A 44,116-nucleotide genomic window follows, 5' to 3' on the forward strand; every position below is an offset into this window, starting at 1 on the left:
TCCAAACCAAGCAACGGCCTCAGCCCGCTACGTGGTCACAGTGACCTATGGGTTTGAGGAAAAAATCGTGACGTCGATGGACGAACTTTTGGAAAATCCATTCGGCTTCGTCGTCACCAACTATCGCGTAGACGCAATGGGAGACATCTGATGCAGCGTTCTTTCAAAACACTCACCGCCACCGCCGCAGCAGTTTTGGCATTCTCTACGCCTCTGCTCGCTGAAATCACACCGACACCGGACGGAAAGAACGCGGATCACCGCATCACGCATTTCCATTACGTCGAGAACCAGGTGTACCGCATCCCTGTGGGTGAACGCCTGATTACCTATGTTCACTTTCCGCAGGGCGAAACCGTCCGCAGCATTGGTGCGGGCGACACTGAAAGTTTTCAGATCACTCGCCTTCAGGAAGGTCGCGTTATTGCGTTCAAGCCGGAAATCCTGAACTCGGATTCAAACCTGACTGTCCTGACCAATCGCGGCACATACAACTTCTATCTGGTTCCGGCCGAGAGCGCCGCCGAACGCAAACGTGTTCCGTTCCGGGTCACGTTCTACAACAAAAACAACAGCGGCGGGACTACAACGCGCCGTGGCACGGTAGCGCGCAGCGAACCGAAACCAACAGGCCGCTTCGTCAACCAAAACTACTCGCGCTCGGGCAAAGCTGACTTCGCGCCTACTGCCGTGTGGGACGATGGCGTTCACACCTATATGCAGATCCCGCAGGATGCGGAGTTGCCGGGGATCTTCCGTGTCCTGCCTGATGGCCGCGAGCTGATGGTGAACACCACAGTCAAAGAGCGCGGCATTATCCAGGTGCAAGGCCTTTCAGATCTTTGGACACTGCGCATCGAGGACACTTCGATCTGTGTACGAAACGATGGCGACGCGTTTCAGCAGGCAAGTGTGAGCGGTCGGCCCGTCACTTCACAGACAGTTAAACCGGGGGGCAGCAAGTAATGAACCGCGATCAGACAATTGCGGCACGGGCGGCGGCTGAACAGCCGTCGCAACGTGTCCGGAAGAAGTTCGACCCAAAGAAGCTGATAACTGTTGCAATCGCAGGGGCGGTGTTCCTGGGCTTTGTATGGTTTGTCATGGGCGACGAAAACAAAAGCACCAACACGGGTGTCCGCGTTGACGCTTTGCAACAAGGCGGTGGCGAGCGATACGGGCTTTTGACCGCACGGGGACCAGAGGTCGATGAGCCGGAACAAGAGGCTTTGCCCGAGGAAATTGCGGTGGCAACACCGGTAGCAGTGCCGCAGGTCGATTCCGAAGGGCTGAAACAAGCCCTGAAAACAATCGAGCAACAGAATGGCCGGATTTCCGATCTGCAAGACGAGCTGACGGACGCCAAAGTTTCGCTGTCAGAAAAAGACGGTGAAATCGCAACGCTGAACCTGACCAATGAACGCCTTCAGGTCAGATATGATGAGCGCGAGAAAAAGTTTCAGACTGAGCTTGCCCAGGCGGTTGCTGATGCAGAGGCCCGGGCGCTCGCCAGTATGAGCCACTTGCAGACTACGGGTCTGACTGATGATGAGCGGCGCAGGCTTGAAGAACTCAAGCGGATGCGCGAGCGCCAGAACCAGTCAGACGGCATCGTGTTCGATGAAAACCCATACGGCAGAAACTAATGGAGCTGACGATGAACAGAACAGCACTCACCCTCGCCCTGGTTGCTTTGGCGTCAAGCGCGATGGCACAGGAAGCACCCGGTCAAAACTACCAGCCGATCAATGGTGGATCGCAGCCGGTCATTTTCCAACCCTTCCCTGCTGCGCCGCAGCCGGTTCAAGTCCAGCCAGACGACACCCGCTTACCTGAAGAACAGCGCGGCTATCAGGAAAACCCGAATACGACATGGCAAAACAATCTGGTCGAAGAATATCCACCCATCGTCGGGGCCTCGATCATTGACGATCCGTCGCGCACCTTAACGCAAGGCACGGTCTTGTCGGCGCTATTCGGTGGGGCGGTCAGCTCGGAACTGCCCGGTAGTGTCGTGGCAACGATCACACGCGGCGTCTACTCGATGGACGGCACACGTTTGCTTCTGCCTCGTGGATCGAAGCTCTATGGCGAGTATCGAGCGGATACGACATTGGCGCAAACGCGCATCATGATTGTTTGGAGCCGTGTCATTACACCGGATGGCCTTTCCGCTCAGATCGGCTCAGTTGGCACGGACGGACAGGGCCGCACCGGCGCGACCGGCAGGGTGAACACACACTTTGGGAAGCGGTTCGGCACGGCTGCGTTGTTGTCCATCATCGGTATTGCCCCTGTGGCGCTGGTGTCTGACAGCGACAGCAACAACTCGGTCAGAACGGATCTGGCAACCCAAGTGGGGTCTAACCTGCAGAACGCCACGGCAGCGGCGCTTGATGAATACCTGCGCATCACTCCGACAATCTTTGTCGATCAGGGCAGTCGTATCAACGCGATCCTGCAGCGCGACGTTGTGTTCGATAGCTTCTGAGAGCGAGCCAATGAGCCGACCGCCTCAGCGGTCTTTCCGGCCGCTGCCAGCATGATCGAGTGCGGTAGCGGCCTTTTTTGAAGCAAATTCAGCACTTTTTGGAAGCAATGAATCTTATGTGGATGCCTTCGTGTTCGAGGCAAAGCCGAGATGCAGCGAAGGCAACCTCCAGTGTTCCAAAAAGTGCTCTACCAAGGACAAGAACATGAGCGGGCGGAACGGGAATAGCCTTCTGGAATACTATACAGGCAAGATCGAGCATCTGTTACACGATGAAAGCCTGAGCGAAATTTCTGTGAACCCTGACGGATCGGTCTGGGTCGAAGAAATGGGCACAACGCACATGACCAGGACAGACATCACTCTGAACAGAGACGATGTAGAAAACATCGGGCGCTGCGTGGCCGGTTTCAGCGATGTAACATTCGGAGAAAAGAAGCCGATTGCGACGGCCAACGTGCCGACACAGCAGGGTAAAGCGCGGGTTCAGGTCGTGATTCCGCCAGCAACAACCGGCGTGGGGTCCGTTGCGATCCGTCTCCTGCGCGTGAAAAACGTCGATCTGGGCGCGTTCAGCTTCGCCAGCAAAGAGGCGGCGTTGGCAGAAAACAACGATCATAGCGCGCTTGAAAATGCTCGGGCTGTTCTCGCTGACGGAACAATGAACTTTGACGAGCTGGCCGACCTTGCAATGCTTAGCAAATGGAACGTGATCATTGCCGGGGGCACCTCGTCCGGCAAAACCACTGTCCTCAATGCAATGCTGAAGCGCGTCGATCCGGGCGAACGGATCGTGACGATTCAAGAAGTGGCCGAGTTGGACATCGAGCAACCCAATTCTGTCGATCTGCTTGCCGACCGTTCCGAAGAAGATGGCCCTCGATCACCAACAAAGCTGCTGGAATCGGCGCTTCGCCTCCGGCCTGACCGCCTCGTCTGCGGTGAAATCCGAGGCGACGACGCGAATATGTTCTTGGAACTGGTGAACACCGGCCACGATGGATCTGTCTGCACCATGCACGCGAACTCGCCCGTAGATGCCATTGGACGGATGAGCAAAATGGTGCGTCGCGGATCTCCGACCGTTCAAAAGTCAGAAGTGGTCGATGACATCCGGGCCACCATTCACATGATCGTTCACATGAAGAAAATCGGGGACGAACGGAAGGTCAACGGCGTGATCTTCCCGCCTCTGATGACTGCTGAACAACTGAATTGAAGGAGTACAAAGATGAAGAAATTCGAGTACCGAGACGTGCCTTTTTCGGAATGCGACGACGCCAGCGAGAAATTCGCAAAGCTGGGCAAAGAAGGTTGGGAAATGGTTGGTGTCGCACGTGCAGAATTTGGCATCGTGTGCTTCTTCAAACGCGAGCTGACCGATGGCTGAGTTTCAGGATCTACCCAAAGGCAAGAAGGTCGCGATAGCCGGTACTATGGGCTTTATCGCTACCTCGGCTTGCGCGGTGTTGGTGGTCGGGCTGGCGCTCGAATACATCAACACCAGAGGCTTTCGCGGGCTGGACATCTGGGCGATCCCAGAGAAGTTCATGGCACAGCCTGCAGAGACGCAGCAGATCATGGGTCTGGTGGCGGTGGTCGCAGTGGGTGTTTTGACCTTTGCATTTGTGGCGGCTGCGCTGCGTGGTCCCTCAACGAAATACGGTGATGCGACCTTTGCAAAGGCCCCTCAGCTCGTCCAGGAAGGCTATGCGTCGGTTCTGAAGCTCAAAGACAAATTGGATAGTGAAATCGTGTTTGCCAAATTTGGTGAGCCAAAGGACAAAAACGCGATCTACTATAAGCCCGGCCCCGGTGTCCAAAAGCCGCACGCGATGTTCATTGCCCCGTCTGGTTCGGGCAAAACCAGCGGCTTTGTGATCCCGAATGTCCTGCGTTTCAATGGGTCTTGCGTCGTCCTGGACATCAAGGGCGAGATTTTCCAGACAACCGGCGCGCGTCGGGCAGCAATGGGCGATGAGGTTTTTGTGTTCGACCCCGAGAACCCCGACAAAAGCCACAGCTACAACCCTCTGCGCCGCGCAGCACGTGCCGACAATCTGGACCGGCGATGGGAAGAAGTGATTCAGGTTGCAACTCAGATGTTCGACACGCCCAGCTCGTCCGCGCAGGGCTTTATGGGTGGTGTTGAAGGCATGTTCTGCGCAATGGCGATGCTGGCGATCAAAAGAAAGCGGCCATACATTTCCGAAGTCCTGCGCCTGGTCAAAACGACCAAGCAAAAGGACTATGAGAAAATGGCTGAAGAAGTTGGATATGCGCGAGCTGCAGATGAGTTTCTGAATCTTGCAGCCGAAGAATCCAAAATCCTGCGGTCAACGATTTCGGTTATGTTGAACTCCGGCCTGCAGCTCTGGCGCAACCCGTCGGTAGCAAGAGCCACGCAGGGCAATGACATCAACTTTGAAGATCTGCGTCGGCGCCCCAGCTCGATCTACTTTTCCGTGCCAGGGAAAAAGGTCAAAGAGTTCCGGACGCTCATTCGCCTGTTCTTCCTCGATCTGGTGAACACCATCGAAACTGTTGAGCCGGGCGAAGATGAGCCGTTCAAGGTTTTGATGCTGCTCGATGAGTTCCAACGCCTCGGCCATCTTGAGCGCGTTGTTGAAGCCTATGACACCATGCGATCGTTCGGGGGCAGGCTCGTGGTGATTTCGCAAACACTGTCGCGCCTACAGGACATTTATGGGCACGAGGGTGTGCGGGCGATGCTGGCAAACGCTGGAACCCAGATGTTTGCCGCCTCAGAGGATTCCGAAGTACGCGAACATGTGTCCAGGTCCATCGGGGACAAAACGGTCATAAGCAAGTCGAAGTCTCGAGCACTCGGCAAGATGGAAATGGGCAGCATATCAGAGCGTGAAGAAGGCATTCGCCTGCTCCGGCCCGAACACGTTGGCCGATTGCCTGAAAATGAAGTTGTGCTGATCCGCGAAGGCAAGATGCCGGTGATTGCAAACAAGATCCGATACTTCGAAGATCCCTATTTCATGCAGTTCCTTGGGGGTGATGCTCCAAAGATCAAAGGTACACATCTGGATCTTGCTGAAGAACAGGCCAGGGACACGGCAAAGGCTCTGGCGGATGCGAATCCGGCCCCTGCCCCGGTGAAAGAGGTTTCTGAAAAAGACCAGGAACTTCAGGCGGCATTTGATGCGCAGCGCACGGTCGCAAAGCGGAAAAGTCGGTCAGCGAAAGATATGGCGATGGAGAAAATGAAAGCCAAACGGGCTGAAAGTAGCGCCTTCACTTGACGGGGGTAACAGGACGCGGCCGAACCGGACCTTACTTCAATATGCAGAGAACGGCAGGAGAGAGCCCTAACCTGCTCGTGCTGCGACTTACATATATGTCCGCTTCCGTGAAGCTTACTAGAATGGCGCATTGTCAGCTTTATGCCTGCTGAGAATTGTCGTCATAGTATCGACAGCAAAAACACTCATCAAAAACCAACAGATTGACGACAGATCAAGGGAACCCCGCACGCATATAAACGATGATCTTCCAAAGGTCTTCTTCGCTCAGCGCTTCCTTGAAGGCTGGCATGTCTGTTCCGAAGCGTTCGCCGCCCTCGGAAATTGCCCAAAGAAGGTACTCGTCCCCCGACATCGGCATCTGAACGAACCATCGTAGGAGAGCGGGAGAGGGCGCGAGCGAACGTCCGGCTTCACCATCGCCCAAACCCTCAGCTCCATGACAGCTTGCGCAGTTTTCCGTATATAGCGTCTTGCCCTCCGAAACATTCTCGGGCGTTGCACGAATGGTGCTCCGAGCCCCGCGGTAGGCTGCGGGCACGTCCTCGTTCATATACGTCCAATGTCGTTGCATGCGCTGCTGCTGGCCAGGCCCCATATTGCCGTGCCCCCAACCACGCATGTGCTCAGACCTCATGTGGTTAGATCCCATTGGCCCGTGACCCCACCAATCTCCTCGTTGTTGTTGTGCGCAACCCACTGTAGCAATGGTGATAGACAGAACGCTTAAGGTAAGAGTGCGTAATCCAAGCTTCGTCATCTTCTCCTCCTTACTGTTTCCGCTCGATGAACGTCGCCTCAGGCCGCTTCGTAACTCTTGAACACCTCGGTGCTACCGTCCTTGAGGATCAAAAACACGTCGTAGGCCTCACGACGATCTTCCGGCCCCATCCCAGGGGAACCGTAGGGCATGCCAGGAACAGCAAGTCCAACAGCACTGGGTTGCTCCTCCAGCAGACGACGAATGTCTGCAACCGGCACATGCCCCTCGATCATATAGCCATCGATCTCGCCTGTGTGGCAGGACATCATTTCTTCGGGAATGCCGTTGTCCAATTTGTGGCGGACAAGCTGTGTTCCAAAGCTGCGCTCCTCGGTAATGCGAAAGCCTTCCTGCCGCAGGATGTCGATCCAAACCTGGCAACAGCCGCAGTTCGGATCCTTGAGAACACGGACGGAAGGCGTGTCTTGCGCAAACGCGGCAAATGGTACTGTGCTGGCAAAGCCAGCGGCGTAAGTCAGTACTTGGCGGCGTTTCAGGTTCATGGCGAGAGTCCTTGGTATTTCCAACTAAATTGAGCCGATTTCGTATCATTCGAGATCAAAGGTCATAATCCACGTCAAACATGCTCATGTTCGCCAACTTCCCGACGCTCGGCGAGCGCTTGGCGCACGATCTGGAAAGCAGAGGAAAGAAACAACGTTGCCATGACCGCCGCAACAATCAGGTCAGGCCAACCGCTAGCTGTGCCCCAGACGCCTAAAGCTGCAAACATAACGGCCACATTGCCAATGGCGTCATTACGCGAACATAGCCAGACAGAGCGCACATTTGCATCGCCGTCCTTGTAACGGACGAGCAAGAGAACACTTGCGAGATTGGTCATAAGAGCGAAAAAGCCAACGATGCCCATGATCTCGGCCTCCGGCACTCCGACATAGAACACCCGGTACACGGTCGATCCAAACACCCAAAGACCCATCAGCAGCAAGCTCACCCCTTTCGCCAGAGCGGCATTGGTGCGTGCACGGATTGAAGCCCCGATCACTGCCAGCGAGATACCGTAGGTCAAAGCATCCCCAAGGAAGTCTAGAGCGTCGGCCTGAAGTGCCTGAGACTTTGCATAGTGACCGGCAGTCATCTCGACGACGAACATCACCGCGTTCAGAGCAATGACAATCCACAGCCTCCTTTTGTAGTCGTCTGATACGCCGTCGAATTTGGCGTTGTGTCCGCAACATGCTGACATTGGGAAGCCCTTTTTGTATCTGTCGTGACCATAGTGTAGTGTCTCTAGTTACTAGAGGTTCAAGAGGTATTTTCATGTTTTCTATCGGGGAGCTTTCCAAGCGCACGAAGGTCAAAGTTCCGACTATCCGCTACTATGAGGAAATGGGCCTGCTTGCCGCACCAGAACGCACCGAAGGCAACCAACGGCGCTACGATGTGGCAGGGCTAGAGCGTCTCAGTTTCATCAAGCATGCACGCGATCTTGGTTTCTCAATTGAAGCGATCTCCGAATTGATTGTGCTTCAAGGCCACCCGGATCGTTCATGCCAAGCCGCAACGGACATCGCCGTCTCACAACTTTCCGAAGTAAGAGCAAAGATCAAACGACTACGGGCTCTTGAAAAAGAGCTGGTTCGGATTTCGAAGGGCTGTGATGACGAAGGAGTGTCAGAGAACTGCTATGTGCTCGCGTCTCTTGCCGATCATAAACTCTGTCACCACGATCACTAAACTATGAGCGGACATTGCTTTAGTCCCAGCGAAAGACTGTTTTGTCCGCTTCTTGCCTATTCAAACGTGGTGCAGCGAATGCCCGGAATGTCCAAGGACAAGAGTCCGTCCCAATCGGAACAGACCCCACATTACTCCAACCCGGTGGTCTCGCTGTTCCCGGCAACACATTCACCGGCGCGAACAATCATCTATCATGTCCTCCGTGGTTAAAGACTGTGTCCATCATACTCATGGACGTGGGTAGCCTGTTCGCGGGTATGGGCAATCTCTTGCACCACGGCGGCAATCTTGCTGGATGAAACTTGGTGCAGCTCACCAACAACGGCCTCCGCGCGCTCGTAGCTGTCCGGAACGCCTTGGCTGTTGAAATGGGCGGCAGCGGTGGAAATGTCCGCGTCTTTCCAAGTCGCCGTTGTGCCGATTGAAACGCTGTCATGATCGTTGTAGCGGGCCAGGAACTTGCTTCCGTCGAGACCGAAGCTGTGCGCGGTCGCCACAATGTCATCACGCACAGCCAGCCATTTTTCGGCTTCCGTGGGGTCCAGGTTGTCCAACTCGGCCGCATTCATGGATGTGGTGTAGCTGTCATCAGCCAAAGTGTATGCCTGCAGGTCGGTGTCATATGGGCGCAGTTCGGCAACATCGCCTTTCAACTCCCCGATCTGAACGTCCATTGCGGCACGCAAGTGTGGATCTTCGACCTCTCGTGCAAGAGCCTCCATGTTCTCGATGGAGTTCACGATGTCCTTGGTCTGCTGCTCGTAGTTCTCAAAGATGGCCTCCCCCAAAGCGGATTGCATATACTGAACATAGCGATCACCGGGCGACTGGTAGTCGTCGGACTCCTGAAAATCCTTGTCACCACTCAGATCCGCAAGGGACGAATAGTAAGGGTGATACAGATCGTATTCCTGAGCATCACTCATGTGCTGAGAAACCAAAGCCTGCATATCGTTCAGATCAACCGGCTCCCCTGACCGCTCCGCAGCTTCAAATTCGATTTTGAATTCTTCGACCAGATCTTGTTGCGCAGTATGTTCGTCAACACGGCGGTTGGCCTGGTCCTCGATGTCGAAGCTGTTTGAGGCGATGGCTGCACGATCAAAGCCCATCGCCTGCTGTTCTTTCCTGATGATGTCGATCTGCTCTGAAACGCGATCTTCACGCGGGGCGGATTGATCAAATCTGGAATAGGGTGCGAAGTGTTCGACTTCGTTCAAAAGATAGTCTGTACGCGAAACCATAGTTTTTCCTTTGCGAGTTGATGGAAAACTCTGTGATGGGTCTGCCTGGGGCGTTGGCGCGCGCATCAGGCAGACCGGTTAAAGTCCTTACAAGCTGTGCCCGTCATCGTCACCGCGCCCCTGCAAGAGCGGGTGCGTTGCGTGGGCGTGAACGTCTGAAAGTTCTTCTGAGATTGCGATGATCCTGGAAGACGCAAGCTGGTGCAGCTCGTCAACAACGGCCTCAGCGCGGTCGTGGCTGTCGGGTAATCCTTGCGCCTGGAAGTGGGCCGCGGCGGTCGAAATGTCGTCGCTGCGCCATCCCATTGTTGTACCCAGGGTGACGTTCTGATGATCGCCAAAGCGGGCAACGAACGCCTCGCCATCGAGGCCGTAGCTGCTGGCCGTGTCGGTGACTTCTTTGCGGATCGCTGCCCACTTGCCGGCCTCTGAATAATCCAAGACATCCATTTCGGCAGTGCCCATTCCCATCATCGTTGAATAGCGGCGGTCCTCGATGATGAAGGCTTGAAGGTCCGGATCGTTGGTGCGCAGGTCCGCAACGTCGCCCTTCAACTCGCCAATTTGAATATCCATAGCGACACGCAGATGAGGGTCGTCAACCTCACGGGCCAGCCCTTCCATCTTGTCGATGGATTGCAGCAATTCTTTGGTCTGAGTCTGGAAGTCCTCATAGGCCCCCTTGCCCAAGGTGTCCTGTATATAGACCTCGTACCGGCGTGCTGCCGGGGCATAATCAGCGGACGACTGGAACGCCTTGTCATCGACAATATCAGCAAGGGCAGACAGATACGGATGGCTCTGTTCGTTGTCCCGAACGTCGCTGATATGGGCAACAACCTGAGCCTTCAGCTCGGGTGCGATTGTTTCCTCAGAACCGCCTAATTCGATGTGTCGCCGCAAGTTGCTCATGACTTCGGGCGACACATAAGACGGGTCTCCTGGCTCGCCGTAATCATCAAAATGATGGGCTTGATCCAGCAGATGTTCCATTCTCGATACCATAGGTTCCTCACTTTCAACGAGTTGGATGGCAAACTCTTCGATCCGGTCTTTGACAGCGTTGGCGCGCTCATCAAACAGATCCGACATTCTTGCGATGGAGAGTGTCATCACATCACCGGCCATGTCGCGGGCCGTAACTTCAACCTCCGGAGTGCTTTCAACAACAGACAGTCCGGCCTGAACCTTCCACGTGTCGGTCTCAACTTCCTGCCGCAAACCGCGCTCAAGGCGGGTCGTTGCGGTCAGCTCAATTCCGTATCCTTCGGCAACCTCAACCTGGATAGAGCGCTGAACGTCGATGTTCATGTCGCTGCTCATACCCATAGCCAACCACTGCCCATGTTCCACGCCTCGGTTATTCACAACGATGTGGACATGGGGGTTGTCAGTGTCGTTGTGGAACACGGTCAGATAGTCCCAGGTATCGCCAAAATCACCGCTCCCAAACAGGCGATCCGCGAAGTCCAAACCGGCCTCATGCGCGGCATCCGGATAGGTGCCTTCGGGAAAAGAAACGATCATGTGACGGGTATAACCATAGTTGGTTTTCCCGTTGAAATCCTCGGCCCAGGTCTCGATCAGATCACTCACCTGATCGGCATCGAGCGGGGTCACACCATTGTCGCGGATGTCCAACACGCCCTCTGCCCTGACGGTCAGGTAATTGATCTGGCGGCGCAGCTCATGCGCTTTTTTCACCCCACCTTTGCGGACGTGTTTCACAACCGCCTCGGGCTTTCCAACCACAGCACCAAGCCGCGCCTTGATGGATGAGGCCCGCGAGATCATGAACTTCATGCGCTTGGCGGTTTGCAGCTGCTGGCTGATCTGCTTGGACCGATCGATACCCTTCTGCGCTTCCCGGAAGGCTAGCTCCAGAAAGTCCCCTGCCGTCAAATTGTGAGCCGCGACGTTCATGCTTCAGATGTCCTCTCATCGTCGCGCAAGATTCGGCGAATGGCGGAGTCTGGCTCTCGGTTTCGGCGGGCCGCGGTGATCAGCGCCTTCAGGTCTTGCCGGTGCTGGATGATCGCACGATGGAGGTTTTCGACATCGCGCCGGTCGTCATCGGTCCAGATCACCGAACCGCGTTTGGCCGATTTTGCGAGCTGATTGAGGTTGGTGTATCCACCCTGAACCTGCCGCAAGTGCGTCTGCCAGAGATCGACAACGGCCGGGTCAGGATCGAGATACCCGATCAGACGATAGATCAGTCGTTGGATGATCTGGTTGCGGCTCTTGGCCCCAAGCGACTGCACGGCCTCCTCCAAACGCACCAACGCATCTGACGGCAATCGAACGGAAAAGACAGTGGTGTCGCCGGGCTTGCTCAATGTATACCTCTGGTTGTTTTTATGACTTGTAACACAACTACCTTATCCTGTCATACTCTCCAAGAGGAAACCGGGGGTGATTTTAGAAATCCGTATTTTCTCAAATTGCCCCCGGAACAGTTTTGCTCTTGGAGGCAATCTCCACGCCGGGAAAAGGGTCCTGCCCCTTTTCCAGCCAGCAGGCGTGGGTGCCGGTGGACCGGCGCAGGGCAATCACGCAAAGCGGGAGCTGCCCGAACAGCGCCCGTCACATACCGGCACGTTCAAGGTCAGTATGGCATTTTCCGCGCGCCTCAGCGCGCTCAATGTCCCGCCGCTTTCGCGGCGGGTGTGGCAGGGTTGTCTGCTGCCGCATTGGGGCAGGTCGGCACCCCTGCCCGGTCTTAGGACCGCGCGCCACCTGTGGCGCATATGTGGTCCGGCCTGCGGCCGGAGCAGAAGAAAGGGCGGCTTGCGCCGCCCTGCCCTCCCGTCATTCGGTGACGGGATCGTCATCGGTGCGCTTCGGGAAGGCCACCATCTCAACGCCAGGGAACATGCTGTGCTTGACCTGGATCGAGGTGATGGTGCCGGTCTCATCGGTATTGACGAAGAGCACCCCGCATCGATCCCAGAATGTCTTGCCTTCTTTTTCACCGGTCTTGACGCTCAGTTTCAGAGTTTGAGTTGCCATTGTTTGATCCTCGCTATGGCGTGTTTCGATGAACAAGGGAAAAGCGGGCATCAAGGGGATGTCAGCAGGGAATTTGATCCGCGCGGAATGCGCCGCAGGCGCAGGGGACATTCCTTGTTGAAGCGCGGCGCCCGGCCCGGGCGCCGCGCGTCTTCCCCGACTGCCCGCTTATGTTCATCCCTTCAGAAACACCGCAGCCGAGGATCTTCTCCGGCAACGTACTTGAAACTGTCAGACCTGGTGAAAGGCAAGGCTTTCTGGGATCGCTGCGCGCGGAACATCTGAACAAAACGATGTCTTTGATGGCGGCAACATCACCTCGATCCGACACAGGCGCGGCGCTCAGTTCTAAGTTGGGGGTTGCCCTTCTGGGTCGGTATGACCGTCGTCGCAAAGGATGAAGAATGACGGACGGTGCAAACCGCCCTATCCAACTGGCGGAGGCCAAAGACCGGACGGTCCGGCCCTGGTCCGTGCTTGTGCGGATCAGGTAAACAGCCGGACTCAATTTGGATTGGCGGGTTCGGTAGGACGCCCCGGTAATCCGCAAGAACTCTCTCAAGCGCTGTCGCGGGGCGAGACCGGCGCACGGGCAGATACAGTGATGAGTACGCCAAGAAAAAGGCCCACCGAAGCGGGCCACGAGTTTAACCAAAGGAAAATCTGGAGGTATTCTTTACAGGCTAACGCTTGCGCGCGCGATCGACAACACCGTCAGCTGTGATCGTGGCAATGCGATCCTCTGTGCGGCGGGTCATTTCCACCCCGTCACCCGTCATATGCGCCTCGGCAAATTCCGTGAACTTGAAGATGCTGCCATCTGCTTCAACATGGGTTTCGTCCTCTGCCGAGCGCCGCTTCACCGATCCGTCATGGCGGATTTCGATGATCGTGTTGTCGGCCATTCGGACCGTCACGGTATGCTCATCTACAGCGACACCCTGCCACCAGGCATCTGCATCGCGGCGCACAACAATGCGGTTTGGGTGCAGCTTGATCTGCACGTCCTGTACCTCGTCCGGATCAGCGGCTTTGACGACCACGATGGCCTCCTGCGCGCTGGGATCACCATGGATCGACGCGCTCCCGTTTTTTGGCGGCCAGAGCTTCGGCTGTGTGCGCGGCTTGCCCTTCTGGTCTGTATGAAACCCGACGAACATCTGCGCGGATTTCCAGACGCGGCGGGCGGCTTTTTCAACCGTAGACGGAGCTGCATCGGTGGACATGGTGGATAGCCTTTAAAGTGGGTTAATTCACGTGCATTTTCGGGGTGAGCGTCACACCCACAGCGCTCAGCACTTTCAGCACCGTGCCAAACTCGGGATTGCCATTTTCGCTAAGTGCGCGGTAGAGGCTTTCCCGAGACAGACCAGATTTGTCGGCCACACTCGACATACCTTTGGCCTTGGCAACATCGCCAAGTGCCGACGCGATCAGCGCCGTGTCGCTGGTTTCAAAAGCCGCTTCAAGATAGGCTTGAATGGCTTCCGGGCTGTCCAGATAGTCAGCCGCTTCAAACTTCGTTGTTTTGACACCCATGTTTTTCACTCCAACTCTCTTGCCATCGCCTTGGCGGTTTTGATGTCGGCTTGCTGGGATGACTTGTCTCCCCCGCACAGCAAAACGATCAAAACGTCACCGCGCGACACATAGTAAACGCGATACCCCTTCCCTTCGGAGATACGCAGTTCACTCACACCTTCACCAACCGGTTTCACATCACCGGGATTGCCCAGGCTCAACCGCGTGATGCGAACCAAGATCCTGGCTCTCGCCCTTTGGTCCTTCAGGCCCTTGAGCCACTTGTCGAACAGGTCCGTCTTACGAATTTCTATCATACCTATATGTAGCCTACAGGCTACAACCTTTCAAGTCAAAACAACCTATACCATTGAACTAAAATCAAAAATCATTGCTGAAAAGCAGGGCGCGTTGCGCCCTGCCCTGCCAGTTTCAGAAGCAATCCGGCACCCATGCATCGATCCGGGCTTTCTGTGCCTCGGTCACGCCCAGTGCCTTTTGATGCTCTGGATCATTGAAGAGCTTGTGCAGCGCCTCGTTCTTGGCACCCTTTTTGGATTTCGCGAAGGCTTTGAACATGTCGGCGTCGATGTGCAGGTCCAGCAGGTCTTTGTAGAGATCATCCAGCTGCCAGCCTTTCAGACGCTTGAAGCAGTTTTCAGCCGAAGGGGTCCAGATCGCGCGCATGTCAGCCTCGATCTCAGCCTCGATCTCCGCCATGAACTCCGGGCGTTGGGTCAGAAACCGCCGGGCCAGAAAACCCGTGATCTCACCATTGCGGGTCTTCTTGCCCAGATCGCGAAACGCTTTGAACGCTTCCACGCTGCCTTGTGCGGCAATCTCGTGGAACTGGTCATAGGCTGCCTGTGCCGCTTCATCCCGTTCTCCGCCAAGACGCGGGTCGAGGATGAACTGGTCATCGATCTCGGGTGTGTTCCGCTCGGCACCACCATAGCCAAACCCAAACAGATTGCTGCTCAGACCGGAGGCCGGGGTGGCAAAGAAAGCAAACAGGCTCAACACATAATCAGGCTTGTCCAGCAGGGCCGTTTGAACCGCTGCCAGCCGGATCGCCACCATGTCGTCGATGAACTTCTGCGAATAAACTGGTTTTGGTTCTTCCTTGATCTCCGGTTCTTTGACCGGGGCCAGAACACCAGCCTCAATGGCAGCCTGAACATGTTCCGCCGCGACATAGGCCGGGGATGTTTTGATCTCGCCATTGTTGGTGACATAGACAAACACGCCGGACAGCTTGCGCTGCGCGTCAGAATAGAACGGCGCCGTATAGTCCTCAAGCGCGGCCAGCTCCTTTTCACCATCCGCGTCCAGAGCCTCACCCTCATAGAGTTCGGCAAGTTCGTCATACCGTTCGGCCTGTCCTTCGGTGAAGTCCCGGCTCACCATGTCCAAACGGTGCATGTCTTTCGTACCCGAGAACCCATAGGGAATGTAGCTTTCCTCATGGGTGTCCACCCAGTCCCAGCCTTCCGCGTCGCGCAGTTTTTCCGCTTCTACCGCCAGTTTCTCGGCAAACAGACGATCCAGTAACGCGCCTTCATTGAATAGGGTTTCATCGGCAAACAGATCAGCGGTGACGGTGCCGCCCGCCTCAACATAAGCCTTCTGCCCGACAAATACGGCCTTGCGGCTAGTGCTGCTAACAGCCTCCGACGTCAGTGCCTGTTTGACATCATGCTCACTGAACCACCGACATTCTTTGGCCCGTTCCAGAACCTCCAGAATTTTCTCTTCTTCGGTGCTGACGGTCATGGCCTTGGCCAGCCCCATGCTGATCTCACCGGCTTTGAGCGCATCCAGAACGGCGGCGGGCAGACTGGCAAGCGCGAGGCGGCGGCGCACATGGGATTCGGTCACGCCAAACGCATTGCTGATCTTGGCAATAGACAGAGATTTCTCGGCCATTTTGCCATAAGCACGGACCTCGTCCACAGGGTCCAGTTCTTCACGGGCGGTGTTCTCCGCATTGGCCCATTGCTCAGCCACGAAGGGATTGTCCGTGACCTTAACGGGAACCTGTGCCAGATCAGCGCGCTCAGTCACGGCGATGTTCAGAGCCCGTAGGCGGCGACCACCGGCAACGATTGCGACTTTGCCATCGGTATCGCGCAACCCGCTGAGGTTCTGGATCAAGCCACACATAACCAAACTGTCGGCCAGAAGTGCAATACCTTCCTCACCAACCTCCTGTCGTGGGTTGATGTCAGACAGGTAGAGATCGGACAGGGATACGGTTTCGATGGTTTCCGGTGCGGTGAATGTTTCGACTTTGCTCATGGGGCAAATCCTTGTTTGAGTGTTTGAGATCGTGTTAAGGGTGCCCTACCCCTTCCGGGGTAGAGCGGAGCCGTTTAGATGGCTGCGTGTTGGATCAGGAAGCGGCGCGCGATGTGGAAATTGTCGCCCTTCCTGATTAGCGCCCACGCTTCTGCGATACGTTGCTGCAAGATTTCATTGCTCATGGTGTTCACCTCCTTTCCGGTTTGGGATTGAGATCAGTATTCGCTGGGGCACATGATGGTCAGAACGCGGCGCGTCACTGACGTGTCAAACGGCCGGTCGGACCCATACGTGTAGTCCGTGTCGTAAAGATCGATCTTCCAGAACAGCTTCTGGTCACGGACTGTCACCGCCCCAAAGGTGTGATCGCCATAGGGGTCATTGCCCTCGTCAAACTGGTCATCCGACGCCACCGCTGCCAAAGCTGCAGTCTGGAACTCCATCCCTTCACCTGACACGCCGGGCGTGACAAATACCTGACCCTGAATTCCCTTAGAATGCATCTCGATTGCCGCAGTCGGATCGATCAGCGCTTTCCGAAATAGGTCATTCTGGGTCGCAATCTCTGCCGCCTGCAGGCTGGTGTCAGTGTCGATGTCTTTTGTCTTTTCAATGTCCAAAACCGTCTCTCCTTTTGTGGTGCGACCTCTGGGGTTGATCCCCTTTGGTGCTGGTTTTGAGCCGAGCCCTGAAAGGGCGTCGTCTCTAAAACCTGCCCCGTGGCGAACGCGGAGAGGGGCGAGACAGGACCAATCGACAAGAGTGGTGCGGCCCGCAGCGCAGGCGCGCGAGGACACGGTATTGTCTATTTGTCTTGTCCGAGGGGGGAGGCCGCGCCTTCCCCCTTACGGAAGGTAGCGTTTGGCTTGTCCAAATCCCGCCTGACCCACAAGGAAAGGACAAAGGATCTCTGATCCTGCGTGAGCGCAAAAGGGACCGTCACCCGAATGGGCAGATCACCACGGCATGGACCGACCATGACCCAAAGCCCCTGCCCCGGCTCGCAAGAGACGGGTCAGGGGCTACTGGGACAGGGAGATCATTCTGGGGTGTTCTGGGTGGAAGCCGATACGTCGGCTGAAACCTAGAGCCTGCTCACGAGCCGAAAGGCTCGGGATTTGCCACAGAAACAGACTGCAGCCCGAAGTCACTCACCGACCGGAACATACCCTCGACGGAGCTTTTGCTTTTCGAGATTGTGGAGCGCTTCACTAGCCAGGGCTTCGTCATCATACGTCACCATCATGGCTTGCCCGTTCGTGCCAATACGCCCCCAGGTACGAAGCACTGAAACCTCCCCAAACAACGTCGGCTGCAACTCGATGCCATAGAACCGCGCCATGTTGATCTCAGGGTCCACATGGATCAGGTGCACAGGTGTGGTGTCTGTCAGCTCCATGACGCGATTGTCGATCAATAAAGCTCGTCTGTCCAATGACTTTGCTGGAACAGTCAATTGGCAAGGATTCAGAACCGTGATGAAAACATTCGACAACTCAATCTGTCTGATGCTTGCCTCGTACCCATCCAGGTACAGGAGCTCATATTGGCACCATTCCACATTCCGCTGCTGGAACCGTTGTGACCACTGGCCAGAGTAGGTACGGTTTTCTCATATCTTGCAAAACGAAATAGAAGGATGAAGGCAACGTGGCTGAAATCTTGGAAGGCGGATGTTTTTGCGGTGAGGTTCGATACCAGGTCACTGGCAGCGCAGTAATGCAACTCATGTGTTTTTGCAGTGATTGCCTATCGATGACCGGAACGGACGGTTATGCCGGGTACATGATAAAGTCGGAAGACCTGCAGCTGCTGAAAGGCAAACCACGGACCTTTGAGAAGACCTCAAAGGAAGGTCGACCTGTCATCAAGCATTTTTGTGGCACCTGCGGATCAGGCCTGTGGGGCGTGACAGCCTTCGGATTGACGAGCATTGCGGCTGGGACATTGGATGAGCCAAACAACTTCAAGCCAACGAGCAAGGTTTTTGTGAAAGATGCCCCCAACTGGGCCAGGGTTCCCCACCATTTGGAAGAAATGTAGCGTTTGAAGCTTTGGTATCACCTACATTTCTGTCTTGGAGTTGTTCCTCTTGGTGACCCGAGTTGCTACGATTGTCGTTGAGGCAATAAGCAGGACATCGCGATGCGCAATGCAATCTTTTTACCCCTAATGGCTTTGTTCCTGGGGGTCGTCATGGACGTTAAACCGGCGGCGGCCGCGTCACTCGGAACATATGAGGTTTTTGGCGTCGAAGACGGTGACATGCTAAAAATGCGCAGTGGGCCTGGAACAGGGTTCAATGTGATCGTTGGTCTTCCAAATGGAACCGCACTACGAGTTCACGGCTGTGAGCAGACCGGTGGCACCCGTTGGTGCCGCGTCTCTTTGGAGCGCGCGCGCAAGCTTAAGGGATACGTCTCTTGGGCATATTTGCGGAAAATCTAATACGACAGCGATCAGCACCACCATCTTTTAGCAATCATAGAATACCGGCGGAAACGCCCTGACGAATCCACTAGTTGGGCTCACACCCGTCGTCGAAGCGGCTCGCAACATCCCCGAATTCGCTGGGTTCAGGACGGCCCTAAGGCTTTGACTGGGGAGCGCTTGATCGCCTGCACCGTAACGGATTGATCCTGGACCCGGTTGGAAAGGCAAAATCGGTGGTACTGACCGATGAAGGCCTGCGCCGCTCCGAAAAGCTTTTCACAGAGCTTTTTGGGCGGGAGCCAAAGACATAGCATTCGCCATGACAAGTCCCTCCATGTAACGCAGGTCTGCATACGCGTGTGGGCTGGCTGGCGGTTGCAATCTGCGCTAAATCGCCCCTGTCCGGCAAACAGGGAGAAGCTGAAGATGACAACGGGGAACGATCTTGGTGGGCTCATCGGGTTTATCACCCGTGACGAGATTTGGCATGAGCGGCTCGCTGATGTGTTGGACGAGCATTTTCTGCCAGCGCTCGAGGCCTTCGATCTTGAGTTCGAGGATCTGGGCGACTTGCTGGGCGAGGATTGGCCGATGGTCCTGTGGGGTGGTGGCCTGGAAGATTTGCTGGGCAGGACATTCGGAGCGGACGCCGAAAACGCTGCGGATGCTTATCTGAAAGGGAGCGGTTCCAAGGAGAGTGCGCAGACCCGCGCCTATATCAAAGGATTGCGGGACGCGTCGGTCAGCCTTTATGAGGTGAGCGAGGTAGACCCCGGCAGATCCATGGTCTTGCGCAACATGCTTTCGGACGCAGAGCCGGTTACCGTCCGGGAACACAGCGCGACGCAGATGCTGCAGCGATGGGATCGCATCGCAGCTCGGGTTGTCGCACAGGGGGATTATAACGTGATCTCGGGGGCGCTGCTCCCATTCGACCCCGACACCGTCGCGTTTTTTGAAGACGGGCTCCGCTCCGTGTTGAAATTGAACCCCGACGTTGAACTGAGGCTGACACAGGATCAGCTACACCGTTCCGCACCCCTCTTCACCAATGCCTGGCTCTTCGCACATCTGCCGAACCTACTGGATCCGGAACCACCACAAATCAGCAACAGCGATGGCGACAACCTGCTCTTTCACGACATGCGCTTCCCCCTCGCCAGCAAAGTGACGCAAAGCCAGGTATCTGAAAAGCTAACACAGTCCGCAGAACTCGTGATCTCAGGCCAGAAGGATTGGACCTGGCTTGACCTCGACACCCCGTCCGGCACCAAGCACGGCACCGGCCTCGTGTTGGACAAATCAATGTCAGGGGCCTCCGTGCTTGGGTCCCTAGATCTGAAAGGTCGGACACTCACACTTTCTGTGAGCTCTACAGCGCGCGCTGAACGCGGCGAAGCCCTGGTCCGGGACCTCCTGGGCGACCTGGTGAAATCTCCGCTGACATCAATCCAGACCGCCGAACAGATGATGGCGGATGACAGCACGAGTAACGGAGTGGCAGAAGAAGAGGACATCCCCCGTGCCCTTGCCCGTCAGATGGCCCACGAATATCTCGAACAGCATTACCGCGATACGCTTGACCAGCCGATTCCTGCCCTGGATGGCAAGACCCCGCGCCAGGCCGTTCGCAGCACGGCGGGCAGGAAGAAAGTCATAGACTGGCTGAAGACAATCGAAAACCGCAGCGCGCGCCAGACCGGCTCTCCGGTGGCTGAGTATGATTTCGGCTGGATGTGGGACGAGCTTGGTCTGTCAGACTACCGAAATTGGACCAGCGATGGTTCTTGCAAAAACCGTTCCAAAGCTTCGCCTCCTGAACCCATCGACTAACCCATGTTTTCCCGGCTGCGTCTTGCAGAGATGTGGCAAGGGTTATGCTGTCGCTGCGCGTCCAGATGGTTTGCCTCGTGACAGCTGGGGCACAACAAAATTTCAGTCTCCGTGGACACACCGGTTTCATAATCGAAACAGTACTCTTGTCCACATATTTCCAGCACCTCTCCACTCTTGGCCAGTTCCGAACTTGTCACCTCGCAGTGATCACAAATTCCGTCCAAGAGAGCTGATTGGAGTTCAGAAAGAACCACTGTTTTCTGAAAATTGCACACTCTGTCACTCATAACTGCTTCAGGCTTTCACAAAATGGTGAAGAGAGAAAGCTTGTGAAACAAGAATTCAAGGGAATGTGACATAGCCCAATGGGTTCGAGATTTAGTTTCGCCGATCATTGCCTGTAAGCTGCGCGGCGCGTCGAACTTTCACGTCAGCCGCCATCCCACAACAGACCCGCGCACATCAAAATACAACCTGGGCTAGTCCTCCCAGCGAAACGCGTCGTTGTCCGCCTTCACCCGACCAATAGACGGCAAAGCGAAGTGGTTTCCCAGCACAATACATCCCGTTTCCGAGGCGCTTTCCAACAGTTTCCGACGGGATGTCACGGCCATCTCAGCATCGGAATCAAACATAAAATGCCACTCGGGATGCCAGCACTGGGCGGTTGTATGGATTGCATCACCTGTAATCAGAGCGCGCCGGTCGCCACTGGTGATTTCGACCGAGACATGACCTGGTGTTTGGCCTGGCGTGGGGATCAGAGTGACGGAATACACCCTGTCGCAGTCCTAAGGTTCACAGGAGGCCCGAGACAAAGTAGGTTTCTTGTGCAGAGGTAACGGCAATAGGCGTGGATCAGAATGGCGCGACAGCTCCCACTCGAAGGTAACAAGCCCTTTCTGGTTTACGCCGGCACTGGCACCGACCTGATTTTCAATCATGGAATTGAGCTTCCCGGTTTCGCGTCGTTTCCATTGCTGGAAGAACCTGGCACCAGGGTGATACTGGCCGGTCAAATGCAGGCTCTTGTCGATCTGGCCCGTGAAATGAATGTCGGATGCATCCTTGATGCGCCCACATGGATGGCGAACGCCGACCGGGCAGCGCCCTTGGGGTACGATGCAGAGCGGCTCGCCGAAGTAAACAAAGATGCGGTCAGTCTAATGGAAGACGTGCGCCAAGCTGCCGCTCGCGATGATGTACTGGTGTCGGCCTGCATCGGCCCGCGCCATGATCCTTACGCCGACATCCCGCCGGTACCCGTCGAAGATGCACGTCAATACCACGCCGCTCAAATGCACAGCCTGAAAGACACAAGCCTCGATCTGGTCACCGCTTATACATTCAACCGCCCAAGCGAGGCAGCGGGATGCATCCTCGCCGCCCGGGACGCTGAACTGCCGATCATCATGTCTCTGGTTGTTGAGACAGACGGGTGCCTGGCAGACGGGACCAAACTTGTGGACGGAATTGACCAGATCGACGCAGCAACCGACTCGGCGGCGCTGTTTTTTATGGTCAACTGCGCTCACCCTACCCATTTCGCCGGAGCGCTTGGCAACCACCCCCGGCTGAGAGGCCTTGTGGCGAACGCTTCGAGTTGCTCGCATGCGGAACTTGACGAAGCAGATGAGCTGGACGAAGGCGATCCAGCTGAACTTGGTAAACAGATTGCCGCGATTGCGAGGCAGAATCCGTCGATCCAAGTATTTGGAGGATGCTGCGGTACCGACATGCGCCATCTGAAATCGATGATCAGCGAACTAGCATAGCCAACTTGGTTCAATCTGAGCGATAACGCTGAGATCTAAGGTGATCCCGTAATTTCTTTCCACAACTTGTTAGGAGATCGGCCCTTTGCTGCCGTTGACCGAGGGCGCGCATCGCTGCGGTGCGGCCCACCAGACCGGACTTTAGCTGCGACTGCGAAATCCAGCGATCGACAAACTCACGCATCGCGGACCAAGTGTGAATTCGCCGCGCTTGTCGCGATGGCAGCTCGGTGCGCTTCGCTGACGTCAGAACAAGCGTGAAAATGTATCGATTCTCGCCTGGATTGAAATACCTTCAAAGACAACACCAAAGAAGTGAATCTTTGTTCAGACTAACATGTTGGGTCTGCTTCTAGGGGGGGATGCCCAATGACCGAGACCGGCAAAACAGTCCACACGCCAGTGGCGCTTCAATGCCAAGTTCGGTGTGAATTTAGGCGTTCGCACCATCAATGGTCATCGGGTTAGCGCTCCGATTTGACACCAATATATTCCGGCAGATAACGCGGCGGCATTGGCCCCTTGTTCCGCCCGCCCTGTTGAATCTGTTCCCAGCCATGAGACAAGACGCCAACCGAGCGGGAAAGACAGAACAATCCCCGGGAAAGCGGTGCCGGGAACCCCAATTCGCAAAAGATAACAGCCGTGGCCCCATCGATATTCATCGCGATATCGGCACCGCGCTTACGTCCGATTTCCGTCTGTATAGCTTCACCGATATCGGCAAATCGCCCTTCTACAGTGCCTGACATCGCGGCCTCGCGTACCAACGCCATCAATCGCGGTGCGCGGGGATCGACGGGCTTGTGGAAACGGTGGCCAAAACCCGAGACGATCTTGCCATTTTCCTCACACCAGGCGGCGATACCGTCGCGGACGGCAACTTCCTGTTCAGCGCCGTCATCCATCCGTTTGGCGACGTCGAAATAAAGCTCGGCGCATTGTTCACCGGCGCCGCCATGCACGTCACCCAACATGTTGACCCCGGTGGCCATGACGTTGTTGAGCCCCAGCCCACAGGTCGCGGCCATACGCGCTGCGGCTATCGATGGCGCCTGCGGACCATGATCCACGCCCGCCACCAGCGCGCATTCAAAAAGCGCCGCCTGTTCTGGCGTGGGCAAATTGCCGCGCACCATGAGCCAGATCATCTGAGCAAAGCTGACGTTTCCGATCAGGTCCTGGATCGGGTGGCCGCGAAAGGCGATCCGCCCCGGAGCCATGTCGATAATTTCGGTGCGCCACCAGTGGCAAATGGCATCGGCGTCATTGCGTCCTGCGGGGTCCGTCATATCGCGCCATCCTTTGCCAGTTTTTCAATGTCTTCCGGTGAAAGACCTAACTCGCTCCAGATTTGAGAGTTGTGCTGCCCCAATGTGGGCGGTGGTGCATCGACGGTGGGCGCGCTGCCGTCCAATTTGATCCCGGTCGTGGCAACCTGAATGTCGCGTCCGACGCCGGGGACGTTTTCAAACTGGTCGAGGAAACCGCGGTCTGCAACCTGCGGCATTTCCAATACTTCCGGCACTGTCAAAACCGCTCCTGATGGCACACCAATGCTATTGAGTTCCTTGGCCCAGTCGCGCGGTGACCGGGTCTTCAACACGGTCTCCAGCTCAGTTTTCAGAGCCAGCCTATTGCGTTTGCGATCCTCGCGCGTGGCATATTCAGGCCGCTCGCGCAGCGCGGCCAATCCCAGGTGGTCCGTCAGTAGCTCCCATTGCTGGTCTTTGTTTGCGGCAATGTTGATCAACCCGCCCTTCGCTTCAAACGCACCGGAAGGCGCCGAAGTGGGGTTTTCATTGCCATTGGCAGTCGGATTGACGCCGGCGATCAGATAGTTCGACACCACCCAGCCCATTGTCGCCAGCACCGATTCCAGCATCGACACATCAATAAAGGTGCCGCGCGGATTGGCGTTCAGAGCAGATGAAATCGCAAAGGCTGCGGTGATGCCCCCCACAGTGTCTGCCACCGGATATCCAACGCGCAGCGGCGCGCTGTCGCTATCCCCGGTGATCGACATCACACCCGAGGTTCCCTGTATGATCTGGTCATAAGCCGGGCGGCGTATCCACGGGCCCTCTTGGCCAAAGCCGGAGATAGCACAATAGATGAGGGTCGGATTGGCCTCTTTCAGGGTCTGGTAGCCCACGCCGAGGCGCGTCATGACGCCGGGCCGGAAGTTTTCAACCACGACATCTGCAGTTTCGACCAGTTTCAGAAAAATCTCTCGACCCCGTGGGTTCTTGAGGTTGACCGTGACCGATTTCTTGCCCGCGTTCTGGGCGAGAAAGGACACGCCCATGTTGACTTTGTTCAGCTCTGGGTCGGCCCCCAGTTGGCGGGCGAGATCGCCCCGACCGACGGCTTCGACCTTGATAACCTCGCCGCCCAGATGCGCCAGATGATGACAACAGAACGGACCGGCAAGGACATTGGTCAGATCAAGAACACGAATGCCCTTCAAAGGTGTCTGCGACATTATCCGCGCCCCGCGTGTACAACCTTGGCCGCCGTGAAAAACTCGCGGCAATAGCTGCCTTTTTCCGGTGCACCATAAGAGGATCCCTTTCGGCCCGTAAAGGGTGCGTGGAAATCCATGCCGGCGGTGGGCAGATTGACTTGTATCATGCCTGCTTCGGCGTTCTGCGAGAAGTGATCGATTTTGGCGGGATCCCGCGTGACAATTCCTGCGGACAATCCAAATTCGCAGTCGTTGGACGTGGCCAGGGCGGCGTCGTAATCCGGCACGCGTAACACGGCGGCGATGGGCCCAAAGATTTCGTCTCGTGCCACGGCTGCGTCGGGTGACACATCCGTAAACAACGCAGGCGCAAAGTAATGGCCGGTTGTTTTGGATTTGACCTCGCCACCACCTGCGGCAAGCGTTGCACCGTCATCCACAGCCTGAGACACGTATCGTTTGTCGATGGCGAGCTGCGCTTCACTGGCGACCGGACCAATCTGGGTTTCCGGAGCGCGCGCATCACCGATCCGAAGGTCTTTCATTGCCGCGCAAAGACGGTCAACAAATGCGTCGTGAATGCCCTCGGTCACAATCAGGCGGGAAGACGCTGTGCAGCGTTGTCCGGTTGAGAAAAAGCTGCCCTGAACGGCGCAGTGCACCGCCAGATCCAGATCGGCGTCATCCAGCACGATCAAGGGGTTCTTCCCCCCCATCTCCAGCTGCATTTTCGCTCCTCGCGCAAACAGCGCCGCCCCCATATGGCGACCGACGGGTGTGGAACCGGTGAATGTGACCCCGGACACCTTGGGGTGCGTAACGATTGCCTCCCCAACCTCACGGCCTTTTCCCATCACAAGGTTGAACACCCCCTCAGGCACGCCCGCACGGGCAATAATATCGGACAACATCCATGCCGATCCGGGCACCAGTTCGGCAGGTTTGAACACAACCGTATTGCCATAGGCCAGAGCGGGTGCGATTTTCCATGCGGGGATCGCCAGTGGGAAATTCCAGGGCGTGATTACGCCCACAACGCCGATTGGCTCGCGTACAACATTTAGCGACACACCTTCGCGCAGAGATTGGTAGGTGTCGCCGGTCGCACGATACGCCTCAGCCGCGAAATATTTGAACAAATGCCCGGCGCGATGCGCTTCGGCCTTGGCTTCGGGCAAGGTTTTGCCCTCTTCGCGGGCCAGCATATCGCCCAGCTCGTCTACACGGGCGAGGATTTCCGACCCGATCCGGTCGAGCGCTTCGAACCGGACCAGAGGCGATGTCTTGCGCCAATTCGGCAGGGCCGCGGCCGCGGCCTCGATTGCGTCAACCGTTTGATCGGCGCTTGCCCGGGCATACTCGCCGATCGTGTCGTTCAGGTCGGACGGGTTGACATTGGGGGCCGCGTCGCTGCTAGCAACCCATGATCCGGCGATAAAGTTGGCAAAGGGGTTTGCAGTCATAGCGCTTCCTCAAGAACTGGTCGCCACCCGATATCTTCATGCCGGTGGTCCACAGTATTCACGTAAAAATAGGTCGGGCCATGATAGCCCCTGCACACCCGCCCATCGGCCCGTCTGGCAACCGGTTCGGCGGTCCAGCTGACCGCGCCGAACCAGTTCCACAAACGGTTATGAGGCGAGGTCAGATGATCCGGGCAAAGCGGTGCTGTACTATTGGCCGGGTCCGGTTGCGGAGCGTTCAACGCCCCGCTGCCCCCCACCAGCGCATCCCATTCATTGGGGCGCGTCGCCCCCTGAAAAGGGTCACTACAGGGCGTATCCCCCCCCGTAAGCAACCGGCAGCGAAACAGGCGTCCATCAATCGACAGCTCTGTGCCATGGACATACCCCGCATCATCCAGATCCTGCCAGCTGACGCGGCTCATAAGCATCCGGTCGGCGACCATCAATCTTCTTCCACCGTCCTCAAATAGATGCCAGTTCAGGCGCAGGTTCGGGTCTTTGGGACTGTCGGTGAGCGCCCAGTTGTCCCAATTCGGGTCGCGTTCAAATTCCGGTAGGTTCCCGGGTTGCAGGCCCTCGTAAGGGCAAAGCGCTGACAGGTCTGTGATCCAGGGCCGTGTCGCGGGCGCAAGTGTTTTTCCTGCATGGGAAAACCCACCCAGCTGCTCTGTTCCTTTGTAGTCCATCATTGCTCTGTCACCGCCCCGGTCACAGGTTGTGTGCGGAAGCGACGCAGGATCCGGAACAACATTTCTGCAGCCAGAAATTCGGTACGCTCCGACGGATCAAGAGGAGGGGACACCTCAACAATATCCAGTCCACCCAACGGGGCCTCGGCCAGCCCATCCAGCAGATCGTAATACTGACGCGGTGTAATACCGCTATGAACGATTGAGCCGGTGCCGGGGAGGTAGCCAGCGTCCATCGCATCGATGTCGATTGACAGATACAGTTCGTCACATCCCTTCATGGCATGCTCCAACGCCTGACGAATTGCCTCTGCCGTCCCCAATTTATGTACGTCGCCAGCCGAAAACACCCGACCGCCCTGCTCTTCGATCAAGGCGAGTTCACCGCTGTCGACCCAACCGGTGATCCCGACCCAAACCATATTGGACACGTCGACATTGGGCAGTTCGGAAATCCGACGGGCATTGGTTGCGTGGTTATGGCTGCCCCACGCGCCAAGCCGGTCAGAGAAATCCAGATGACCGTCGATCTGGATATACCCAAAACGTGCATTTGGTGCGCGTTTGGCCAACCCACGGGAATAGCCAAGGCAGGCCGGGAAGCTATTATAGTGATCACCGCCCAGTGCCAGAGGGATCGCCCCTCCAACGCTCAGCGCCTCGGTCATTGCGGCAATGGCCTCGGTGGTTGCGTCTACATCCTCAGGGGTGATCACTGCATCCCCGCAATCCACGAGCCAGTCGCTGGCCGTTGCGCTTCTTTGGCCCGTATCTGGATCAAAACTGACCCCCTGCGGTCGCATGGATTGCAATACCGTCGTTGCCTTACGCAGCGCCTCGGGACCAAACCTGGTTCCGAGCCGGCTTGAATGTGTCCAATCGCTGGGCATACCCACCACACCGATTTGGCCCGGACGGACGTCGGCGGCATCGAGCAGAGGCCCATCAAACAGCCGATACCCCGGTTGTGCCAGAGGCGGGAGAAATGTCGTTATCGCTGCAGTCATGTCAGTACTTTTTCCTTGGAAGTTTGGCGGCGCGGAAAATCAATCCCAAAGCCGAGGCGCGCATAGATAAACGCCAGAAGAGCCGTGACCATCAGGCGTTGGCCAACCTTCACGACACCCATTCCGGGACGGTTCGGATTCAGACCGGTCAACATAATGGCGCTGACCTCGTGCCGTCCCAAAAGCTCAAGCCATTGCACCACCGTCGCAAGATCGCAGCCCCCCAAACGGGGCCGATCACAAAGCGCACTGAGCGATGTTTCAAACACCGAGAGATCAAACCGAACAAACAACGGCTTTGATGGATCCCGCCACTCTGAAAACGCGGCACGCTGCGCGGCAGTATCTCTATTTACCGGCGTGGTCGTTCCGTTCGGCAAGGGCGCAATATGAAAATCGCGCGCATCGGCTGGTGTACCGCCAAGCTGCACTGTCTGACAATGAGGGAGCGCGCTCCGCGCCGTCTCGGACATGCGATCTGATCCGCCCAAAAAGATTGCACAGGCGCCATTGTCGCTGATCTGACGCATGGCCGCCTTCAAGGCCGCGTGGATCGCATCTTCGGACCCCGGTGCAATATCTCCGAGATCACAAAGCCGCTCGTGCAGGCCATCGGTACTGATATCCTGACGCGCATCGATATCTACGGGGTGACTGAATTGTGGATTTGCGTGCCAACCGAAATAGACCGAGGTTTCGCGTAATGCACGCGGCGCCAGAGATTGCCCTGCATGAGGTGCGTTTGTATCTTCAAACGGGATGCCCAGTACGGCCAGATCTCCAGACCGGACGTCGCCGATTGCTTTGGTCTGAGAGCGCATGAACGACAGATGCCCTGCCATGCGCGGCAACGGGGCCGAACGTAGAGGCATCAGCCTGCTCCTTTCTCAAGACGAGCTGTGACCGCTTGCAGGATCGCCAGTGCAGCGCGGGTTTCAGCCTTGCCACGGTTGTCCAGTTCCGGGGCAAGCCCAAAAACCGCAGCCGCGATGGTATCGCCCGGGGTGGCGTCAATTTGCGCGATCATTTGTGCTGGTGACATTCCCGTCAGGCGATGCGGGTGCGATACCCATTTGCCCGCAAGCTCTTGTAAATCCACAGACAGGATGACCGGTTGGGTGCGGGGCAAATGGCTCACTGCGCCGCCATTGACCCCAATGATGGGAACATCCGCACCTGTGACCTGTCTTGCGGCGACGTCAAGCGCTTCCAAACCGCTGGAATCGCCGCCTACCAACACCATGCGGGCACCGGTTTCAAGAACCGATTCACATTGCGAGGCAACTGCGAGAAAATGCTTGTCAGGTTCTAGCGGAAAGACGTTCACGTCCCCAAGGTCAATTGCATTCGCGGGTGTTACTGTGGGGCAGGACGCATACCGAAGCTGGCGCGCGAGATAGCGTTGCCCTGCCGATGGCCGGGCGAGATTGTCACAAAAATAGCCTGCAATCGCGACCTGACCGGGCACGAGATCTTCCAGATCGCCAATGGATGCGCCCAGAAAACTGGGGATCGCGTCAAACTGTATTTGCGCCGCTTCACTCATTGTGCAACGCCGCGTTCAGGGTTTCGATCGCCGCCAGTTCCGACATTCCCCTGGTGTCGCGCGCAGGCGCAAGGCCGGTGATCACAATCGCCTGCCATTTACAGGACATGGCACCAATGACGGAAACCAGCGTTTCAGGTTTCATCCCGCCGGGATTTAGGCCGACGCTGCCAGCTGCATGCCCCAGATCAATGACCGATATGTCGATCCACAAGACAGCGCGCTCGGGCGTGTCAGAATAGTCGCCGTGCCCTTCATCCAACTGCCGCGCGGTGCGCCAATCCATCTTGCGCTGGCTGATCAGATCCCAGACACCAGCAGGTTGATCGCCGTTCAATCCCACCCAGATCGTGTTGGCTGTTCGCGTCGCGATATCACGCCGGGCCAACGGCATGGCCGCGACAACTGGCAGATCAGGCAAGGCCCCCAGCACACCCGAGGCGACATCAGACGCGCCACCCAAGACAACGGGTACAACACCGTGATCCACCATTTGCGTCACAAGTTGTTCCAACGCGGCAGGCCAATCCCCTGACAGGTCCAGATTGCCAAGATCCCGACCATCTACAGGCAGTCCGATCCCAAGTTGGGCAGTCATTTTGCGCAGCGCATCGGGTGCCAGAGAGGTGCCGGATCGGGGCCCGGTGTTAACTTCGCTCGGAACGCCCATAACCCCAACACAATCAGCCTTACATTGCGAATGAATGCCAAAAGGAAGGTCCGCATAACCAGCTGTTATCATTTGTTTCCGCGCGCTATTCATTGCCAGACGCCTTCGTTATTTGCGATTTCCAATTGCGCTCAAACCGGCTATAAAAAGCGACGGATTTGCGTCGAAAGGTCTGCCTATGCCCGACAAGCCCCGATCCCCTGACGCCAATGGTGGTGTCGAAGCGGTAGAGCGCGCATTGCGTGTGCTGGACATCTTTGAGCCGGGCGATGCAGGCCTCTCTTTGAAGGAGGTTGCGGACCGCAGCGGGGTCAACAAGGCGACAATTCTGCGTCTGAGCGTGTCGCTTGAAAAGTTTGGTCATATTACGCGAGACGCCGAGGGTCTGTTTCACCTCGGGCCGTCTTTGTGGCGTCTTGGATCCGTGTTTCGCCAAAACCTGCGGATGGGGCCAATTGTGCGACCGGTGCTTGCGAATTTGGTGAATGCGACCGGCGAAAGTGCGTCGTTTTATGTGCAACGCGGCAACTCTGGCGTGTGCCTCTACCGGGTCAATTCGCCAAGGCTTGCGCGGGATCACGTTCAGGAGGGCGAGATCATTCCGCTGAGCATGGGCTCTTCGGGTCAGGTGCTGGATGCTTATTCCATCCGGCAGGGAAAACAGGCGGCCAGCATCCGAAAGGCCGGGTATTATCTCAGCCTTGGTGAACGCGATCCTGACGTCGCCGGACTGTCGGTTCCTGTTCTTGGGTTCGAAGATGAATTGCTGGGCGCGATCAGCTTGTCCGGCCTGCGCGTCCGCTTCAATGACACAGCCGTCGAAAAGTATCGCGCGGCGGTCCTTGATGCCGCCCGCCAGATTCGGGTGGAGTTTGGCGAAAAATAAGACCCGCATCATTGTGCCTTGTCTTTCCGACGCCCGATCATCTGCACACCGATAAGCGCCGTGATGGACACGACAATCAGACAGGTCGAGATCGCCGCGATTGTCGGATCAAGCTGATCACGCAGTGAATTGAACATGCGCCGGGTGATTGTGGCGTTTTCCCCGCCCGAGACCAGCATCGAGATCACAACCTCGTCCAGCGACGTGATAAATGCCAGAAAAGCCCCTGTCTGGATCGAGAATTTCACCTGCGGTACGGTGATTGTCCACAATGCGTATGCACGGGACGCCCCTAAGCTGCGCGCTGCAAGCTCCTGATCGAAATCATAATTCTGCAATCCCGACATCACCGTCACGATCACGAATGGCAGCGCCAGCGCAGTATGGGCGATCACGATCCCGGTCAGTGTGTAATTGAGCCCCAGCTTGGCATAGAGGCTGAACACTCCAACAGCGATCAGGATCACTGGCACGACAATCGGCATGATCACAAGGATTTGAGCCGCGCTCCTGATACGAGGCGCAGAGCAATGCAGACCATAGGCACAAAGTGAGCCCAGGGGCGTCGCGATTGCCGTGGTCAGCGCCGCCGCGATCAGCGAGGTCTTTGTTGCGCTCATCCATTCCGGCGACGTGACATAGGCCACGTACCAGCGAAACGAGAGCGATGTCGGCGGGAATTCCAGATAGGATGCCCCCGAAAACGACATCGGGATAACGATCAGCGTGGGCAGGATGAGAAAGAACAGCACAGCAATGCCGACCACTGTCAGCCACAGGCCGTCGATTTTACGTTGTCCGACTTGTTCCATTTTCAGATCCTCAGCGCATAAACAGTTTGTCGAGCCCGAAGACACGGTTCATCAGCCAGATCATCGCCAGCGCCAGCAACAGCAGGACCACGCCCAGGGCTGATGCGGCCCCCCAGTTCGAATAGACTGTGATGGTGCTTTCGATACGCTGCGCCAGCATCTGAACCCGGCCACCGCCCAGCAAAGCCGGTGTGACAAAGAACCCAAGCGACAGGATGAAAACCAGCACGATGCCGGCAAAAAGGCCCGGCAGGGACATTGGGAAAAATACCCGCCAAAAGGCCCCGCGCGGGCTGGAACCAAGGCCCACGGCGGCTCGGACCAGGTCGCCGTCAATATTGCGCATAGTGGCGTAGAGCGGCAGAACCAAAAAAGGCAGCATGATATGCACCATGCCAATGATGGAGCCGGTCAGATTGTGCGCCAGTTGCAGCGGTTCTTCGATAATGCCAAGTGACATCAGCGACGAATTGATGATCCCATTGCGCTGCAAAAGCACCAGCCACGCATAGGTCCGCACCAGAACCGAGGTCCAGAAGGGGACCAGCACAAACACCATCAGAATGGCCGCTGTTTTGTTCGGCATCTTTGTCAGCCAGTAGCACAGCGGGTAGCCGAGAAGGACGCAAATCACCGTCACGGCAATGCTGATCTGAAACGTGACGACAAAGGTTCGCCGATAGAGAGCACTACTAAAGATGCGCGTGTAATTTTCCGTGCTCAGTTCGCCTGCCGCATTGAAAAACGACAGCGAAGACAGCCAGAAAATCGGCAGGAAGACGACGATCAAGATCGTCAAAACCGCAGGCATCGAAAGCCCAAGAAACGTCAGTTTTTCGCGGCGTTCTTCGGATTTGAGCGTGCTGGCATTCTGAAGAGTCCCAGCACCTTCATACGTCTCGGCGATACTCATGCCACATGTTCCGGTACGATGATCGTATCTTCGGGATGCAGGGCAAGGCCGATTTGCTCTCCCTTCGACGGCAACCCGGTTTGGCCCGCGCGATTGGCAGGCACACGCACATTGATCTGACCAGCGCTGTCGTGCTGAACGATCACTAGAACGCTGTCGCCCTGATAAATGATGTCATGCACTTGGCCGGACAGGTCATTGGCGGCGTCTGGCACCGCGCCTGCTGTGACTTCCAGCAACTCGGGCCGGATGATCAGACGATGGCCTCCGCTGCCCAGCGCAATAGGCGTATTGGATTTCAGAACGCGCTCGCCAAGCTGCGCCGTGTCATTCGCTACACTAACCGGCAGGGAAATGGATTCCCCGATAAAATCCGCCACAAAGAAACTATGCGGCTGGCGATAGAGCCGCTCAGGCGTCGCGATCTGTTCGATCCGCCCATGATTGACCACTGCAATCCGGTCCGACATCGTCAGGGCTTCGCGCTGGTCATGGGTCACGTAAACGACAGTTGCATCCAGCTTTTCATGCAGCGCCTTCAATTCGATTTGCATATGTTCGCGCAACTTCTTGTCGAGCGCTGACAACGGCTCATCCATCAGAATGATCTGCGGCTCAAAAACCATGGCGCGGGCAAGGGCCACGCGCTGTCTTTGTCCCCCGGATAATTGCGTGATGCGCCGGTCGCCATAACCGCCCAGCTGCACGGTCTCCAGCGCGCGCTCGGCGCGGGCCTTCTGATCGCTTTTGGACACCCCGCGAATTTTCAACGGATAAGCCACGTTTTCTGCGACCGTCATGAACGGAAACAACGCATAGCTTTGGAACACCATGCCAAGGCCGCGCTTGTGGGGCGGCGTTGCAATCATTTCCTGTTCGCCAAACCGGATCGACCCGCCATCAGGACGCACAAATCCGGCCAGCGCCATCAAAAGCGTCGTCTTGCCGGAGCCTGATGGCCCCAGCAATGTCAGGAACTCGCCCGCGGCGATGTTCAAAGACACGTCATTCAGCGCTTTGACCGATCCGTAGGCCTTGCACAGGTTGGATATATCGATGGGAAGGGAGTGGGCTGCAGGTGACATGGGGGCTCCTAACCTGACAAAAATGGGCGCAGCACAAGATGTGCCGCGCCCAGATATTTTTTACTGTTGGATCAGCGTGTCAAACTCTTCGGTCAACTCGCCCAGCTGGCCGATGTAAAAGTTCGGATCGACCAGAAGCTGCTTGCCATAGTTGTCGGGATGTGTGTTGACCTTCACTGCCATCTCATCCGAGATTATCCCGGTGCCGAAGGCACCCGAATTCACCGGACCCAACGGCATGGTCACCGCCAGCCTCGCCTGTGCTTCGGCGCTCAGCAATTCGTTGATAAGGCGCATCGCGTTGTCTTTATTCGGAGCCCCCTTGGGAACCAACAAGCAGTCCACGTCCATCGTGCCGCCATCAAAGGCATAGGCCACATCAATGCCCGACGCGATCACGCTTTCTACGCGGTTATGGCCCATATGGATCACGTCCACTTCGCCGTCACGCAGCAACTGCGCCGATTGCGACCCGCCGCGATACCAAACGGTAACTTCGGGGGCAATCTCACCCAGCTTGTCCCATGCGCGCGCCTTGCCCTCATTCGTGGCCAACGTGTCATAGATCTCGGCCATCGGCACACCATCCGCCATGAGCGCGGCTTCGAGGTTATAGTTCACCTTGCCGTGCATACCGCGCTTGCCGGGGAAGTTTTCCAGATCCCAGAACTCTGCCCAATTGGACGGGCCATTGTCGCCAAATGCATCCTTGCGATAGGCAATCACCTTGGTGAAGTTGATGAAGCCGATGTAATTGTCATGGATCAGCTCTTTCGGAATGCCTGTGGTGTCAACAATCGAATAGTCGATCGGCTCAAGGCTGCCTTCCCGGCTCAGGGTTTCACACGAAGGCAAATCCTGTTCTGTAACGTCCCATGCAACGGCACCCGCCGTGATCTGCGCGCGCACGTCCTGAATGCCGTTTGTCGTATCTTCCTTGACAGTGATATTCAGCGCACCAGCGGCAGGTTCCAGCATGGCTGAGCGCAAGGCATCCTGAAACGAGCCTCCCCAGGACGCAAACACGACCTCTCCCTCGGCAAAGGCAGGCGAAGCAATGGCCAGGCCACCTGCCACTAGCGCCGTGGTGAGCTTCAGTTTTTGGTTATCTTTCATCATGTCAGGCTCCTCCCGAACTGTTGGTTGGTTTGTGGCTTCGCGACATGCGCGGCTCCACATAATCATTCGCAATCGTTTCATCTAGCAAAACGTCATTTCAGTTTTACTAGAGCTGATGTTGGAATTGGTCAAGGATTCTTTTGCCCCGTAGGATTCACACTCCCGTTTCCTGAGCATCAGAGCCTGGAAAATCTCGCAATTCGCGCATTGGTGCAGCATTCATCTGGGTTCGATCTTGCACATATGGCGTCTGAAGCGATCTTCGTCTGACCCGAAGTTAACTGCCACCGATTGAAGCATTTGGTGGAACGTGCGGACCGCAAACTCTCACTCGCTTTGCGTTGATCCGCGAATTTGAGTGGCAGCTTCTTGACAGTATGCGCCAATTGATCCTGACGACAGAATTGGTCAATTTGGGCTCAGCCCCGACCTCGGATGCGACGCAGCATCCCGTGATATGGAGGCATCGTCAACGTCAGGTTGTCGTTGTGGGAGGGCATGGCGGATCGGAGGATCAGTCATGGAAACACCAAACTTACCGGCCATTCGTGCGCTTCGCCCGGCTTGGAACAAAGGGCGCATCGTTGGGCAAAAACGGCCACTGAAACCAAAACACGTCTGGGCAATCCGTGTTCGACTTGAACTCGCCGAGAACCATCGGGACCTGGCGCTGTTCAATATGGCAATCGACAGCAAACTGCGTGGCTGCGATCTCGTGAAGATGAAAGTCGTCGACGTGATGGCGTCCGGCCAGATCAAGGAACGAGCTTCGGTGTTGCAAAGCAAAACGCAGAAGCCGGTTCGTTTTGAAATCTCCGAAGGCACACGCGCCTCGGTTGAAAAGTGGATGGAAGATGAGCTCATGGTCGGCTCGGAGTACCTATGGCCGGGTCGTTTCCATGAACGCTTGCACATCTCGACACGCCAGTACGCCCGGATCGTCCGGGATTGGGTCACGTCGATCGGTCTGGAGGCCAGTGCATACGGAACGCATTCGATGCGGAGGACAAAAGTCACACAGATCTACAAGAAGACCGGCAACCTGCGGGCGGTCCAGCTGCTACTTGGGCACACCAAGATGGACAGCACCGTCCGGTATCTCGGTGTTGAGCTGGAAGATGCGCTTGCGATCGCAGAGGCCATTGAAATCTAACAACTTGGGCCGTCTTCGCGGACGGCCCAAACAAGACCTTGGCGAAATCTGCGGCGAACAGCGACGAGGAGCCCAGAGCGACGGTCTTCTTGCGGAGCAGGCAAGGACATCGCTTTAAAGTTTCAACTGACACGGCGTATTAGAAAATTCAGAAAAAACTGCCCGTCAATCCTGCGCGGCTCGTAGACAAGCCTTCTTCCTGGCGAAAGTCCTTCGGGCAGTTTGACGCTTATATTGACCTTATAGGGTGTCGCCTGCCCGAAATGCGAACTCAATGTGAAGCGCAATTTCAACTGACCGGAGTCATCGAATTTGCCAGTGAAGTCCCTAAACCAAGGCCCTTCGGCCGCAAAGCCTTGGGCAGATAGCAAGGTCAGCTTGTCTCCATTGCGATTGATGCGCAAGGCTGCAAGTGGCTCGATTTTTCCGGGGAAATAGGCCTTGTCGGGCCGACTGGTTGTTTGCCAATAATCATCGTCCCATCTGCGTCTGATTAAGACAATGTAGTCACCATCAAAAGTCGCGAAAGACGGCGCGACCAACTGATTACAGACTCTTCCTTGCTCTCCTCGAAGTGCGGCAAGAGTTTCACTGGTCTCGAGGCTCTCAGGCGTCAGTCCAAGATTCTCTCTAGCGCTGATATACCGAGAGAAAGCAGATCTCGTGCGTGGGCCCGCAACACCGTCCGCTGTGCCAGCGCTGCAGCCAACGCGATTTAGCTCAGTTTGTATATCACGGATCAGGCTGCGCGTCTCTGTATCATCCTTCGCGCTTTGAGGCGATGTCGGCACAAGAGCTGCTACTTTGTCTCGCGCAGTACTACTGTTGCCCGGCACTTCGTCCTTCTGGTGCTCAGCAAGCAAGTCGTCCCGCAACGAAAGGGCGAGCGCGACTGCAAAATGATCCCTTTCGCCTTCGTATCGCTCCAGAAACATCTCGATCGCATCAAGCCTTCCGAGCGAACGCGCAAGTTCAAAGTCCGCATAAATCTGGTCTTCGACACGCTCAATTTCTTCCTCTGGCGTCGAGCCTGCAGCCGCATCTGGAACAAGAAAAATGTCTCTGGCGGGAAGCGAGCCATAAGTAAATGGCTCCTGATAGCCTTCTGTCAGAGTGTAAACCCTGTCGCGGACTCGCCGAAACAACTTGCCAATCTCAAGTCCGGGTTCCTCGATGTGGTTGAGCAGAGCCTGAGCATAGGGGCTGTTGCGGCCATCGCCGTCAAGCGCCAGCGTTCCGCTCCTTGCAGCATATCCAACCAACACACCTCCCGGATCGATACGTGCAAGTCCGCGTCCAATTGAGCGGGTGCTGTTTGTGCGCTCCATAGTCGCGAGGAATGGATTGTTGCGGCAGGCGTCAACCAACACGATCTTCAAGCCGGGTGCGCCCGCGATGGAGCTAATCAATGTGTTGAGGCGGATTGCCTCGAGTTCGATGTCACGGTCGCTCCGCAGTTCCGCACTGACAGGGATCAGGAAGTTCGTGTTGTCCAACTCGATGCCGTGGCCGGCGAAGTATACGATGACCGACTCGGCGTTTTTTGCCTTTTCTCCAAAGTCACGTATGGCAAGGCGCATGTCGCGGTAATCCAGATCAAGACCTGTTGTGACCTCAAACCCGATCCTGCGCAATGCCTCTGCAATGTCGATCGCATCATTCGACGGGTTTTTGAGATTGCTGACATGTTGGTAGTTCGCATTGCCAATTACCAAGGCAACTTTGTCCGCCAGCACCATCGCAGGCAGAAAACAAAACACAACTGAGAACAGGATACGCTTCATGTGAAATATCGCCGTTAACGCGTCTACCATATGAACGTTTCCACACTTTCGGAATTCAATCAATATGACCGGCGTGGACAAGCTCTAGCTCGGCTTAGGCCGCATAGCGGAGTTCGGGATTGACACGACGAAGGTTCGTTTCCCGCCCATTGCGCCAGTTTCGGCATGGACCATTCATATGAAGTACGAACTCGGAGCCGCCTTGCGGCGGGACAGAAAGATGCTCGCTTGGGAAGCTATCTAAACGTCAGCTTCCGCATTTCCTGCGAGCATGCGTAGCGACTGCAGCGAACTTCCACTTCCCGCTCAACTTACAAAATCACCCAGATACTCTGCTAACTTGTAAGTCAGAAAAAAGTATTATATTTTCTGACAAGGAGAAAACTATGATCACTTCATCGATTAGACAACGCATCATCGGAAAAGGCCGGGGCGCAATCTTTGCGCCAACCGACTTTCTGGATATTGGCTCCCGCGCAAGTGTGGATCAGGCATTGTCGCGTTTGGCAGATCAAGGGATGATCCGACGGTTAACGCGTGGGCTTTATGACTATCCGAGAAAGAGCGCCCGATTAGGGCTGTTGTCTCCGTCAGCCGATGACATTGCCAAAGCGATTGCACGCAAAGACAATCAGGTTCTACAGCCCTCCCCTGCCATGGCAGCCAACCAGTTGGGGCTGTCGACCCAAGTGCCGTCCAAGCCGACTTACATGACCGACGGCCCGACCCGCACCAAGACAGTTGGTCGACAAGTCATCCAGTTCCGGAATGCATCATCCAAAACGCTAGTTGGTGCAGGCCAGAAAACCGGCGCCGTATTTCAGGCGTTACGCTATGTTGGCAAAAACCGGGTGGATAGCCGTGTTGTCGACACGCTGGCCCGCAATCTGGATGTTAAGGACCGCGCATTGCTCGCAAGACAAAGTAGATATGTTCCGGCCTGGATGCACCCGGTAGTGCAGCAAATCGTGGCATGGGTCTGATCTTGGACCAGTTTGCCAACGATACTCCAAAGAACCGTGAAGAAGCGTTTCAGGAAACGGCCGCAAAGCTTGGCATTTCCAAGGCAATCGTTGAGAAGGATTTCTGGGTCTGCTGGTCGCTGAAACATCTATTCGCCCTGCCCTCTTTTGGCACTCACATGATCTTCAAGGGTGGGACATCGCTATCCAAGGTCTATGACATCATCCATCGGTTCTCAGAAGACGTGGATCTGTCTCTCGACCGGGCACAGCTCGGTTTCGACGGCACACGTGACCCCGAGCACCCTGCCCTTTCAGGCAAAAAACAAAAGCAACTGCTGCAGGAGCTTCAGGATACGGCCACCAAAGTAGTCTCAGGACCGCTTCTGAAAGAAACCAAGATCAAGTTTGGCGCCGTGCTTGATCAGCACTTTTCCCTCTCGGTCGATCCTAATGATGCACAAACCTTGCTTTTCGCCTATCCATCCGAGACAAGTGCGGCCAGCGGCTACATCCAGCCGGTAGTGCGGTTCGAATTTGGCGCCCGTGGGGTTCACCTTCCAGCCGAGTCCCGCAGGATATCACCTTATGTGCATCAGGCATTTCCAGACCTGTTGGAGGCGAGCGACGTCGATGTGAAGGTCTTGGGTGTTGAACGCACATTCTGGGAGAAAGCCACGATCCTGCATATGCTCTATCATCAGGACATCACCAAACCTCTGGCTGACCGTATGTCGCGCCATTATTACGACATGGCTCAGTTGATCAAACACGAGACCCATTCTCGCGCTATCGAACAGATCGATTTGCTGGATCAGGTTGCACACCATAAGTCCGTCTTCTTCAAAGCGGCTTGGGCTAACTACGAGAATGCCAGGCCCGGATCACTAAGATTGCTACCGAACCCTGAGCTGAAAGCAGCGCTGCGCCGGGACTATGTGGGGATGCAAGAAATGATCATCGGGGATCCCCCCTTGTTCGACAACATTCTGAAAACCATCGGGATGTTCGAGGCCAAACTCAACGGTTGAAATCAGCAATTTCGGTTGTCTCACGGCACAGCGTGCGACTTACAAATCTGGATTGTTAGCCGAGCAAACACACTTTCTGAATTCGCCCGAACTCGAGCTGGACCGCTCCAAGTAAAGGTTTCAAATGGTGAGATTGAATGTACTGTGCGATGAACTTGCTGGGTGCGCGCAAGGTGATTGTCTGATCTTGTATTTCAACAAATTTGAGATCGCAGTACCAACTTTTAAACAATAGTGCTTCAGACTCTGATAGGCGCCGAAGCGCCCTGCCCCACGGATCCTGAAGGTCTTGTCCCTCATGTTCAACAGCTTCTGGTTTTTCTTGGCCAAATTGTACATGAACAACCTTTTCGGTCGGTTTTGGAGTTTGTGTCTCCATGCGCGATACAAAATCAGAACCAACATTTCGCCAAACCGGTTCGCTCAGACGGTAAATTTCCGTGTAGTTGAGTCGGTACGCTGCGACGCGGCCTCTAACCCCAGGCCTAAGCTGGAGAAGTATACTTGAATCCGTCAATCGCTTAATTTCTCTCTTGACGGTTCGTTCGTCCACAGACCAGAGGCGGGCCATTTCTTTTTGTCCGACCGTCAGCTCATCAGTGCGCCAGTTGTATCGGGCCGTTATCAACGCAATGAGCCGCATCATCGAACATTGAAAACCGGGTGTGCCATTCAATCCCGCAACAGAGATTGCAGTCAAAAGATCGTACTTCTGAGAACCGGCCTGAAATCCTGTAAATCGTTTTATTTCCATTTTGATACTGCCACTGTGCCTCGAGCGGATCGGTTTCGCTGACCGATTCCATCAATTGGGTTCAGTGTGATGAAATCCCGTAGTTTGTCAACGGGCTTTGAAAAACAGGATGACCGCCTCTTTCTTCAAAATCAAAAGAAAATTCGGTTAATAGGTTATAGGTGACACTATGCTGTCACCATATTGGGGGTCGAGTGTCACCATATATCTGGTAATTGGTCGCTGCCTGTCACCAAAACATAGCTTCGCTTTCGAAATACCTCCCGTTTTTACCGAGTCGGAGGCGAAAAAGCGGAAATTCCATTCTTTACGTTTTGCAGTTTTCCAAAATCGCGTTATTAGAAGACATCCGTGATATAACAAGAGCAGCACCATGCGTGACCACACCGACCTTCAAGCTATGAACGAACGAAGCCTGGCCCAACAGGCTGCCGTCCGCCGCGCTACTTTCTCGCCCGCTGACGAGAAAGTGCTTCGACCATTCTCGATCTGGGAAATTAGCCAGTTCATGTTTGATGTCCCGGCGGACACCTTGAGAAAGAAGTTGGCCGAAGATCCGTCTCTTCCGCAAGGGGCGACTGAAGATGATGGGCGGCAAAGATGGTTTTCTCTGGCTGAGATAAATGAGTTGAGACGGCGCCTGAGATTTAGAGGTAAAAGCCTTCTGCCTCAAAGGCCGGCAGGCCGGGCTATGAGAGTAGCGGTTTCGAACTTTAAGGGTGGTGTCGGCAAAACTGTCGTTGCCCAGCACTTGGCGAATGCGGCCGCGCTTGATGGTTACCGTGTTCTGGTGGTGGATTTCGACCCCCAGGCGACACTCACGCATTCGATGGGTCTGGCTGAAGTTAGAGAGTGGAATACTGTCTGGGGCATTATGTGCCGCGATCTCTGCCGTGAGGCGAACCGGATCGCGGACGAATATGATGATCCCGCAGATTGCCCCTACCCTACTGCCGACGAATTGCCTGAAGATGTTCAGTCGATTGGCGCGCAACGTGTACAAGACTTCATTCAAAGAACTTCTTGGTCGACGATCGACATCATCCCGAGCTGTGCGAACGCGGCCTTCGTTGAATTTGCGTCCGCTCAGTACAGGTCCATTCATAAGGCATGGAGTTTTTTTGGATGCGTAGCAAGATATCTCGATGAGTTGCCTGACGACCAATATGATTTGATTGTTTTCGATTGCCCGCCGGCAATTGGATACCAGTCTTTGAATGCGGCCTTTGCTGCTGACATCCTCTATATTCCGTCTGGTCCTGGTTATTGGGAGTATGACAGCACAACGAGTTATCTTGGTCAGCTTGGCGATGCCTTGGAAGACATAACCAGCGGGTTCGAACGTATTGCACAGGATGCTGGTATCACGCTTCCTAAAAGGTTCGATGACATACGTGTTCTCATGACTCGCTTCGAGGCTAGCAACTCTTTGCACGTCGCGATGATGGATGCTTTCAAAAATGTCTTCGGCGCCGATGTCTGTCAAAATCCCATCGAAATGACACGTGCGGTCGAGCAATCTGGTAGGTTCCAGATGTCTGTTTACGAGCAGGACTACAGACAGATGACTCGGGACACATGGAAACGGGCGCGTCAGTCATTTGATAATGCATACAGCGAATTTAGGGATGTCGTCCTAAGGGCTTGGGAGGCACGTACTAAAATTGAGGAGCGGGTAGAATGAGCGGGAATAAATTTGGCTTCACTCCAATTGATGAAGATGACCTCAAGAAAACACGCCGCCGCGAAGTGGGGCCGATGGGGGCTGCGGTTCGCGAGACAGCAAACAGCCTAAATGAAAGCACTGAGAACCGTGTCGAACAGCGACGGCAAAATGCCTCCGATGCTAAGGAGTATCGTAAAGCTCGTGATGAGGGGCGAGTCTTGGTTGCGGTTGGCATCAATGAAATTCATACGACAGATCTGCCACGAGATCGCTTGGATCTTTCGGCTGTCGCAAGTTCCGACGAGATGGATGAACTCAAGGCTTCAATTCAGGAACGCGGCCAGAAGGAGCCCATAGAGCTTTATAAGGATTCAGATGGACGCTTCCAACTCAAAAAAGGTTGGAGACGAGTAACTGCTCTTAAGCAGCTTTATGAAGAGACCGGTGATGAACGCTTTTCCAGTGTTACGGCGCGAGTTGCCAAATCCCAGAGTGATCGCATCGACCTCTATATTGACATGGTTGAAGAGAACGTTGTTCGGGAAGACTTGACGTTTGCTGAGATGGCGCAAGTGGCAATTCTTGCTTCTAAAGATTCAGAGTTGGGGGCAGGGGATGCAGAAGCTTTGGTCGGAAGGCTGTACTCATCCCTGCACAAGATGAAACGCTCCTATATTCGTAGCTTTGTTTACCTGCTCAGTGAACTTGAGGGTGCGTTGCCGTTTCCAAAGAGTGTTTCCAGAAACCTTGGCGTTGAGGTTGCGCGGAAACTTCGAGCGTCATCGGCTTCAGCTGCTGCATTAAGAGATGTGTTAGTGCGCGCATCCACAGCCGGTGAGCAAAACGAAATACTTGATGCTTTCGTGGCAAGTTCTGATGCTGAACCAGCTAGCGGCAAGCGGCGTGAGAAGGTTGAGAGCGTGAAGTATGAGTTCCACGTGGGCGCTTCAAAAATCACTGCGCGCAAGGGAGAGTGCAGGATATTGTCTGGTCAGGACTTTAGTTCGATTGACCGGTCAAAGCTCCAGAGAGCGGTTGAGGCTTTCGAAGCTGTTTTGAACGAGTAGTAACCCGCGGGTTACCCATGCTCAGATTTCTTAATTTTAATGGCGGTAACCCACGGGTTACCGCTTTCTTCGTTTAGCACCAGCTTACCCCAACAGGTCTGCGGCCGGGTTTTCGGCGATATCGACGTCATCGTAGTATTTCTGCGCCTGTGCCATGGAGCGGTGTAGGGACAGGCGCATGGCGGCCTGGATCGGGGCACCGTCCAGTGCGGCCTGGGTCAGAAAACCCGAGCGCAGCCCGTGGGGCGAGGCGAAGCCTTCGGGCAGCCTCGCCAGTTTCAACCGGTGCCGAACAATCTGGTAGATCGCATCCGGGCTGAGGCGGCGCTTGAGCACCCGGTCAGCCTTGGAGATGGGTCGGAAGAGCGGCCCATCCCTGATCTGGCCCACCTCGATCCAATGCACCAGCGCCTGTGCCGCGCGGGTCTTGAGCACCAGCCGCGGGGTTTCCCTCTTTTGGGTGGTCTTGGTTTCCAGCAGCGAGATCCACACCAGACCCTTGGCCTCGAACTCTTTCAAGGACACATCTTCCCGCATCAATCCGGTGATCTCGGACCTTCGCCGCCCGCCCGAAGCCCAACCCAGCATCAGGATCGCCCGGTCGCGGCAATCGCGCCGCGACCCCCGGCAGGTGGTCAGCAACTGCTCGAGAACATCGCGGGTAATCGGGTGCTGCGATTTTGGGGC

48 protein-coding genes (1 of these 48 running past the window's edge) are annotated in these 44,116 nt (G+C 55.9%); 19 read left to right on the plus strand and 29 right to left on the minus strand.

All coding sequences use genetic code 11. The features are described 5' to 3' along the window. The 7 genes from ACR1XU_RS20160 to ACR1XU_RS20190 all read left to right on the plus strand — a co-directional run. Positions 1–151: the 3' portion of a VirB8 family type IV secretion system protein gene (locus ACR1XU_RS20160; RefSeq protein WP_170417982.1), read on the plus strand. Its footprint begins 494 nt before the window's first position; 151 of the gene's 645 nt are visible here — the last part of the coding sequence; the start codon falls outside the window, past its left edge; the stop codon is at positions 149–151. Next, positions 151–966 (plus strand): TrbG/VirB9 family P-type conjugative transfer protein, encoded by an 816-nt coding sequence (locus ACR1XU_RS20165; RefSeq protein ID WP_170417985.1) that lies wholly within the window; start codon positions 151–153, stop codon positions 964–966. The genes ACR1XU_RS20160 and ACR1XU_RS20165 overlap by 1 nt, the downstream gene beginning before the upstream one ends. Beyond that, positions 966–1,646, plus strand: a complete 681-nt coding sequence (locus tag ACR1XU_RS20170; protein WP_170417989.1) for a hypothetical protein — start codon at positions 966–968, stop codon at positions 1,644–1,646. Before ACR1XU_RS20165 ends, ACR1XU_RS20170 begins: the two co-directional genes overlap by 1 nt. Before the next feature lie 11 nt (positions 1,647–1,657). After that, positions 1,658–2,491, plus strand: a complete 834-nt coding sequence (locus ACR1XU_RS20175; protein ID WP_170417992.1) for a TraB/TrbI/VirB10 family type IV secretion system protein — start codon at positions 1,658–1,660, stop codon at positions 2,489–2,491. 205 nt (positions 2,492–2,696) lie between these two features. Then, the gene (locus ACR1XU_RS20180; protein ID WP_170417994.1) at positions 2,697–3,710 is read left to right on the plus strand and encodes an ATPase, T2SS/T4P/T4SS family; all 1,014 of its coding nucleotides are present in this window, start codon (positions 2,697–2,699) and stop codon (positions 3,708–3,710) included. A 12-nt stretch (positions 3,711–3,722) separates the two neighbouring features. Continuing rightward, on the plus strand, positions 3,723–3,881 hold the full coding sequence (locus ACR1XU_RS20185) for a hypothetical protein (RefSeq protein ID WP_170417997.1): 159 nt from the start codon (positions 3,723–3,725) through the stop codon (positions 3,879–3,881). Next, entirely contained in the window at positions 3,874–5,766 is a 1,893-nt protein-coding gene (locus tag ACR1XU_RS20190; protein ID WP_170418000.1) for a type IV secretory system conjugative DNA transfer family protein, read from the plus strand. Before ACR1XU_RS20185 ends, ACR1XU_RS20190 begins: the two co-directional genes overlap by 8 nt. A gap of 214 nt (positions 5,767–5,980) precedes the next feature. Here ACR1XU_RS20190 and ACR1XU_RS20195 read toward each other — a convergent pair whose 3' ends face one another. The 3 genes from ACR1XU_RS20195 to ACR1XU_RS20205 form a co-directional block, all read right to left on the minus strand. Then, positions 5,981–6,340, minus strand: a complete 360-nt coding sequence (locus ACR1XU_RS20195; protein WP_170418003.1) for a c-type cytochrome — start codon at positions 6,338–6,340, stop codon at positions 5,981–5,983. A 224-nt stretch (positions 6,341–6,564) separates the two neighbouring features. Further along, positions 6,565–7,032, minus strand: a complete 468-nt coding sequence (locus ACR1XU_RS20200) for a DUF411 domain-containing protein (RefSeq protein ID WP_170417767.1) — start codon at positions 7,030–7,032, stop codon at positions 6,565–6,567. A gap of 74 nt (positions 7,033–7,106) precedes the next feature. Further along, a complete protein-coding gene (locus ACR1XU_RS20205) occupies positions 7,107–7,736 on the minus strand; it encodes a cation efflux transmembrane domain-containing protein (protein WP_170417770.1) in 630 nt (209 codons plus the stop codon). A gap of 74 nt (positions 7,737–7,810) precedes the next feature. On the opposite strand from ACR1XU_RS20205, the gene ACR1XU_RS20210 reads away from it, so the two are divergent. Continuing rightward, positions 7,811–8,227, plus strand: a complete 417-nt coding sequence (locus tag ACR1XU_RS20210; RefSeq protein ID WP_170417773.1) for a MerR family transcriptional regulator — start codon at positions 7,811–7,813, stop codon at positions 8,225–8,227. A 209-nt stretch (positions 8,228–8,436) separates the two neighbouring features. Here the strand turns inward: ACR1XU_RS20210 and ACR1XU_RS20215 are convergent, their stop codons facing one another. The 10 genes from ACR1XU_RS20215 to ACR1XU_RS20260 all read right to left on the minus strand — a co-directional run bounded on the left by ACR1XU_RS20215 (position 8,437) and on the right by ACR1XU_RS20260 (position 17,725). Then, positions 8,437–9,474, minus strand: a complete 1,038-nt coding sequence (locus ACR1XU_RS20215) for a hypothetical protein (RefSeq protein WP_170417776.1) — start codon at positions 9,472–9,474, stop codon at positions 8,437–8,439. Positions 9,475–9,561: 87 nt separating this feature from the next. Further along, complete coding sequence (locus tag ACR1XU_RS20220) at positions 9,562–11,397, minus strand: relaxase/mobilization nuclease domain-containing protein (protein WP_170417779.1); 1,836 nt, start codon at positions 11,395–11,397, stop codon at positions 9,562–9,564. After that, positions 11,394–11,813 carry a hypothetical protein gene (locus ACR1XU_RS20225; protein ID WP_170417782.1) on the minus strand — a complete coding sequence of 140 codons (420 nt, stop codon included), beginning with the start codon at positions 11,811–11,813 and terminating at the stop codon, positions 11,394–11,396. The genes ACR1XU_RS20220 and ACR1XU_RS20225 overlap by 4 nt, the downstream gene beginning before the upstream one ends. A gap of 472 nt (positions 11,814–12,285) precedes the next feature. Then, positions 12,286–12,486: a hypothetical protein gene (locus ACR1XU_RS20230; protein WP_170417785.1), complete on the minus strand. Its 201-nt coding sequence runs from the start codon at positions 12,484–12,486 to the stop codon at positions 12,286–12,288. A gap of 683 nt (positions 12,487–13,169) precedes the next feature. Continuing rightward, positions 13,170–13,712 (minus strand): hypothetical protein, encoded by a 543-nt coding sequence (locus tag ACR1XU_RS20235; protein ID WP_170417788.1) that lies wholly within the window; start codon positions 13,710–13,712, stop codon positions 13,170–13,172. A gap of 22 nt (positions 13,713–13,734) precedes the next feature. Further along, a complete protein-coding gene (locus tag ACR1XU_RS20240; RefSeq protein ID WP_152460667.1) occupies positions 13,735–14,025 on the minus strand; it encodes an addiction module antidote protein in 291 nt (96 codons plus the stop codon). Between the two features lie 5 nt (positions 14,026–14,030). Then, on the minus strand, positions 14,031–14,324 hold the full coding sequence (locus ACR1XU_RS20245) for a type II toxin-antitoxin system RelE/ParE family toxin (protein ID WP_170417791.1): 294 nt from the start codon (positions 14,322–14,324) through the stop codon (positions 14,031–14,033). Positions 14,325–14,439: 115 nt separating this feature from the next. Next, positions 14,440–16,305, minus strand: a complete 1,866-nt coding sequence (locus tag ACR1XU_RS20250; RefSeq protein WP_170417794.1) for a ParB/RepB/Spo0J family partition protein — start codon at positions 16,303–16,305, stop codon at positions 14,440–14,442. A gap of 218 nt (positions 16,306–16,523) precedes the next feature. Next, complete coding sequence (locus tag ACR1XU_RS20255) at positions 16,524–16,928, minus strand: DUF3768 domain-containing protein (RefSeq protein ID WP_152460664.1); 405 nt, start codon at positions 16,926–16,928, stop codon at positions 16,524–16,526. Between the two features lie 527 nt (positions 16,929–17,455). Next, entirely contained in the window at positions 17,456–17,725 is a 270-nt protein-coding gene (locus ACR1XU_RS20260) for a WGR domain-containing protein (protein WP_245220702.1), read from the minus strand. 233 nt (positions 17,726–17,958) lie between these two features. On the opposite strand from ACR1XU_RS20260, the gene ACR1XU_RS20265 reads away from it, so the two are divergent. The 4 genes from ACR1XU_RS20265 (at position 17,959) to ACR1XU_RS20280 (ending at position 20,574) form a co-directional block, all read left to right on the plus strand. Further along, on the plus strand, positions 17,959–18,351 hold the full coding sequence (locus ACR1XU_RS20265; RefSeq protein WP_152460663.1) for a GFA family protein: 393 nt from the start codon (positions 17,959–17,961) through the stop codon (positions 18,349–18,351). A 102-nt stretch (positions 18,352–18,453) separates the two neighbouring features. Further along, positions 18,454–18,756 (plus strand): SH3 domain-containing protein, encoded by a 303-nt coding sequence (locus ACR1XU_RS20270; protein ID WP_152460662.1) that lies wholly within the window; start codon positions 18,454–18,456, stop codon positions 18,754–18,756. 185 nt (positions 18,757–18,941) lie between these two features. Continuing rightward, positions 18,942–19,052: a DUF6429 family protein gene (locus ACR1XU_RS20275; protein WP_371732129.1), complete on the plus strand. Its 111-nt coding sequence runs from the start codon at positions 18,942–18,944 to the stop codon at positions 19,050–19,052. A gap of 115 nt (positions 19,053–19,167) precedes the next feature. Next, a complete protein-coding gene (locus ACR1XU_RS20280; protein ID WP_174819503.1) occupies positions 19,168–20,574 on the plus strand; it encodes a DUF7986 domain-containing protein in 1,407 nt (468 codons plus the stop codon). A 482-nt stretch (positions 20,575–21,056) separates the two neighbouring features. Here ACR1XU_RS20280 and ACR1XU_RS20285 read toward each other — a convergent pair whose 3' ends face one another. After that, complete coding sequence (locus ACR1XU_RS20285) at positions 21,057–21,356, minus strand: MBL fold metallo-hydrolase (protein WP_170417797.1); 300 nt, start codon at positions 21,354–21,356, stop codon at positions 21,057–21,059. Positions 21,357–21,440: 84 nt separating this feature from the next. Here ACR1XU_RS20285 and ACR1XU_RS20290 point away from each other — a divergent pair, with 84 nt between their 5' ends. Further along, on the plus strand, positions 21,441–22,352 hold the full coding sequence (locus tag ACR1XU_RS20290; protein ID WP_170417800.1) for a homocysteine S-methyltransferase family protein: 912 nt from the start codon (positions 21,441–21,443) through the stop codon (positions 22,350–22,352). A gap of 464 nt (positions 22,353–22,816) precedes the next feature. Here the strand turns inward: ACR1XU_RS20290 and ACR1XU_RS20295 are convergent, their stop codons facing one another. Genes ACR1XU_RS20295 through ACR1XU_RS20330 form a run of 8 tightly spaced genes read right to left on the minus strand, consistent with a single transcriptional unit; the run spans position 22,817 to position 30,290 of the window. Next, the gene (locus ACR1XU_RS20295) at positions 22,817–23,644 is read right to left on the minus strand and encodes a citryl-CoA lyase (protein ID WP_170417803.1); all 828 of its coding nucleotides are present in this window, start codon (positions 23,642–23,644) and stop codon (positions 22,817–22,819) included. After that, positions 23,641–24,837 carry a CaiB/BaiF CoA transferase family protein gene (locus ACR1XU_RS20300; protein ID WP_170417806.1) on the minus strand — a complete coding sequence of 399 codons (1,197 nt, stop codon included), beginning with the start codon at positions 24,835–24,837 and terminating at the stop codon, positions 23,641–23,643. The genes ACR1XU_RS20295 and ACR1XU_RS20300 overlap by 4 nt, the downstream gene beginning before the upstream one ends. Further along, entirely contained in the window at positions 24,837–26,282 is a 1,446-nt protein-coding gene (locus ACR1XU_RS20305; protein WP_170417809.1) for an aldehyde dehydrogenase family protein, read from the minus strand. Before ACR1XU_RS20305 ends, ACR1XU_RS20300 begins: the two co-directional genes overlap by 1 nt. Then, the gene (locus ACR1XU_RS20310; RefSeq protein WP_170417812.1) at positions 26,279–26,974 is read right to left on the minus strand and encodes a hypothetical protein; all 696 of its coding nucleotides are present in this window, start codon (positions 26,972–26,974) and stop codon (positions 26,279–26,281) included. The genes ACR1XU_RS20305 and ACR1XU_RS20310 overlap by 4 nt, the downstream gene beginning before the upstream one ends. Next, complete coding sequence (locus ACR1XU_RS20315) at positions 26,971–27,981, minus strand: agmatinase family protein (protein WP_170417815.1); 1,011 nt, start codon at positions 27,979–27,981, stop codon at positions 26,971–26,973. Before ACR1XU_RS20315 ends, ACR1XU_RS20310 begins: the two co-directional genes overlap by 4 nt. After that, positions 27,978–28,853, minus strand: a complete 876-nt coding sequence (locus tag ACR1XU_RS20320) for an arginase family protein (protein ID WP_170417818.1) — start codon at positions 28,851–28,853, stop codon at positions 27,978–27,980. The genes ACR1XU_RS20315 and ACR1XU_RS20320 overlap by 4 nt, the downstream gene beginning before the upstream one ends. Then, positions 28,853–29,527, minus strand: coding sequence for a hypothetical protein (locus ACR1XU_RS20325; RefSeq protein ID WP_170417821.1), 675 nt, complete (start codon positions 29,525–29,527; stop codon positions 28,853–28,855). Before ACR1XU_RS20325 ends, ACR1XU_RS20320 begins: the two co-directional genes overlap by 1 nt. After that, the gene (locus ACR1XU_RS20330; protein WP_170608326.1) at positions 29,520–30,290 is read right to left on the minus strand and encodes an arginase family protein; all 771 of its coding nucleotides are present in this window, start codon (positions 30,288–30,290) and stop codon (positions 29,520–29,522) included. The genes ACR1XU_RS20325 and ACR1XU_RS20330 overlap by 8 nt, the downstream gene beginning before the upstream one ends. 85 nt (positions 30,291–30,375) lie before the next feature. Between ACR1XU_RS20330 and ACR1XU_RS20335 the strand changes: the two genes are divergently transcribed. Next, on the plus strand, positions 30,376–31,083 hold the full coding sequence (locus ACR1XU_RS20335; protein ID WP_170417827.1) for an IclR family transcriptional regulator: 708 nt from the start codon (positions 30,376–30,378) through the stop codon (positions 31,081–31,083). Positions 31,084–31,091: 8 nt separating this feature from the next. On the opposite strand, the gene ACR1XU_RS20340 is transcribed toward ACR1XU_RS20335, so the two are convergent. From ACR1XU_RS20340 to ACR1XU_RS20355, 4 genes are read right to left on the minus strand one after another with little or no spacing between them, the layout of a single operon-like run. Beyond that, the gene (locus ACR1XU_RS20340) at positions 31,092–31,895 is read right to left on the minus strand and encodes an ABC transporter permease (protein ID WP_170417829.1); all 804 of its coding nucleotides are present in this window, start codon (positions 31,893–31,895) and stop codon (positions 31,092–31,094) included. A gap of 10 nt (positions 31,896–31,905) precedes the next feature. Next, positions 31,906–32,808, minus strand: a complete 903-nt coding sequence (locus ACR1XU_RS20345) for an ABC transporter permease (RefSeq protein WP_170417832.1) — start codon at positions 32,806–32,808, stop codon at positions 31,906–31,908. Beyond that, a complete protein-coding gene (locus ACR1XU_RS20350) occupies positions 32,805–33,893 on the minus strand; it encodes an ABC transporter ATP-binding protein (protein ID WP_170417835.1) in 1,089 nt (362 codons plus the stop codon). The genes ACR1XU_RS20345 and ACR1XU_RS20350 overlap by 4 nt, the downstream gene beginning before the upstream one ends. 60 nt (positions 33,894–33,953) lie before the next feature. Continuing rightward, on the minus strand, positions 33,954–35,012 hold the full coding sequence (locus ACR1XU_RS20355) for an ABC transporter substrate-binding protein (RefSeq protein WP_170417838.1): 1,059 nt from the start codon (positions 35,010–35,012) through the stop codon (positions 33,954–33,956). 520 nt (positions 35,013–35,532) lie between these two features. Here ACR1XU_RS20355 and ACR1XU_RS20360 point away from each other — a divergent pair. Then, on the plus strand, positions 35,533–36,165 hold the full coding sequence (locus ACR1XU_RS20360; protein ID WP_093037018.1) for a tyrosine-type recombinase/integrase: 633 nt from the start codon (positions 35,533–35,535) through the stop codon (positions 36,163–36,165). A 122-nt stretch (positions 36,166–36,287) separates the two neighbouring features. On the opposite strand, the gene ACR1XU_RS20365 is transcribed toward ACR1XU_RS20360, so the two are convergent. Continuing rightward, a complete protein-coding gene (locus ACR1XU_RS20365; protein ID WP_170417841.1) occupies positions 36,288–37,949 on the minus strand; it encodes a caspase family protein in 1,662 nt (553 codons plus the stop codon). A 386-nt stretch (positions 37,950–38,335) separates the two neighbouring features. Between ACR1XU_RS20365 and ACR1XU_RS20370 the strand changes: the two genes are divergently transcribed. Both ACR1XU_RS20370 and ACR1XU_RS20375 read left to right on the plus strand, forming a co-directional pair. Beyond that, the gene (locus ACR1XU_RS20370; protein ID WP_170702629.1) at positions 38,336–38,932 is read left to right on the plus strand and encodes a DUF6088 family protein; all 597 of its coding nucleotides are present in this window, start codon (positions 38,336–38,338) and stop codon (positions 38,930–38,932) included. After that, positions 38,923–39,942: a nucleotidyl transferase AbiEii/AbiGii toxin family protein gene (locus ACR1XU_RS20375; protein WP_170702628.1), complete on the plus strand. Its 1,020-nt coding sequence runs from the start codon at positions 38,923–38,925 to the stop codon at positions 39,940–39,942. Before ACR1XU_RS20370 ends, ACR1XU_RS20375 begins: the two co-directional genes overlap by 10 nt. 55 nt (positions 39,943–39,997) lie before the next feature. On the opposite strand, the gene ACR1XU_RS20380 is transcribed toward ACR1XU_RS20375, so the two are convergent. Next, the gene (locus tag ACR1XU_RS20380) at positions 39,998–40,696 is read right to left on the minus strand and encodes a DnaA N-terminal domain-containing protein (protein ID WP_170702627.1); all 699 of its coding nucleotides are present in this window, start codon (positions 40,694–40,696) and stop codon (positions 39,998–40,000) included. A 373-nt stretch (positions 40,697–41,069) separates the two neighbouring features. Between ACR1XU_RS20380 and ACR1XU_RS20385 the strand changes: the two genes are divergently transcribed. Both ACR1XU_RS20385 and ACR1XU_RS20390 read left to right on the plus strand, forming a co-directional pair. Continuing rightward, positions 41,070–42,380 (plus strand): AAA family ATPase, encoded by a 1,311-nt coding sequence (locus ACR1XU_RS20385; protein WP_170702626.1) that lies wholly within the window; start codon positions 41,070–41,072, stop codon positions 42,378–42,380. Next, positions 42,377–43,429, plus strand: coding sequence for a ParB N-terminal domain-containing protein (locus ACR1XU_RS20390; protein WP_170702625.1), 1,053 nt, complete (start codon positions 42,377–42,379; stop codon positions 43,427–43,429). Before ACR1XU_RS20385 ends, ACR1XU_RS20390 begins: the two co-directional genes overlap by 4 nt. Positions 43,430–43,513: 84 nt before the next feature. On the opposite strand, the gene ACR1XU_RS20395 is transcribed toward ACR1XU_RS20390, so the two are convergent. Next, positions 43,514–44,116, minus strand: a 603-nt coding sequence (locus ACR1XU_RS20395; RefSeq protein WP_480915655.1) for a tyrosine-type recombinase/integrase, incomplete at its 5' end; no start/stop codon positions are given.

This window comes from Ruegeria sp. D1(2025), from assembly GCF_056536425.1.

Excerpts from the sequence above, each read along its gene's own strand:
- ACR1XU_RS20165 (WP_170417985.1), top strand. The coding sequence starts at position 151 with ATGCAGCGTTCTTTCAAAACACTCACCGCCACCGCCGCAGCAGTTTTG.
- ACR1XU_RS20170 (WP_170417989.1), top strand. The coding sequence starts at position 966 with ATGAACCGCGATCAGACAATTGCGGCACGGGCGGCGGCTGAACAGCCG.
- ACR1XU_RS20175 (WP_170417992.1), top strand. The coding sequence starts at position 1,658 with ATGAACAGAACAGCACTCACCCTCGCCCTGGTTGCTTTGGCGTCAAGC.
- ACR1XU_RS20180 (WP_170417994.1), top strand. The coding sequence starts at position 2,697 with ATGAGCGGGCGGAACGGGAATAGCCTTCTGGAATACTATACAGGCAAG.
- ACR1XU_RS20185 (WP_170417997.1), top strand. The coding sequence starts at position 3,723 with ATGAAGAAATTCGAGTACCGAGACGTGCCTTTTTCGGAATGCGACGAC.
- ACR1XU_RS20190 (WP_170418000.1), top strand. The coding sequence starts at position 3,874 with ATGGCTGAGTTTCAGGATCTACCCAAAGGCAAGAAGGTCGCGATAGCC.
- ACR1XU_RS20195 (WP_170418003.1), bottom strand. The coding sequence starts at position 6,340 with ATGCAACGACATTGGACGTATATGAACGAGGACGTGCCCGCAGCCTAC.
- ACR1XU_RS20200 (WP_170417767.1), bottom strand. The coding sequence starts at position 7,032 with ATGAACCTGAAACGCCGCCAAGTACTGACTTACGCCGCTGGCTTTGCC.
- ACR1XU_RS20205 (WP_170417770.1), bottom strand. The coding sequence starts at position 7,736 with ATGTCAGCATGTTGCGGACACAACGCCAAATTCGACGGCGTATCAGAC.
- ACR1XU_RS20210 (WP_170417773.1), top strand. The coding sequence starts at position 7,811 with ATGTTTTCTATCGGGGAGCTTTCCAAGCGCACGAAGGTCAAAGTTCCG.
- ACR1XU_RS20215 (WP_170417776.1), bottom strand. The coding sequence starts at position 9,474 with ATGGTTTCGCGTACAGACTATCTTTTGAACGAAGTCGAACACTTCGCA.
- ACR1XU_RS20220 (WP_170417779.1), bottom strand. The coding sequence starts at position 11,397 with ATGAACGTCGCGGCTCACAATTTGACGGCAGGGGACTTTCTGGAGCTA.
- ACR1XU_RS20230 (WP_170417785.1), bottom strand. The coding sequence starts at position 12,486 with ATGGCAACTCAAACTCTGAAACTGAGCGTCAAGACCGGTGAAAAAGAA.
- ACR1XU_RS20235 (WP_170417788.1), bottom strand. The coding sequence starts at position 13,712 with ATGTCCACCGATGCAGCTCCGTCTACGGTTGAAAAAGCCGCCCGCCGC.
- ACR1XU_RS20240 (WP_152460667.1), bottom strand. The coding sequence starts at position 14,025 with ATGGGTGTCAAAACAACGAAGTTTGAAGCGGCTGACTATCTGGACAGC.
- ACR1XU_RS20245 (WP_170417791.1), bottom strand. The coding sequence starts at position 14,324 with ATGATAGAAATTCGTAAGACGGACCTGTTCGACAAGTGGCTCAAGGGC.
- ACR1XU_RS20250 (WP_170417794.1), bottom strand. The coding sequence starts at position 16,305 with ATGAGCAAAGTCGAAACATTCACCGCACCGGAAACCATCGAAACCGTA.
- ACR1XU_RS20270 (WP_152460662.1), top strand. The coding sequence starts at position 18,454 with ATGCGCAATGCAATCTTTTTACCCCTAATGGCTTTGTTCCTGGGGGTC.
- ACR1XU_RS20280 (WP_174819503.1), top strand. The coding sequence starts at position 19,168 with ATGACAACGGGGAACGATCTTGGTGGGCTCATCGGGTTTATCACCCGT.
- ACR1XU_RS20290 (WP_170417800.1), top strand. The coding sequence starts at position 21,441 with ATGGCGCGACAGCTCCCACTCGAAGGTAACAAGCCCTTTCTGGTTTAC.
- ACR1XU_RS20295 (WP_170417803.1), bottom strand. The coding sequence starts at position 23,644 with ATGACGGACCCCGCAGGACGCAATGACGCCGATGCCATTTGCCACTGG.
- ACR1XU_RS20300 (WP_170417806.1), bottom strand. The coding sequence starts at position 24,837 with ATGTCGCAGACACCTTTGAAGGGCATTCGTGTTCTTGATCTGACCAAT.
- ACR1XU_RS20305 (WP_170417809.1), bottom strand. The coding sequence starts at position 26,282 with ATGACTGCAAACCCCTTTGCCAACTTTATCGCCGGATCATGGGTTGCT.
- ACR1XU_RS20310 (WP_170417812.1), bottom strand. The coding sequence starts at position 26,974 with ATGATGGACTACAAAGGAACAGAGCAGCTGGGTGGGTTTTCCCATGCA.
- ACR1XU_RS20315 (WP_170417815.1), bottom strand. The coding sequence starts at position 27,981 with ATGACTGCAGCGATAACGACATTTCTCCCGCCTCTGGCACAACCGGGG.
- ACR1XU_RS20320 (WP_170417818.1), bottom strand. The coding sequence starts at position 28,853 with ATGCCTCTACGTTCGGCCCCGTTGCCGCGCATGGCAGGGCATCTGTCG.
- ACR1XU_RS20325 (WP_170417821.1), bottom strand. The coding sequence starts at position 29,527 with ATGAGTGAAGCGGCGCAAATACAGTTTGACGCGATCCCCAGTTTTCTG.
- ACR1XU_RS20330 (WP_170608326.1), bottom strand. The coding sequence starts at position 30,290 with ATGAATAGCGCGCGGAAACAAATGATAACAGCTGGTTATGCGGACCTT.
- ACR1XU_RS20335 (WP_170417827.1), top strand. The coding sequence starts at position 30,376 with ATGCCCGACAAGCCCCGATCCCCTGACGCCAATGGTGGTGTCGAAGCG.
- ACR1XU_RS20340 (WP_170417829.1), bottom strand. The coding sequence starts at position 31,895 with ATGGAACAAGTCGGACAACGTAAAATCGACGGCCTGTGGCTGACAGTG.
- ACR1XU_RS20345 (WP_170417832.1), bottom strand. The coding sequence starts at position 32,808 with ATGAGTATCGCCGAGACGTATGAAGGTGCTGGGACTCTTCAGAATGCC.
- ACR1XU_RS20350 (WP_170417835.1), bottom strand. The coding sequence starts at position 33,893 with ATGTCACCTGCAGCCCACTCCCTTCCCATCGATATATCCAACCTGTGC.
- ACR1XU_RS20355 (WP_170417838.1), bottom strand. The coding sequence starts at position 35,012 with ATGATGAAAGATAACCAAAAACTGAAGCTCACCACGGCGCTAGTGGCA.
- ACR1XU_RS20360 (WP_093037018.1), top strand. The coding sequence starts at position 35,533 with ATGGAAACACCAAACTTACCGGCCATTCGTGCGCTTCGCCCGGCTTGG.
- ACR1XU_RS20365 (WP_170417841.1), bottom strand. The coding sequence starts at position 37,949 with ATGAAGCGTATCCTGTTCTCAGTTGTGTTTTGTTTTCTGCCTGCGATG.
- ACR1XU_RS20370 (WP_170702629.1), top strand. The coding sequence starts at position 38,336 with ATGATCACTTCATCGATTAGACAACGCATCATCGGAAAAGGCCGGGGC.
- ACR1XU_RS20375 (WP_170702628.1), top strand. The coding sequence starts at position 38,923 with ATGGGTCTGATCTTGGACCAGTTTGCCAACGATACTCCAAAGAACCGT.
- ACR1XU_RS20380 (WP_170702627.1), bottom strand. The coding sequence starts at position 40,696 with ATGGAAATAAAACGATTTACAGGATTTCAGGCCGGTTCTCAGAAGTAC.
- ACR1XU_RS20385 (WP_170702626.1), top strand. The coding sequence starts at position 41,070 with ATGCGTGACCACACCGACCTTCAAGCTATGAACGAACGAAGCCTGGCC.
- ACR1XU_RS20390 (WP_170702625.1), top strand. The coding sequence starts at position 42,377 with ATGAGCGGGAATAAATTTGGCTTCACTCCAATTGATGAAGATGACCTC.